The sequence below is a fragment of the Pseudomonas sp. R15(2017) genome, from assembly GCF_002112685.1.
In the GTDB taxonomy this organism is placed as follows: domain Bacteria; phylum Pseudomonadota; class Gammaproteobacteria; order Pseudomonadales; family Pseudomonadaceae; genus Aquipseudomonas; species Aquipseudomonas glycinae.
On the sequence record NZ_NEII01000008.1, the window covers coordinates 54489 to 112159 of the forward strand.

The following is a 57671-nucleotide window of genomic DNA, read 5'->3' on the forward strand; positions in this document are numbered from 1 at the left end:
ATACCGAGGTTGAACGCGGCAATGTTCAGGCCCGATGCCACGTCCACGGCGTGCGGTGTGTGATGTTCAGCCTGACGCACTACATACACCTGTAAACCCGGCACGTTGCCGAAGGCGACTGCGCCCCAGACCAGCACGGTGGCCAGCGCCAGCCATGGGTTGCCAGCGGTGACGGTGAGCACGAACAGCACGGCGGCGAGCAGGGCGAAGATGATTTTCAGCGCACTGATCGGCCCGCGCTTGTCCGCCAGTTTGCCGCCCCAGAGGTTGCCGACTGCCACTGACACGCCATACACCAGCAGCACCAGGCTGACGGTGCCGGCGCTGAAGCCGGAGATGTCCTGAAGGATCGGCGCCAGGAACGTGAAGGCGATGAACGAGCCGCCGTAACCGATGGCCGTCATGGCGTACACCAGCAACAGGCGCGGTTGCTTGAGCACCTGCAACTGTTGCAGCAGAGACGCCGGTTTGCTGTGGGCAATATTGTTCGGCACGTAAAGCAGGCTGCCGATGAACGCGATCACGCCCAGTGCTGAAACGGCAAGGAAGGTTTCACGCCAGCCGAAATGCTGACCGATGAACGTGCCCAATGGCACGCCGGTGACCAGCGCCACGGTCAGGCCGGTGAACATGATCGCAATCGCACTGGCGGCTTTTTCCTTGGGCACCAGGCTGGTGGCGATGGTCGAGCCGATGGAGAAGAACACGCCATGGGCCAGACCCGTGACGATCCGCGCCACTACCAGCGATTCATAACCCGGCGCCAGCCAGGCCAGCAGATTGCCGAGGGTGAACAGCACCATCAGCGACAGCAGCAACAGTTTGCGCGGGACTTTGCCGGTGAGGGCGGTCAGCACCGGCGCACCGATGGCTACGCCCAGCGCGTAGAGACTGACCAGCAGACCGGCGGACGGCAGGCTGACGCCGAGATCGGCGCCGATGGTGGGAAGCAGGCCAACGATGACGAACTCGGTCGTCCCGATGGCGAAAGCGCTGAGGGTCAGCGCGAGCAGGGCAATGGGCATGACGGCACTCCGGTGGGGGATTGAATGGAGCGCAGTGTCGGGGTTTGGTGGGGGTGGAAAAATACAGGGGTGGGCATTTGATATTTGCGTGCGACGCAAATATCAGCCCCTTGAGGTGATCGTTCCCACGCTCCGCGTGGGAATGCAGCCAGAGACGCTCCGCGTCTCAAAGAGCGGACGCAGAGCGTCCAGGGAGGCATTCCCACGCAGAGCGTGGGAACGATCAGTGAGGGGGAGTGGGCGTGGGCGTGGGCGTGGGAGCGATCAAAACCGAACTTGCCGGATCAAAACCGATCAGTTCCTTACAGGTTCAACCAAGGGAGCTCTGCGTTTTGACCAGGTTCAGGATCGCGATTCTATTGGGGGCATTGCTGTTGTTTGCTGGCAATGCAGTGCAAGCCGCCAGCCTGCCGGGTGTTCCGGCGGCCAGTGAAGAGCCGGCCAAACCGGAACCGATCGTGCAGGGCGGACTGCTCGGCGCCATCAGTTCCGGCATCGACGACGTGCAGGACAAACTCGATCTCAACGAGCATCTGGTCGACGCCTGGCGCCTGCGCGCCGACCGGGCGGCGGATGAAGTCGACAGGCTGGTCAATCAACCTTCGAACCGCTCGGGCTGGAGCGTGGCGGGGGATTTCCTGATGTTGTCCGGCGTGTGGCTGGGCACGTTTACCGTGTTGACGGTGCTCGGCAGCGTACTGGGCAAGCGACTGCGGGAAGGTCGGTGGTTGCGCACCCGTCAGCGCAGCCAGGATTTGCTCGGTTACCTGTTGCCCTACACGCTGCCCGCACTCATCTGCCTGCCGCTGACCCTGTACGTCAGCCATTTTCTGTCGGCCTCGGTGGGTCGGGCGCTGGCGCTGTGTTTTGCCTACGCCACCAGCAGCGGGATATTTTCCACGTCGATGCTGTTGTGTGTGGTGGTGATGTTCAACGTCGGCCACAAGCGCCGCGCCGTGCAGATCATCCGTGACTACTGCCCGAAACCGCTGTTCCTGATCGGCTTTCTTGCCGCGTTGAGTGACGCCCTGACCAGCCCGCAGATCGCCCGGCAACTGGGCGGCAACATTACCAGCAGCATCGCCGTATTCACTGGCTTGCTGGCGTCGATCATCTTCGGTCTGCTGGTGATTCGCCTGCGTCGGCCGGTGGCGCACCTGATCCGTAATCGCCCGCTGGCCCAGCGCCTTAAACAACCGTCGCTGCAGGAATCGCTGCGGATTTTTTCCGGGCTCTGGTACTGGCCGATCGTGCTGATGGTGCTGGTCTCTGCGGTCAACCTGATCGGCATCGGCGAGGACAACCAGAAAGCCCTGCGCTGCGCGTTGCTCACCACGGTGCTGCTGATCGGCACGGTGTTTCTCAGCACTGTGCTGCAACACCTGTTCAAGTCGCGCAGGGCCGAGGCGATCCAGCGCAGCAGTGCCTATAAGGAACGTTTCCTCAGCCTGTTGCACGCCTTGCTGAGGATCGTCGTTGCGATTGCGTTCATCGATATCCTCGGGCGTATCTGGGGTGTGTCGCTGCTCGATTTTGCCCAGAGCAGCACGGTCGGGCGGGCGATCAGCAATGCCCTGAGCAGCATCGGCCTGATCTTCCTCGTGACGTGGCTGCTGTGGGTGGTGCTCGACACGGCGATCCAGGAAGCACTCAAACCACCGGTCAGCAAACGCTCGGCGCGCCAGCCCAGCACCCGGGTGAAAACCATCCTGCCGCTGCTGCGCAACGCGATCAAAATCATCCTGGTGGTGATCTGCGCGATCACCACCATGGCCAATCTCGGGATCAACGTCGCGCCGCTGCTGGCCGGGGCCGGGGTGGTCGGCCTGGCCATCGGTTTTGGCTCGCAGCAACTGGTGCAGGACGTCATCACCGGGCTGTTCATCATCATCGAAGACACCCTGTCGATTGGCGATTGGGTGGTGCTCGATTCCGGGCACGCCGGCACGGTCGAAGGCCTGACCATTCGCACCCTGCGCCTGCGCGACGGCAAGGGCTTCGTGCACTCGGTGCCGTTCGGCCAGATCAAGGCTGTGACCAACCAATCACGGCAGTTTGCGTTCGCGTTTTTCTCGGTGCAGTTCACCTACGACACCGATGTCGACAAGGCTATCGAGCTGATCCGCGAGGCGGGGGATTCGATCCGCGAAGATCCGTTTCTCAAGTACAACCTGCAAGGGCCGCTGGATGTGTTTGGCGTCGATAAAATGGACCTGAACGGCGTGGTGCTGACGGCGCAATTCCGCACGGTGTCGGGCGGGCAGTATGCGGTGAGCCGCGCGTTCAACCAGCGTCTGAAAAAGCTTGTGGATAACAGCCCCTGGGTGCATTTCGCCCAGACTTATCCACAGCAGGTTTTGTTGCCCAAGCGACAGGACGAAGAGGTGGCGCCGGCGCATTCGTCGGTGGTGTTGCCGGAGCAATCGCCGACTCAATAGAAGTTTTTGTAGTGCATGTGCCGGCCTCTTCGCGGGCTTGGTCCGGGCGGCGATCCGACGAAGAGGCCAGACCGGTTTACATCAATGTCGGATCAGTTTGCTGCGTAGCTGCTCAATGGAAACCTGATCCAGCTCCACCCAGAATTGCGGCTTGCCCGCGACCTCGGCAGCGACCGGCAAACCGTCGCGATACACTAGCCGATTGCTCGCCAGCGCCGGCACTTTCGCCCCCGGCAACAAGGTGCCGGCGAGGTTCAGCGGGTCGACACCGCACACCGCGATCAGGCTGCCGTCATGGGGGCGACGGCGGACTTCGCGCAGCAGCGGAATCGCCTCGGGCAGGGCGAATTGCTCGCCGGCCAGACCGCTGACAAAGCGCCCGCCACGAATCTCGCCCCGCGCTTCCAGCCGATGGAAAGTACGCAGCAGTTCGCGCCAGCTCGGCAACCAATCTGCTTCGCGTTCCAGCAGGCGCCAGAACACCACGCCATAGCGGCGTAACAGGGTCATGGCGATGTGTTCGAGGGTTTCGGGCGACGCCGTTTGTCGGTTTTCCACAACCGGCCCGCGACGCAATAACGCCCAGCGTCCGGCATCGTCCATGCCTCCGACAAACGCCCCGCGCCCGCGTCGACTGCTGCGCTGCTGGCGCTTGCTCGCCGGGGTGATCAGTGCGCGCAATCCGGCAAAGCTGTCGGCATTCACCAGACCGGCACCGACCAGTTCTTGCAAGGCGATTTCCAACTCGGTGCGCAGCAGGTGCGCTTCATGAATCAGTTCATCGAAAAACAGCGCGCCGTGCTGACTCAGTGCGTCGAAAACTTTGCGGGTCTTGGGCGACAGTTCGCTGACCGGCGTCTGCTCGGCCAGTGCACTCCACAAGCCGACCTGACTGCGTGGCAGCAACACGATCGGTGTACTGCGCAACGCCGTGCCGCTGATGTTTTGCCGGGCGCTGAGGCGCGTCCACACCAGTTTGCCGCTGCGGCACAGATCGTCCAGCCAGCTCGGTGAATAGTCCTTGAGCCGCAGGGGAAGGAGGTCGCTGTCCCAGGCTGAAGCAGCGGCCGGGTAGCCCTCGAACTGAGCGACAATCGCCGGCAATACGGCGTTGCCCTGACCACGGGTGGACGGAGCCACATGCTGCCAGTCGAACAGAAACCGCATGAAATCCTGCAACGCTACCGGCTCGATTTCCCGGCGCAGACGCTTGACCGTGTAGCGGTGAATGCGCGCCAGCAGATGGCGTTCGCACCATTCCTCAACGGTCGATCCCGGCGTGAACTGGCCGCGCAGCACATAACCTTCGCGCTCCAGATGAGCGAGGGCTTGATGAACAGCCGCCGGCGTCAAGGCCAGCGGCTCGGCAATCGCCGCCAGCGGTAGCGGGCCGAATGCACCGAGCCGCGCGCGGATCACTTCGATCAGCGCGTCATCGGCCGTCCATGGTTCGTCGAAACCGGGCAGCGCGGGCAGTGCCGACTGCGCCTGTGGATAAAGCGCTTGCAGACAGGTCAGGCGTTCTCTCGCCAGCCAGACCGAATGCTCGGGATCTATTGGCAATCGACAGGCTCGCCCGGTTTCGGCCAGGGCACTCAGCCAGTCGCGCCACTGCGGATTGGCCGCGACTTCGCGGTCGCTGATGCACGCCAGGCTCATCAGCGCTTCGTGCATTTCGTCGGCGCTGTTCGGCGTCGGCCAGGCTTCTTCGCGCACGGCGTTGATCGCGTCGGCGTCCAGCGCGCCGCGGTCATCGGTGGATTGCGGATCGCTCCAGCGGCGGTTGAGCACAGCCTGGGTGCGACGTTCTTCCAGCGGCGCGTCGTCGAGAAAGGTGTAGGGTCGGGCACTGAGGATTTCCGCCGCCAACGGTGAGGGCGCCGGCAGGTCACGGGCGATCAGGCGCACTTCGCCGCGCTCCATGCGCCGCAGGAGTTCGAGCCAGCCTTCGCTGTCCATCGCTTCGTGCAGGCAATCGTCGAGGGTCTGTTCCACCAGCGGATGCTCGGGAATTTCCCGTTCACCGGCGAGGTTTTCCAGGCAGGCGATCTGATCGGGAAACACGCTGGCGATCAGGTCTTCGCTTTTCATCCGCTGCAATTGCGGCGCGACCTTGCGCCCGCCGGTAAAGCGCGGCAGGGCCAGCGCCACCCCGGCATTCCAGCGCCAGCGCACACCGAACAGCGGCGCATCCAGCACCGCTTGAATCAGGATGTGCTCGGCGCTGTTGCTGTGCAGGTAACGCCAGACTTCATCGAGTTCGAAACTGTGGCTGGTGGACAGCGACAGCACGATCGCGTCTTCGCTGGCGGCGGCCTGCAATTCGAAGTTGAAGGTGCGGCAGAAGCGCTTGCGCAGGGCCAGGCCCCAGGCGCGGTTGATCCGACTGCCGAACGGCGAATGAATGATCAGCTGGGTGCCGCCGGACTCGTCGAAAAAGCGCTCCATCAGCAGCGTGTCCCGCGACGGCAAGGCGCCGAGGGCGAGGCGGGCGCGGGCCAGGTAATCCACCAGTTGTTCGGCGCTGGCCAGGTTCAGGCCGAGGATGTCGGTCAGCCAGTCGAGGGCCGGTTGCAGGTTGCCGGGGCTGGCGCTGAGCAATTGATCGAGCTGCGCGTGCAGGCGCGCCACGGCGGCCGACAATTCATCGCTGCGTCCCGGCGCCTCGCCGAGCCAGAACGGAATGGTCGGTGGCTGGCCTTGAGCGTCCTCGACCCGCACCTTGCCGGCCTCCACCCGCAGGATCCGATAAGAAGCGTTGCCGAGCTGGAACACATCGCCGGCGATGCTTTCCACGGCGAAGTCTTCGTTGACGCTGCCGATGTTCAGACTCTGGGGTTCGAGCAAGACGCTGTAGTCGGCGTTGTCGGGGATGGTGCCGCCGCTGGTGACAGCGGCCAGCCGTGCGCCGCGTCGTCCACGCAGGGTTCGGCTGACGGCGTCGCGGTGCAGGTAGGCGCTGCGGATGCCCTGGCGGCCGTTGTAGCCCTCGGCGAGCATGCCCAGCAGCGCCTGATAATGTTGTTCGTCGAGGCGGGCGTAGGGCTCGGCCCGGCGGAACAGCGTGAGCAAATCGTCTTCAGCCCATTCCTGGCAACTGACCTCGGCGATGATCTGCTGCGCCAGCACATCCAGCGGCGCTTCGGGGATGTGCAGCGTATCGAGTTCACCCCGGCGCACGCAGTCGAGCAGGGCGGCGCACTCGATCAAATCGTCGCGGGTGGTGGCGAACAGGCGCCCCTTGGGGGTGCCGCCGACCTGGTGCCCGGAGCGGCCAACTCTTTGCAGAAAACCGGCAATCGAGCGCGGTGAAGCGATCTGGCAGACGAGGTCGACTTCGCCGATGTCGAGCCCCAGTTCCAGCGACGCGGTGGCGATCAGCACTTGCAACTCGCCGCGCTTGAGCCGCTGCTCGGCGTCGAGGCGAAACTCCTTGGCCAGACTGCCGTGGTGCGCGGCCACGGCGTCTTTTCCGAGGCGTTCGCTGAGGTGTCGACTCAGGCGCTCGGCCAGACGTCGGGTGTTGACGAAAATCAGCGTGGTGCGGTGTTCACGGGCCAGTGTGGCGAGGCGGTCGTAGACCAGTTCCCAGACGTCATTGGTCATCACCGCCGACAACGGCACCGGCGGTACTTCGATGCCCAGATCCCGTGGGCGCGCGTGGCCGATGTCGATGATTTCGCAGGGGCGCCCATGGCCGACCAGAAACCGCGCCACCGCATCGATCGGTTTTTGCGTGGCGGACAGGCCGATGCGGGTCAGAGGTTCAGGACACAGCGCCTGCAAGCGTTCGAGGCTCAGGGCCAGGTGACTGCCGCGTTTGCCGGCGGCGATGGCGTGGATCTCGTCGACGATCACCGTGCGTGTGGTGCCGAGCATTTTGCGGCCGGATTCCGAGCCGAGCAGCACGTAGAGCGACTCCGGGGTGGTCACCAGAATGTGCGGTGCGCTCTTGCGCATGGCCGCGCGGTCTTTCTGTGGAGTGTCGCCGGTGCGCACGGCGGTGGTGATTTCCAGCGCCGGCAGGTCCATTTGGCGTAACTGGTCCGTGATCCCGGCCAGCGGGTTCTGCAGATTGATGCGGATGTCGTTGGACAGCGCCTTGAGCGGCGAAACGTAGACCACCAGCGTCTCGTCCGGCAGACCGTCCGGGGTTTCCAGGCCACGGTGGACCAGATCGTCGAGCACGGCGAGGAACGCGGTGAGGGTCTTGCCGGAACCGGTGGGCGCGGCGATCAGCGTTGAACGGCGTTGGCGGATCAACGGCCATGCGCGAGCCTGGGCGGCAGTTACCGTCGGGAAGGTGCTGCTGAACCAGGCGCTGACGGCGGGGTGGAAGCCTGCCAGGGCCGCGTCCGTGGGAAGGGGCAGATTCATGGCTTCAGTTATGCGGGCGGGCGGACGAAGTTGCAAGTACCGCTCGGGATCTACACTTTACGGGTGACGGTTGCGCACTAAACCCGCAAAATGCAACGATTCCGGCAATTATCGACGACGGTGTCACAAGCATCGTCGCCAAAGCCATCGTTCCAATCAGACTGGGCCTGCTGACTCTATGCGAATGCGCCTTATGTTACTGGGCGGCGGAAATGCCCTTGGGCAGGCGCTGATTCGCCTCGGTGCAGAGGAAGACATCGGTTTCCTCGCCCCCCGCCCGCCCGAAGACGGCTGGGATGCCGCGAGCCTGACCCAATTGCTCGACGACACCCGTCCCGATGCATTGATCAACCTTGCCTACTATTTCGACTGGTTCCAGGCCGAGGCCGTCAGCGAAAGCCGTCTGGCCGGGCAGGAACGCGCCATCGAACGCCTGGCCGAACTGTGCCAGCACCACAACATCGTGCTGGTGCAGCCGTCCAGTTATCGGGTGTTCGACGGTTCCCGCGCCACTGCCTACAGCGAAAAGGACGAACCGGTGCCGCTGGGCCTGCGCGGTCAGGCGCTGTGGCGGATCGAGCAGAGCGTACGCGCCACCTGTCCGCAACATGTGCTGCTGCGCTTCGGCTGGCTGCTCGACGACAGCCCGGAAGGAATACTCGGACGCTTCCTGGCCCGTGCCGAACAACCGGAAGAACTGCTGCTGGCCGATGACCGCCGTGGCAACCCAACCCCGGTCGACGATGCGGCACGGGTGATCATTTCGGTGCTCAAGCAACTCGATTGCGCCGCGCCGCTGTGGGGCACTTACCACTACGCCGGCCACGAGGCGACCACGCCGCTGGCGCTGGGCCAGGCGATTCTCTCCGAGGCGCGCAGTCTGCACCCGCTGGCCATCGAAGCGCCGACCGCCCAGGCCCACGCCGCGCGGCCGGATGCCGCTGAAGAACCGCAACACGCGGTGCTCGCCTGCAAGAAAATTCTGCACACCTTCGGGATCAAGCCGCGCGCCTGGCGTGCCGCGCTCCCGGGCTTACTGGATAGGTTTTATCGTCATGGCTGAAGGCCCTGTTCTCATCACCGGCGGCGCCGGTTTCATCGGCTCGCACCTGACTGACGCGCTGCTTGCCAACGGCCATTCGGTGCGGATCCTCGATGATCTGTCGACCGGCAAGCGCAGCAATCTGCCGCTGGATAATCCCAGGGTCGAACTGATCGTCGGCGATGTGTCCGATGCCGCATTGGTTGCACAGGCGATGCAGGGTTGCAGCGCGGTCGCACACCTCGCCGCCGTCGCTTCGGTGCAGGCGTCGGTGGACGATCCGGTGAAAACCCACCAGAGCAATTTCATCGGCACGCTGAACGTCTGTGAAGCCATGCGCGAGGCCGGCGTCAAACGCGTGCTGTACGCCTCAAGCGCGGCCGTCTACGGCAACAATGGCGAAGGCGAGTCGATTGACGAAGACACGCCCAAGGCGCCGTTGACGCCTTATGCGTCGGACAAACTGGCCGGCGAGCAGTACTTCGATTTCTACCGCCGCCAGCACGGTCTGGAACCGGCGATCTTCCGCTTCTTCAACATCTTCGGCCCGCGTCAGGATCCGTCCTCGCCGTACTCCGGGGTGATCAGCATCTTCAGCGAGCGCGCGCAGAAAGGCCTGCCGATCACCGTGTTCGGCGATGGCGAGCAGACCCGGGATTTCATGTACGTCGAAGACCTGGTCGATGTGCTGGTGCAGGCGATCGAGAAGCCGCAAGTGGACGTCGGTGCGGTGAACGTCGGCTGGAATCAGGCGACCAATCTGAAGCAGATGCTGGCCGCGCTCGAAGCGGTGGTCGGCGAGTTGCCGCCCGTCAGCTACGGCCCGGCACGCTCCGGTGACATCCGTCATTCACGGGCGAACAACCGCCGGTTGCTTGAGCGATTCAAGTGCCCGACGCCAACGCCGATGAACGTCGGCCTGGCTCGTTTGCTCGGCCGCTGAGCTTCCCGCAGACATGAAAAAGGCGCCTTTTGACAGGCGCCTTTTTCACGGCCGGAAATCGGGTTTCAAACCGGTTTCCTGTAGCGAGGGAGCTTGCTCCCCGGTCGATGGCTTAACATCGCCGTCAGTTCTGAGCTGCCCGCCACCAAGCCTCATTCACCACCACGTGAACGTTCTTTAGAACTTGTAGCCTAGACCAACCATGTAGATGAAGGGATCAACGTCCACATTCACCCGTGCACGGGTGCCCGGGGCTACGGCGTTGTTCTCGACGGTGGCGCGGGTGTCGATGTCGATGTAGCGCACCTGGGCGTTGAGCATGATGTTGTCGGTCAGCATGTAGTCGGCGCCGACCTGCCAGGCCAGGCCCCAGGAGTTTTTCGCCTTGAAGTTGCTGAAGCCGTTGGACTGGGCTTCGCTGCCGACGTGCTCGTCGTAGATCCAGGTGTAGTTGATGCCGCCGCCGATGTACGGCTGGAACGGCGACTTCGCGTCCAGCGGGTAGTAGACGACGCTCAGGGTCGGCGGCAGGTGTTTGAGGGTGCCGAGTTTGCCGTTGGCGGCTGGCAGGGCGGTGCCCTTGATCTTCACGTCATGCTCGAACGGCGAGGCGGCCAACAGCTCGATACCGATGTTGTTGGTCAGCATGTAGGCGAAGTTCAGACCCAGTTGGGTGTCGCTGCTCATGGTCGCCTTGCCGCCCAGGTTGGCGCCGCTCAGCGGACCCTGATCGACCTTGACGCTGGAGCTGTCGGCCTTCGGGTTGACGGTGATCGCACCGGCGCGAACGATGATGTCGCCGGCTTCGTGGGCGTGGGCGAGCGGGGCTGCGAGCGCTAGGGCAAACAGCGAGGCGCTGAGCAAGGACTTGTTCATGGAAGCTCCCAAAGGACGTTAAAAATGTTTGATGTCCTATGGTACGAATCCGTCTGATACGGTCTTTTGACTCAGCTCAATGAAACAGTGATGCCCCGGTTTTTTGTGGAACTTTCATGGCCTCATCGCTGGCAAGCCAGCTCCCACAGTGATCGAGTCGTTCACAAATTTTGCGATCACCAACAACACCTGTGGGAGCTGGCTTGCCAGCGATAGGGCCCTACCAAACAATAAAGAACCAGCAGATTTACTCCGGCAGCTCGTACACATAAATCTTGTCCGCTTCCATCTGATACCCGGCATCGGCCAGTTCGCTGGTGGACTGCTTGACCTGCAACGGCCCCTCGACCCAGTAAGGCTGATACAGCTCGTCGAGCTTCACGCCGAGTTCGCTTTTCACGTGCACGATCTGGTTCGAGGGTGGCGGCGGCACGTGGATGCAGGCGCCGAAATACGGCACCAGCAGGAAGTCAGTGGTGCGACCTTCCTCGCTGACTTCCAGCGGCACGATGTAGCCCGGCAGGCGGATGTTCTGGCCGTCGAGACTTTGCACCACGGGGGCGTTGGGCATGTCCTGCTTGGCCGCTGGCGCGGACTCGGCAGACAGCGCATCGCTCATCTTCGACAGGTCATGCAGCGGCGTCATGTTCGGCACTTCGGGTGCTGCGTCCGGCGGGATCATCTCCGACCAGGTCAGGTCTTTAGGCGCCGCCGCCCACACGGGCAGGGCGACCAGCAACAGCAGCGCAAGGACAGCGCGGGGCATGGTGAACATCCTCATAAACGGATCGACAGGCCATCGGCCAGGGATTGGCGATACGCGCGCCAGGCCGGCACGCTGCCCATCAGCAGCGCGGCAGCCAGAATGCCACCGAGCAGCGTCCATTCATACTCGCTTGGCCAGGCCAGCGGCAGATACAGCCCGTAATTGGCCTGCACATAACCTTGTGCCGCAGCGATGCCGAGATACAGCAACGCCAGCCCGGCGATCACCCCGGTCAGTGCCAGAGCAAACGCCTCCAGCACCAGCAGGCTTGCGATGTGCCACGGTCGCGCGCCCACCGAACGCAGGATCGCCATTTCGCGGCGGCGTTCGTTGAGGCTGGTGAGAATCGCCGTGAGCATGCCGATCAACCCGGTCAGCACCACGAACAGCGAGACCACGAACAACGCTTTTTCGGCGGTACTCATCAGGCTCCACAACTCCTGCAAGGCCACGCCCGGCAGGATCGCCAGCATCGGCTCGCCCCGGAACTCGTTGATCTCCCGTTGCAGGGCGAAGGTCGAGATCTTGCTGTTGAGGCCGAGCATGAACGCGGTGATCGCTTGCGGCGTCAGGTCCATGTTGCGCGCCTGATCGGCACTGATCCGCCCGTTGCCACGGGCCGGTACGCCGTTGTGCCAGTCGATGTGGATCGCCTCCATGCCGCCGAGGCTGATGTGCAGCGTGCGGTCCACCGGGGTGCCGGTGCGCTTGAGAATGCCGACCACGGTGAACGGCTTGTCGTCGTGTTTGACCAGACTGATCGCCGCCACACCGTGGGCCAGCACCAGTTTGTCGCCAAGCTTGTAATGCAGCGCCTCGGCCACTTCGGCACCGAGCACCACTTCGAACGGATCGGTGGCGAAGGCGCGACCGTCAGCCAGTTGCAGATGCTGCTGGCGACCGTACTGGTAATGCTCGAAATAGGCTTCGGTGGTGCCCATCACCCGGTAACCGCGATGGGAATCGCCGAGGGACATCGGGATCGCCCACTTCACCTTCGGGTTGCTGGCGAAGTGTTCGAAGCTGTCCCAGCGGATGTTGTTGGTGGCGTTGCCGATGCGAAACACCGAATACAGCAACAGGTTCACCGAACCGGAACGGGCGCCGACGATCAGGTCGGTGCCGCTGATGGTGCTGGCGAAACTGGCCTTGGCTTCGGTGCGCACCCGCTCCACCGCCAGCAGCAGGCAGACGGAAAGCGCGATGGCGAAAGCGGTGAGCAGGGCGGTGAAACGCCGGTTGGCGAGGCTGGCCATGGCCAGACGGAACAGATACATCTCAGACCTCGGCAGACGTGGCGGCGCGATTGAGTTCGGCCAGGGACAGGTGACGGTCGAACAGCGGCGCCAGGCTCTGGTCGTGGCTGACGAACAACAGGCTCGAGCCGGCCTCACGGCACTCGGCGAACAGCAGGCGAATGAAGTTTTCCCGAGCGTCGTAATCCAGTGCCGAGGTCGGTTCGTCGGCGATCACCAGTTCTGGCTGACCGATCAACGCACGGGCAGCGGCGACCCGCTGTTGCTGACCGATCGACAGCGAGTCGGCGCGGCGACTCAGGATGCTTTCGTCCTTCAAGCCCAAGTGGGCGAGCAGGGTGGCGGCGGCCTGATCGACGCTGCCGTGGCGCTGTTTCGCACGCTCGGCCCGCAGCTTCGAAAAGTGGCACGGCAGCTCGACGTTCTCGCGTACCGAGAGAAACGGCAGCAGGTTGAACTGCTGGAAAATGTAGCCGGTGTGATCGACCCGAAAGCGATCACGGGCGCCGGCACCCAGGTCGGTCAGTTCCTGGCCGAGCAGGCGAATGCTGCCGCGACCGGGTTTCTGCACCCCGCCCAGCAGGCCGAGCAGGGTGGTCTTGCCGCTGCCGCTGGGGCCCTTGAGGAACAGGGTTTCGCCGGCTTCCAGACGAAACGCCGGGATGTCCAGCAGTGGCGGGTGACCGGGCCAGTTGAAGCCCAGGTCGGACAGTTCGATGAGTGCTTGGGTCATGGCGCCGTTTCGTGTCAGAACTTCAGGGCGGCGGCCTTGGCCGTCACTTCCGTGCCTTGCTGGCCGCTCGGGCCGATCAGTTGCACCTGAATTTTCTGGGTGGCCGGGAAGGTAGTGAACAGGTTCGCCAGATCCAGGGTTTTCAACGCACCCGGCGCCGCGCAGCTGAACTGGTAGTGGGCGTGGATTTCGCTGTGGTCGTGATGATGCTCATGACCATCCTTGCCGGCTTCTTCTTCGTCGTGGTCGTCGGCATCCGGCTTGTCGCCGAACAGCGGGCTTTCCAGTTCCTGGCTGGTGACTTTGCAACCGGCGGCGGCCGGCAGACTGAACAACGCCTGCGGTTTTTCCAGTTGCGCGCGGGCGGCTGCGACCTTGGCCTTGTCGGCATCACTGGTGGCGACGTGTTCGAAACCCACGAGGTTCATCGCCGGGCTTTCCAGTTCCAGCTCCAGGGTCTGGCCGTCCAGCGCGGCGTTCAGGCGACCGACGCCATGTTCGTGAGCACCGAGGCTGCCGTGCTCATGGTCGTGATCATGCTCATCGGCCGCATGGGCGATGGCCAGCGGCAACAGGGCAAACGGCAAAGCGAGGAGCAGACGACGCATAGCGGTCTCCGGGAAGTAAAGTGAAGAGTTTGTTATGTAATCTTATAACGAAAGTGCGCAGAGTTTGCCCGCCTGACACGCTTTGCGCAAGGTATGGCTGCGCACCGCCCGGAACTCGGTCCGGACGGTGCGTAGATCAGCGAGAGGTGACGTGCTTCAGAATCCGCTACCGGGATAGTCGAACCAATAACGCCCCGACAACACTTGAGTGATCAATCCGGTGTCCAGCAACTTCGGCGCATCACGGTGGAAGCGTTCACGCCATGCCGGCAGCCACCAGTAGTTGATAGCTGTGCCGCGGGGTTGAAGAATCAGGATCATTACGTCGCGATCAATCCTGCCTTGGGTATAGAGCAGATGGCCGTTGTCCATGAATCCCATGTACTGTTTGATCGGCAACTGGAACATCAATGCTGTGGTGAAGATTTTTTCACTCTGACTGAACGCGGGGCTTTGCAGAAGCTGTAACGCTTCACAGACATGTGCTTGGGGTTGGCTGGCGATTTTCTGTCCTTCAGGTGTCGATAGCACATCGAATCGATCATCCAGTTCGCGCCAGTCGACACGATCATTGCGCTCGAAGTAGTCCCGTATGAACGCTGTCAGTGGTCCGGCTGTGGATGTGCCGGTGGTACAGATCGACAGGTCGGCGGGCGACCAAAGTCGCCACGCCATGATCAGCAGGAGTGGAATGGCGAGGAGTATCCAGAGCAGTCGTTTCATTGTGGTGTGCTGTATTTGTATCGTCGAAAAATGGTGAAGTCATGATCGCTATCAATGGCGTTGCCGGACGCCCGTCGGAAGCCGACATCGTTGACCTCGATTTTTTCCCAGCTGGCGGATATGCAGACACCTTGGGCAAGCACGAAGCCGACATGGCCGCTGGCGTCCGAATAGTTGACAGCATACGCACCTATGTCACCGGGCAGCGCGGAGCGTTGCACGCTCCAGCTTTTAAGTAATCGATTCTCGTCGGCCCACTCTCCGGCAAGTGGCGGACTGACTTTTGAGTACCCCCAAATGTACTTCGACTTGCCGTGTTCGATCAGCGCTACGTTGATTCCGACAGCTGTCAGCACGTCATAAACGAACAAGTTGCATTTGTTGGTATTGGCGGGGAATTCCACGCTCTTGCTTGATTCATCGGCGGTTCTATGAGGCAAGGATTTTTTGCTTGTGTTGCCTGCCCATGCTGTGGAGTTTCGGTGAGAAAGTGCCTCCAGCAAGATTTTTCGCGGCAGATCCTGAATGAAAACCCTCACCGTATTGGTCTTGTTCTGACGCTTCACCCCGTATTCCACTTCGTAAAACGTATCACCGGTGACGGCTCCGCTGTTTGACAAAGGCACCTTCACCCAAGGTGAAACGGCCACGATGGTCAGCAACTTGCCCTGATTCAGAGTGGCCTTGTGAATCGCTTTCGTTACTCCGCTGCCTCCGATGATCTGCAACGTGATCTCATAGCTATCGCGGCTCTTTATCGTCGATACCTTTTTTTCTTCATCGCGGATGACGGTTGTTTGTCCTTTATCCGATAAAAGAGTGTAGGTAGTTGGTGTGTCTTTTCTCTGGACGATATTGCCATCAACGAGTTGTTCGTTGATCAGCAATTGAAACTGCACGCCCTTGGGGGGCTGCATCAGAAAATCCTTGAAGGCAAGTTTGATTTTCGATTTCATGACGCGTCCTGTTTCAACGGTTCTTCATAGGAATAGAACGTCCATTCGGCATCTTCACCAATCAGGAGAGTGTCGTAGTCCTCAGGGTTCTCGACCTGGTGTTCGCAACCTTCACCTGTGGCAGTGCAGGTACTGTCCTGCAGAATGGCCGCCTTTTTCTTGTCCTTGAGTTTGTAGGCAAGTCCCGGTTTCCGGGTGTCGTCCAGGCGTTCGATGATGACTTGCAGATAACGATGCGAAGCCAGGGCGGCAACGGGTGGGCCCATATCGATGGGGGCCGGGCGGCCTATGCCGGCGAAACCGCTGTGTTGCTGGGTGAGCAGTTTGTTGGCCATGGGCGGGCAGCCGCAGGCGACGTAGTCACCCTCCAGTGCAGCCGGGCCGGCAGGCAGGATCAGCGTTCTTTCGCCAACGGCGACGATCGCTCCCTGGCCAGCACTGCACGCAGGGCAACTGGCAAGTTGTCCGATCGAGGCGATGATTTCGCCTTCTATACGCAGGTTTTCGTTTCCTTCGAGAATCACACCACCTGTAGAGGTAGGGCCTCCCTTCGACGCCAGTTTTCTTCCTGAAGACATGGGGTTCCTTCCCATGAAAAAAGAAGAAATGTAGCCGATAAGGTAAACGTCGCCAGCTCCTGACACTTGGCGTTACACAAGTCCCATGGGAGCATGCAGGTCAGAAATGTGCGGGAGAAAAGCTTATGTTGCGGATACGCGGAACCGTCGGCGAGTTGCCGGTGGATTTGACCCTGGAACTGGATGAAAGCGACTGGGCGCGGCTCGGTTCGCAGTTTGGCGTGCAGGTGCAAGCCGCCCAGCCGCAGACTGCAGCAACGGCGCCTGTGGCGAAACCGGTGAATCAGGATGACGCGTTGTGGCAGGTCGCCAGGGATTTGCTGCGCAAGGCCGGGCAGCTCAGCGGGCCGGATCTGCTGGATCAGCTCGAAGGACTGACCGGCAGCGCGGCGGCGGGCAAGCGATTGCTGGTTCGCCTGCGCCATTCATCCGATGTGAAGGTGGCGAGCGGCGGGGATACGCCGCTCTACAGCTGGATCGAGTAAGCGCTTAGTACAGCGCGGCAAACACCTTGCGCCGGTAAGCGGTCACCAGCGGGTGATCGTTCCCCAGCAGTTCGAACACTTGCAGCAAGGTCTTGTGCGGCAGACCTTCGTTGTAGCTGCGGTTGCGGATGAACAGCTTGAGCAGTGCGTCCAGCGCCGCTTCGTATTGCTGACGGGCCAGTTGCTGGATCGCCAGTTGATACACCGCTTCGTCGTCCTGCGGGTTTTGCGCCAGACGGCTTTTCAAGTCGGCGGCGTCCGGCAGGTCACGGGCCAGGCCGAGGAACTTGATCTGCGCCTTGGCACCAGCCAGCGCGGCTTTGTGTTCGTCGCTCTTGACCGCGTCGAGCACGGTTTGCGCTTCGCCCAGCTCACCGCGTTCGGTCAGGCAGCGAGCGTAGAGAATCAACGCCTTGGCGTTGGTATTGTCTTCGCCCAGCAGCGTGACCAATGTCGCTTCCGCGTCGGCGTAGCGGCCCTCGTCGAACAGTGCCTGAGCCTGTTCGAACGGATCGGCAGCCGACGGCGCCGGCATCTGCACATGCGGTTCGAGCAGGGCGCGCACGGCGGATTCCGGTTGCGCACCGGCAAAGCCGTCCACCGGTTGACCGTCCTTGAACAGCACCACGGTCGGCAGGCTACGGATGCCGAAGCGGGCGACGATGTCCTGCTCGATATCGCAATTGACCTTGGCCAGCAGCAACTCGCCCTGATAGCTTTCGGCGATGCCTTGCAGCATCGGCATCAGCGCCTTGCACGGCGCACACCATTCGGCCCAGAAATCCACTAGCACCGGTTTTTGAAAGGAAGCCTCGATCACCGACTGGTCGAAGTCGGCCGTCGTGGCGTCGAAGATGTACGGCGTTTGCTGACTCATGGGGTATCTCGTAAAAGCGTGAATGGGGCAACTATACGGTCAGGCGCGGGCCGCATGGTAGAGGCTGACATGGCGAAACTCTTCGGGCTCGGCCAGATCCGGCAGGGTCATGGCCTCGAGCATTTCGATGCGCCGGTACAGCGGATGACGGAAATCCCGGACCCGCGAATCCGCCACCAGCGCCTCGCGGCCACGGCTCAGGAAGGCGTCGAGCAGCGGCAGGTTTTCCCGGTCGTAGAGAACGTCGGCCACCAGGATCAGATCGAAGCGATCGGCCTCGGCGAAGAAGTCCGTGGAATAGCTCATTTGCACATCATTGAGTTCGGCATTCGCCCGACAGGCGGCAATCGCCAGCGGGTCAAGGTCGCAGGCCACCACTTCCAGCGCGCCAGCCTTCACCGCCGCGATGCCGGCGATCCCGGAACCGGCGCCGAAATCCAGCACCCGTTTGCCCCGGACCCACTCGGGAAACTCCGCCAGATAGCGCGCCACCGCCAGACCGCTGGCCCAGCAGAAACTCCAGTACGGCGGTTCATGCAGGATGCGTTGGGTTTCTTCCTGGCTGAATTCGCGGGCCATGTTGTCGCCATCGATCAGCCACAGCTGCAAATCGGTGTCCGGCAATGTGCAGGCTTTCAGTCGCGCGTCGCCGAGCAACTCGCCCAGCGACTGTTGCAGGTCTGACGGTGCATTCATGGGGCTTTGACAAATTGCAGCTGGCCCAGCGCCTGGGTGGTCGGCTGAGTGATGGTCTGCGACGGCAGGTGCAGGATCAACTGGCCGGACTGGCTGGCGCGGCCGCGCAATTCAACCCGCGCGCCAACCGGGAAGGATTCGGGGTTGAAGCGCAGGTGAAACGGCAGAATCTGGTTGTTGCCGATCAGGCTGGAACTGGCGAGCAATTGCTGCGGGCGATCCTTCTCATCGATCACCAGCAGCGCCAGCTCGACTTCGGCACCGGCCGGCACGCCTTGCAGGGTGCCGCTCAGTTCGCGCTGATACGCCGGCAGCGGGCCGAGGTCGGCGGCTTCCCGGGCTTTTTTCTGCGCCTGTTGCGGCGCCGGGCCCGGCGTGGGCGGCTGAGGCTTGGGCGCATCGCTACCACAGGCTACCAGCAGGCTGAAAACACTGAGCAAAACGAGCGGTCGTAGGGACATTGGCGGCTCCAGCAAAATGAAATCCATGGATCAATCGATCATGGCAGTCTGTATACCGCAAAGCCTATGGCTTGTCTTGCCACCGGGATGCGCTACCATGGCCCTCCCTTTTTTTGTTGCCAGCCACCATGCACTGTCCCTTCTGCGGTGCCAACGACACCAAGGTCATCGACTCGCGTCTGGTCGCCGAGGGCGAACAGGTGCGCCGCCGGCGTGAATGCCTGGCCTGCGGCGAACGTTTCACGACGTTCGAGACGGCCGAACTGGTGTTGCCGCGCCTGATCAAAACCGACGGCAGCCGCCAACCGTTCGACGAAGAAAAACTCCGCGCCGGCATGCAACGCGCCCTGGAGAAACGTCCGGTGAGCGTCGAGCGCCTCGAATCCTCGCTGGTCCATATCAAGCACAAGCTGCGCGCCACTGGCGAGCGTGAGGTCAAGTCCCTCGTGGTCGGCGAACTGGTGATGGCCGAGCTGCAAAAGCTCGATGAAGTCGCCTACATCCGTTTCGCTTCCGTGTACCGCCGCTTTCAGGACCTCAACGAGTTCCGCGAAGAGATCGACCGCCTCGCCCGTGAACCGGTGAAAGAATGACCACCGCCGCCGATCAGGCCATTCTCGACGCCCACTTCATGGCCCGGGCCCTGGAGCTGGCGCGCAAGGGGCACTACACGACTCATCCCAATCCCCGGGTCGGCTGCGTGATCGTGCGCGACGGGCAGATTGTCGGCGAAGGCTGGCATGAACGCGCCGGCGAATCCCACGCCGAAGTCCACGCCCTGCGCGCCGCCGGTGAACGGGCCCGAGGCGCCACGGCTTACGTGACCCTCGAACCTTGCAGCCACCACGGCCGCACACCGCCGTGCGCCGATGCGCTGGTGAATGCCGGTGTCGGCCGGGTGGTCGCGGCGATGCGTGATCCCAATCCACAAGTCGCCGGACGCGGTCTGCAACGCCTGGCCGATGCCGGCATCGCCAGCGAAAGCGGCGTGCTGGAAACTGAGGCGCGCAAGCTCAATCAAGGTTTTCTGAAGCGCATGGAACACGGCTTGCCGTTCGTGCGGGTCAAGTTGGCCATGAGCCTCGACGGCCGCACGGCGATGGAAAGCGGCGAGAGCCAATGGATCACCGGCCCTGCCGCGCGTTCGGCGGTGCAGCGGTTGCGCGCCCAGGCCAGCGTGGTGCTGACCGGCGCCGACACGGTGCTGGCCGATGGCGCACGCCTGACCGTTCGCGCCGAAGAGCTGGGACTGGATGCCGAACAAACCGCGCTGGCCCTGAGCCGTCCGCCGCTGCGGGTGCTGATCGACGGCCGTCTGCGGGTGCCGCTCGATGCGCCGTTCTTCAAGGCCGGCCCGGCGCTGGTCGCCACTTGCGTGGCCATCGAAGAACAGTACGCCCATGGCCCGGAATGCCTGATCGTGCCGGGCGATGACGGTCAGGTCGATCTGCATCAATTGTTGATCGAACTGGCCAACCGTGGCGTCAACGAAGTGCTGGTCGAGGCCGGTCCGCGACTGGCCGGCGCATTTGCCCAACTCGGTCTGGTCGACGAGTTCGTGATCTTCATTGCCGGCAAGTTCCTCGGCTCCACGGCGCGTCCGCTTCTGGACTGGCCGCTGGCCTGTATGAAGGATGCGCCCGAGCTGAAAATCACTGAAATTCGCGCGGTTGGCGATGACTGGCGAGTCACTGCCATCCCTGTCCCGTCGGCGAGCGTATAATTCCCGGCCATCGCGTTAGCGCTGGCTTCGTTCTCAAGGAGAACCCCATGTTTACCGGCATCATCGAATCCATCGGCAGTATCCGCGCACTGACCCCAAAGGGCGGTGATGTGCGGGTGCATGTCGAAACCGGCAAGCTCGACCTGAGCGACGTCAAACTCGGCGACAGCATCGCGGTCAACGGCGTGTGCCTGACTGCGGTTGAACTGCCGGGCAACGGCTTCGCCGCCGACGTCAGTCGCGAAACCCTCGACTGCACCGCCATGAATGACCTGAAAAGCGGCAGCCCGGTCAACCTGGAAAAAGCCCTGACCCCGACCACCCGTCTCGGCGGGCATCTGGTCAGCGGTCACGTCGACGGTGTCGGCGAAGTGGTTTCGCGCAGCGACAATGCCCGCGCCGTGGAATTTCGCATCCGCGCACCGAAAGAGCTGGCCAAGTACATCGCCCACAAGGGCTCGATCACCGTTGACGGCACCAGCCTGACCGTGAACGCGGTCGATGGCGCCGAATTCCTGCTGACGATCATCCCGCACACCTTGAGCGAAACCATCATGGCGTCCTACAAGCCAGGTCGCCGGGTGAACCTGGAAGTCGACCTGCTGGCGCGTTATCTGGAGCGTCTGCTTTTGGGCGACAAGGCTGCCGAGCCATCGTCCGGTGGCATCACTGAAAGCTTTCTGGCCGCCAACGGCTACCTCAAATCCTGACTGAAGGGGGTGCCTTGTGGCGCTCAATAGCATCGAAGAACTGGTTGAAGACATCCGCCAAGGCAAGATGGTCATCCTTATGGATGACGAAGACCGCGAGAACGAAGGCGACCTGATCATGGCCGCCGAATGCTGCAAGGCCGAGCACATCAACTTCATGGCCAAGTACGCCCGTGGCCTGATCTGCATGCCGATGAGCCGCGAGCGTTGCGAAACCCTGAAGCTGCCGCTGATGGCGCCACGCAACGGTTCCGGTTTCGGCACCAAGTTCACCGTCTCGATCGAAGCCGCCGAAGGCGTGACCACCGGCATCTCCGCCGCTGACCGCGCACGTACCGTGCAAGCGGCTGCTGCAAAAGACGCGAAAGCCGAAGACATCGTCAGCCCGGGCCACATTTTCCCGCTGATGGCCCAGGCTGGTGGCACCCTGGCCCGCGCCGGTCACACCGAAGCCGCCTGCGACCTGGCGCGCATGGCCGGTTTCGAGCCAAGCGGCGTGATCTGCGAAGTGATGAACGACGACGGCACCATGTCCCGTCGCGCCGAACTGGAAGCGTTCGCCGCCGAACACAACATCAAGATCGGCACCATCGCCGACCTGATTCACTACCGGATGATCCACGAACGTACCGTTCAGCGGATTGCCGAGCAGCCGCTGGACAGCGAACTGGGCCAATTCAACCTGGTGACCTATCGTGATTCCGTGGAAGGCGACGTGCACATGGCACTGACCCTGGGCACCGTTTGCGCCGAAGAGCCGACACTGGTTCGCGTGCACAACATGGACCCGCTGCGCGACCTGCTGATGGTCAAGCAACCGGGTCGCTGGAGCCTGCGCGCCGCCATGGCTGCGGTTGCCGAGGCCGGCAGCGGTGTGGTGCTGTTGCTCGGTCACCCGCTCGATGGCGACGTGTTGCTGGCGCACATCCGCGAAACCGGTGATCAGGCCGCACCGAAAAAGCCGACCACCTACAGCATTGTCGGTGCCGGCTCGCAGATCCTGCGTGACCTCGGCGTGCGCAAAATGCGTTTGATGAGCGCGCCGATGAAGTTCAATGCGATATCCGGTTTCGATCTGGAAGTTGTAGAATACGTGCCCTCCGAATAATGACCGGTTGTTTCCGGCCCTGTATTCGCGGCAAATAAATCACTGAGGGACGCGAAACAGACGCGTCCCGGCTCTTTAAGAGATCTGACGAATGACCCTGAAGACCATCGAAGGTACCTTCATCGCCCCTAAAGGCCGCTACGCTTTGGTAGTGGGCCGCTTCAACAGCTTCGTGGTTGAAAGCCTGGTCAGCGGTGCAGTTGATGCCCTGGTTCGCCACGGCGTGACCGAAAGCGACATCACCATCATCCGCGCACCTGGCGCCTTCGAAATCCCGCTGGTTGCGCAGAAAGTCGCCCAGAAAGGCGAGTTCGCAGCAATCATCGCCCTGGGCGCGGTCATCCGTGGCGGCACTCCGCACTTCGAATACGTGGCTGGCGAGTGCACCAAGGGCCTGGCCCAGGTGTCCATGGAGTTCGGCGTACCGGTCGCTTTCGGCGTCCTGACCGTTGATTCCATCGAGCAAGCCATCGAACGTTCCGGCACCAAGGCCGGCAACAAAGGTGCTGAAGCTGCCCTGTCCGCTCTGGAAATGGTCAGCCTGCTGGCGCAGTTGGAGGCCAAGTGATTAGCGACGAAAGCGATCGTTTCAACCCGCGCGATCCGAAACCTGCGGATGCCGGCAAGCCATCTAAAAGCGCCAAGCGCCGCGAAGCCCGTCAGCTCGCGACTCAGGCCCTGTATCAATGGCACATGGCCAAGGCTTCGCTGAACGAGATCGAAGCGCAGTTCCGGGTCGATAACGATTTCACCGATGTCGATGGCGCGTACTTCCGCGAAATCCTCCACGGGGTTCCGCAGTTCAAGACCGAAATCGACACCGCGCTCACGCCTTGCCTGGATCTGGCGATCGAAGAGCTGGATCCGGTTGAACTGGCGGTTCTGCGCCTGTCCACCTGGGAACTGCTCAAGCGCGTCGACGTGCCGTACCGCGTTGTGATCAACGAAGGTATCGAACTGGCCAAGGTGTTCGGTTCGACCGACGGCCACAAGTTCGTCAACGGCGTGCTCGACAAGCTGGCTCCGCGCCTGCGTGAAGCTGAAGTGAAGGCGTTCAAGCGCTGATCCGCGCTTGAATACTTTTTCTCGGCCATGGGCGAGTTTGAGCTGATCCGCAATTTCTTCGCCGCCGCGCCTTGTGCGCAGGGCGGTGAAGGCGTTGCACTGGGGATCGGCGATGACTGCGCCTTGCTGGCGGTTCCTTCCGGGGAACAGCTGGCGGTTTCCACCGATACGCTGGTGGCCGGCGTACATTTCGCCGATCCCTGCGATCCGTTTCTGCTCGGTCAGCGCTCGCTGGCCGTGGCGGTCAGCGACCTCGCTGCCATGGGTGCCACGCCCGTCGCCTTTACCCTTGCCCTGACTCTGCCGACGGTGACTGCCGATTGGCTGCAAGCCTATGCCCGCGGTTTGAACCGCATGGCGCAGGGCTGCGGCGTGGCACTGGTCGGCGGCGATACGACCCGCGGGCCGTTGAGCCTGACCGTCACCGTGTTCGGGCGCGTCCCGGCCGATAAAGCGTTGACCCGCAGCGGCGCGCAGCCGGGCGATCTGCTGTGTGTCGGCGGTGAGCTGGGCAATGCCGCCGGGGCCTTGCCGCTGGTGCTGGGGCAGCGAGACGCCGAACCACACATCGCCCGGCCGCTGCTCGATCATTACTGGGCGCCGCAACCGCAACTCGCTCTCGGCCAGGCGCTGCGTGGCAAGGCCACTTCGGCGCTGGACATCTCCGATGGCCTGCTCGCCGACTGTGGCCACATCGCCCTGGCGTCGAAGGTTCGCCTTGAAATCGAGCGTGAGCGTGTCCCACTGTCGGATGCGCTGGTGGCGTTTCTCGGCCAGCGCGGCGCCGAGCGTGCGGCGTTGAGCGGCGGCGATGATTACGTGCTGGCCTTCACCTTGTCGTCCGTCGAGTTGCCGGCATTGCTCGCCGATGGCTGGTCGATCCATGTGATCGGCCGCGTGACGCAAGGGCAGGGCGTAGTGCTGCTGGATCGCGACGGGCACGACATCACCCCGCAAATCCGGGGTTATCAACATTTTCAGGAGTCACCGTGACAGATCACCCGAAACAGGTTCCGGCCGAATTCGTTCCGCCGTCGGTCTGGCGCAACCCCTGGCATTTTCTGGCGTTCGGTTTCGGTTCGGGCACCTTGCCCAAGGCGCCGGGCACTTGGGGCTCGTTAGTTGCACTACCCTTTATTCCGTTGTGGCAGATGCTGCCGGACTGGGGGTACTGGCTGATGCTCGGGATCACCATGCTGTTCGGCTTCTGGCTGTGCGGCAAAGTGGCCGACGATCTGCGGGTGCACGACCACGAAGGCATCGTCTGGGACGAAATGGTCGGGATGTGGATCACCCTGTGGCTGGTGCCGGAAGGCTGGTACTGGTTGCTGGCCGGGTTCCTCGTGTTCCGCTTCTTCGACATTCTCAAGCCGTGGCCGATCCGCTGGATCGACCGGCATGTTCACGGCGGCGTCGGCATCATGCTCGACGACGTGCTGGCCGGCGTGTTCGCGTGGCTGGCGATGCAGGGACTGGTGTGGGTTTTCGCCTGATTTCCAGGCGTGGATGAGGGGCGCAGGGATGACTCGACGCTGGTTGGCGATAGTGGTTTTGACCTTGCTTGGCGCCGTGGCCCAGGCACAGGACGCACCGCCGTCGGTCATTCACCTGGCCAGTGAAGATTGGGAAGACTACACCGCCGCCGATGGTCATGGCCTGGGCTGGGACGTGTTGCGCAAAGTCTTCGAACCGGCCGGCGTGACCCTGGATATTCGCACCGTGCCCTACACCCGCTCGGTGGGTCTGGTGCAACTGAAGGAAGCTGACGCACTGGTCGGCTCCTATCGCGGTGAAGCCGAGCAGGTGCTGTATCCGAAATGGAATTTCGATTCCGACCACATCTACGCGCTGGGTCTTGCCAGCAACCCATCGCCGACCCAGGCGACGCTGGGCAAGTATCGATTGGCCTGGGTGCGCGGCTATCGCTACGAAACCTACCTGCCGAACGTCAAACGCTTCAACCAGATCGAACGCCGCACCGGGATCCTGTCAATGCTCAAGCAGGGGCGTGCGGATTACTACATCGATGCGCTGACGGAAATCGAAGCGGTGCTGCGAAACGCCGCCGATCCTTCGCAGTACCGTTATTCACATCTGGCGGAATTGCCGCTGTACCTCGGCTTCGCCGACACCCCGCAAGGCCGGGCGCTGATGTCTATCTACGACCAACGCATGGAACAACTGGTGAAGAGCGGTGAGTTGAAGCCGATCTTCGAGCGCTGGAAGCAGCCGTATCCGTTCGAGTAGGGGCGACGGGCCTGTCATCAAACTTTTTGATAGTTATCCCCGATAATTCAGCCTAAGCGCCTGCGGGTACCTGCTGTTACAATGCCGCCCAGCGAATCTCGGACTTTTCAGATCAGGAGCACACCGGTGCCTGTCGTTTTTGTCGCCGCTTCCAAGCTGCCAACGCCTTTTGCGCAATTCACCATGCACGGTTTTCTCGATGAAGCCACCGGCCGCGAGCACGTTGTGCTGAGCCTGGGTGAGATTGCCGACGGTGCCCCGGTACTCGGCCGTCTGCACTCCGAATGCCTGACCGGCGATGCCTTGTTCAGCCAGCGTTGCGACTGCGGTTCGCAACTCGAAGGCGCCCTCAAGGCCATCGCTCGTGAAGGCCGTGGCGTGTTGCTGTACCTGCGTCAGGAAGGGCGCGGCATCGGTCTTTTGAACAAGATCCGTGCCTACGAATTGCAGGACGGCGGCGCCGACACCGTTGAAGCCAACGAGCGTCTGGGCTTTGCCGCCGACCAGCGTGACTACGCCATGTGCCTGCCGATGCTCGAGCATCTGGGCGTCAAATCCCTGCGTCTTATGACCAACAACCCGCGCAAGGTCAAAGCCTTGACCGACATGGGCATCGTCGTCGCCGAGCGCGTGCCGCTGCACACCGGCCACAACCCGCACAACAAACTCTATCTGGCGACCAAGGCCAGCAAGCTCGACCACATGATGGGCAACGAGCATCAGGGCGAGGTAGACCGGGCGTGACCCGCGGGCAAGTGCGGCGCCGTCTGTCGATCGCCTGGTGGAAATACCTGGCGCTGGCGCTGGTGCCGCTGTTCGTGATCAACGCTGTGTTCGGCCAGGGTGAGGCGATTCTGCCGGTCTTGGCGATGCCCTTTTTTATCGCTGGCGTGGCTTCGATGTTTGTCAGCCTGAAATTTTTCGGGCGCTACAAGCACGCGCTGATCGCCACGCAAAAAGCCCTCGATACCCCTGAAGAACCCGCTGCCTGGATCGCCCTGGCGGCCTGCCTTCGCAGTGCATTCGTGGTCGCGGCGCTGCCGGCATGGATTGGCGCGCTGGCAGTGTTCGTCGGTCTTGAAGCGGTGCCGCTCATGTTGCTGGCGCTGTCCACGGCGGTGCTGTTCTACCTCTACCGTATCCCGCGTCAACTCGCCTGATGCGGCGTCTCTGGCTGGCGGTTCTGCTGCTGGCCGTCAGCGGTGAAACGCTGGCCGCTCTACGGGTGGTCAGCCTTGCGCCATCTCTGTCTGAAATCGTTGTCGAACTGGATTCGGCCGATCTGCTGGTCGGTGTGCTGGATGGCGGTGAGCGGCCATCCGCGATCAAGGATGTGCCTTCGGTGGGCCGTTACGGCCAGCTCGACATGGAACGGCTGCTCAGCCTCAAACCTGACTTGTTGCTGCTATGGCCCGGCAGTGTCGGCCCGGCTCAGCGCGATCAGCTCAAGCGCTTGAACATCCCGACTTTCGTTGCCGAGCCCCACAGTCTCGAACAACTGACCGCGCAGATTGAAGCCATCGCGATACAGCTCGGTCGTCCTGAGCGTGGGGTCGAATGGGCTGCGGCGCTGCGGCGCAACCTTGATGAACTGCGCCAACGCTACCGCCGGGAAGCGCCGCTGCGGGTGTTCTATCAGGTCTGGGACGCGCCGCTGTACACCGTCGGCGGCGGGCAGATCATCAGCGATGCGCTTGAAGTGTGCGGCGCGCGCAATGTGTTTGCCGATTTGAGCCTGCCAGCGCCGCAGGTGAGCATCGAAGCGGTTTTACAGCGTGACCCCGAAGTGATTCTGGCCGGCGATCAGCCGCAACTCGATGCGTGGAACGCCTGGCCGCAGGTCACAGCGGTGAAGCATCGGCAATTACTGCTGGTCACCGACAAAGGTCTGGAGCGCCCGAGCGGGCAGATGATCGAGGCGACCGCCAAACTCTGCCACCTGATCGCGCCAGATCGTTAGAGCTGCGGCGTCCAAGTTACCCCGAACATGAACGCCCGACCTTCCTCGCGATAGTCATACTGACTGCCGTCATGGCTGTACAGCGCCCGGTTGTATCCCTTGTCCAGCAGGTTATCGACCTTGAAATCCAGCTTGATCTCGCGGTTCAGCGCCCAGCTGCTGCGCAGTCCGAGCAGTGCATAACCGCCAAGCGGCTGCTGATTGTTCAGGTCGTCATAGCTGCTGCTCACGGCCTGCCAACTGGCGCCGAGGCCAAGGCGATCGAACTGTCGATCCAGATCCCAGCTCAATGTCCGCCGTGCACGCCGCGCCAATGTGTGGCCGGTGTCGCGGTCGCGGGGATCGATGATCGCCACGCCGAGGTTGCTCTGCCAGCCCAGCAGTTCCTGTTTCAGGGTCGCTTCGAAGCCGTTGATCCGTGCCGAAGCGACGTTTTCCGGGCGTGAGTTGCTGCCGAAGATGATCGCGTCTTCCAGATTGGTCCGGTACAGCGAGGCTTCGAGGCGAGTGCTGTCGCTCAACTGGCTGCGCCATTGCAGCTCGTAGCTTTTCGAGGTTTCCGGTTTCAGGTCGGGGTTGCTGAAGTCCGGGTAATACAGATCGTTGAAGGTCGGCGCACGGAAGCCTTCGCTGTAGCTGAGCAGCAGATCGTTGTCCGGATTGACCGGCAACGTCAGCGTGCCGCTCCAGCTGTTCTGGCCGCCGAACTGCTGGTTGTCGTCGCGACGCAGGCCCAGTTCGGTGGAGAAGCTGTCGGCCTGGAAGCGATGCTGGATGAAGGCTGCGCGGTTCCAGCGGCTGTCCTCATCAAATGCGGTGCTGCTGTTGATGCGGTCTTCGTACCAGTCGCCGCCAAGGATCAGGCTGTTGCGTGCATCCAGCGTCAGATCGTTCTGCCAGGTCACCGAGTCGCGGTAGGTGTTGAACACCGAGCGGTCGTCGCTGAGCTTGTCGAAGGACTTCTCGCGGTTTTCGCTGTGGCCAAGCTCCAGGCGCGACTTCCAGCGCTCGTTGATCCGCGCATCGATGTAGCTGCTGAAACTGCTGACGGTGAAATCGCTGTAGGGCTGTTGCTGGACCGAATCGAAGGTGATCGGGTCAAAGCGGCCAAACGGGTTGTCGAACTCGCTTTTGCCACGGTTATCCAGCAGGTTGGCGCCAACTTCGATGTCGTCGGTCAGCGCATGGCTGAGGCTCAGGCTGATGGACTTATTGCGATAGGCGTCGTGATCGCCGTCGCTGGGATACGACTCGTGGGTGCGGTCGAGGCCGGCGGTTTCATCAAGGCTGGCGCCGAGGTTGAAACGGGTTTTCTCATCACCTCCGGACAGACCGACACTGCGTTCCCAAGTCTGATTGCTGCCGAAACCCACATGCATACGCGGCTGCAAGCCTTGTTCGCCGCCGCGCCGGGTGAAGATCTGGATCACCCCGCCAATCGCATCGCTGCCATAAATCACCGAACGCGAACCGCGCAGCACTTCGACGCGCTCGATCTGTTCAATGTTGAGGTGTTGCAAGTTGCTGTCGCCGGAGGTGGAATTGCCGATGCGCTGGCCGTCGACCAGCACCAGGCTTTGCGCCGATTGCGTGCCGCGAATGTAAATTCCCGGCAGGCTGCCGCGTCCGCCGGTTTGCGCCACTTGCACGCCCGGCACCCGTTGCAGCAGATCGGTGACGCTACGCGGTTGCAGGCGTTCGATGTCTTCGCGGGTGAACACGGTGTTGGCGGCACTGCTGTCGTTGCGCGCTTCGACCTGGCGGTTGGCGCTGATCAGCATGTCCGGCAGCTTCAGGGCCTGATCGCGTTCGAAGGTGTCAGCGAGGGCGTTGGCGGTTGGCAGCAGCAGGAAGGGCAGGGCGAGGCGCGAGAGGTTCATCGGTATTCCGTTGGTATTTCTGGTGTGCACTAGATTTCCAGCGACACAAAACACTGTGGGAGCGGGCTTGCCCGCGATGGCGTCGGTACATCCAACATCAATGTTGACTGTGCCGACCTCATCGCGGGCAAGCCCGCTCCCACAGGGATGGTGATTACTTGTTGAGCAGCTCCAGGCGCTCCCGCACCGCCGCTTCGATCCCCACTTCATCCAGTCCGCACTCGGCCAGCATTTGCGCCGGCTTGGCGTGCTCGACGTAAACGTCCGGCAAGCCCAGATGCAGCACCGACTTGAGGATGTTCTCGCGGGCGAGGAACTCGCTGACCGCGCCACCGGCACCGCCCATGATCGCGTTCTCTTCGATGGTCACCAGCAGGTCGTGGCTGTTGGCGATCTCGCGCACCAGCGCTTCGTCCATCGGCTTGACGAAACGCATGTCGACTACGGTCGCATCCAGCGTTTCGGCGACTTTCAGGGCTTCAGCCATTTGCACGCCGAACACCAGCAGGGCGACCTTGCTACCCTGACGACGCACCACACCCTTGCCGATCTCGATCGGTTCGAGGTCTTTCTCGATGGTTGCGTTCGGGCCGGTACCGCGCGGGTAACGCACCGCCGCCGGGCCGTTATACAGGTGGCCGGTGGTGAGCATCTTGCGCAGTTCGTTTTCATCGCTCGGGGTCATGATGACCATGCCCGGGATGCAGCGCAGGAACGACAGGTCGAAGCTGCCGGCGTGGGTCGGGCCGTCTTCGCCCACCAGACCGGCGCGGTCGATGGCGAACAGCACGTCGAGGTTCTGCACCGCGACGTCATGCACCAACTGGTCGTAACCGCGTTGCAGGAATGTCGAGTAGATCGCCACCACCGGTTTCGCGCCTTCGCAGGCCATGCCGGCGGCGAGGGTCACGGCGTGTTGCTCGGCAATTGCCACGTCGAAGTAGCGCAGCGGGAAACGCTCGCTGAACGCCACCAGGTCCGAGCCTTCCTTCATCGCCGGGGTAATGCCCACCAGGCGCGGGTCGGCAGCGGCCATGTCGCACAGCCACTCACCGAACACGCCGGAATACTTCGGCCCGCCGGCCTTTTTCGGCGCAGCGGCCGGGGCGTCCAGCGGTTCGAGTTTGGTAATGGCGTGGTAACCGATCGGGTCGACTTCCGCCGGGGCGAAGCCTTTGCCTTTCTTGGTGACGATGTGCAGGAACTGCGGGCCTTTCAGATCGCGCATGTTGCGCAGGGTGGCGATCAGGGTCGGCAGGTCGTGGCCATCGATCGGGCCGATGTAGTTCCAGCCCAGTTCTTCGAACAGGGTGCCGGGGACCAGCATGCCTTTGGCGTATTCTTCGGTACGACGGGCGATTTCCCAGGCGCCGGGCAGGCGCGATAGCACTTTCTTGCTGCCTTCACGCATGCTTGCGTAGGTGCGGCTGGAAAGGATCTTCGCCAGATAGTTCGACAGCCCGCCGACATTGCGCGAGATCGACATGTCGTTGTCGTTGAGGATCACCAGCATGTTGGCGTCGACTTCAGGCGCGTGGTTCAGCGCCTCGAACGCCATGCCGGCGGTCAGCGCGCCGTCGCCGATCACCGCAATCGCCTTGCGATCGCTGTTCTGCAGGCGGGCGGCGATGGCCATGCCCAGCGCGGCACTGATCGAGGTGCTGGAGTGGCCGACGCCGAAGGTGTCGTACTCGCTCTCGGAGCGGCGCGGGAAGGCAGCGATGCCGTCCTTCTGGCGCAGGGTTTCCATGCGCTCGCGACGACCGGTGAGGATCTTGTGCGGATAGGCCTGATGACCGACGTCCCACACCAACCGGTCGTCCGGGGTGTCGAAGACGTAATGCAACGCGATGGTCAGCTCGATGACGCCCAGGCCGGCACCGAAGTGCCCACCGGTCTGGCCGACCGTGTAGAGCAATTCCAGGCGCAACTCATCAGCCAGGGTTTCCAGCTCGGCTTCGCCTAACCGGCGCAGGCCGTCCGGCGTGTTAGCGCGGTCGAGCAGGGGCGTGGTCGGGCGCTTGCGGGGAATCTCATGAAACGTCGTGGGCATCAGGCGAATCGTTATAGGTATAAAAGATGCGGCAGTTTACCTGATGCATCGCCCCCTGCCCACGCGTTGGTCTTTTTTGGCTGATTAGCCGTCAGTTACGCCGATCGACGATATACCGGGCCAGATCGCGCAACGGCTCGGCAGCCGCGTCAAACGGTCGCAGCGCATGCAGGGCCTGATCGCGCAGTTCCAGCGCATAGGCCTTGGCGGCGTCGAGGCCGAGCAGGGCCGGGTAGGTCGGCTTGTCACGGGCAATGTCGGCGCCCTGGCGTTTGCCGAGGGTTTCGGTATCGCTTTCGACGTCGAGAATGTCGTCCTGGACCTGGAATGCCAGGCCGATGGCCTGTGCATAAGTCTGCAGGGACTTGAGTTCATCCTTCTCGGCACGGCCGCTGGCCAAGGCGCCGATCTTGACGCTGACTTCGATCAGCGCGCCGGTCTTGTGCCGATGCATCTGTTCCAGCGCTTTCTGGTCGAGCTTGAGGCCGACCGAACCGAGGTCGATGGCCTGACCGCCGACCATGCCCGCCGGGCCCGCCGCGTGCGCCAGCGCCGTGACCTGTTGCAGGCGGATGTCCGCGCTCAGATCGCTCAGACGCGGATCGAGCAGGGCGCTGAACGCCAGACTCTGCAAGCCGTCACCGGCGAGGATTGCGCAGGCTTCGTCGAATTTCTTGTGCGTGGTTGGCTGGCCGCGACGCAGATCGTCGTCGTCCATCGCCGGCAAATCGTCGTGCACCAGCGAATACGCGTGGATCAGCTCAACCGCACACGCCGCGCCGTTGGCCTGTTCGGCCTTGCCGCCAAGGGCTTCGCATGCGGCGTAGGCCAGCAGCGGACGCACGCGTTTGCCGCCGTTCATCACGCTGTAGCGCATGGCTTCATAAAGGCGCGCCAGTTCTGGCAGCGGGGCGTTGAACAGGGTTTCCAGTGCCGCATTGACGCGGGCCTGGCTGGTGGCCGAATACGCTGCAATCATTCTGGCTGATCCGCGTCGAAGGGTTCCTCGGCGAGTTCGCCATCGCGCTCCAGCAACACCTGGACCTTCTGCTCGGCCTGGGCCAGCGCCGCCTGGCAGTCACGGGTCAGGCCGATGCCCTGCTCAAAAGCGGTCAACGAGTCTTCCAGCGACAATTCACCGTTCTCCAGACGCTCCACCAGCGTTTGCAGGTCGGCGAGGGACTGTTCGAAATCCAGTGCAGCTTTTTTGCGGGCCATGGCGGCTAATTCCGGTTGACGTTAAACCGGCGCGACACTAGCAGATAGGGGGGGTATGGGCAAATGAGCGGGGCGGGTCAAAGCCTTGAAATGGCGAAGGCGCTAGCTGATTAACCTGAGCAAAATATGACGGAAAGGGGCTTGTTTCAGAAAGTCTCTCGCCAATTGCGGGTGTTCTTTGAGCAAGCTGACGAACGCTTTTATCCACTTTTCCCGTTCTCGAATGAGTGCTGCACTATGGAGCCCAAGCATATCTCGCGTTTGACGAACCAAATGCCTATTTCTCCTGTTGAGATCGGGCATGGGTTCCAGTGAACCATCTGACGATAAAGAGAACTGCTCATTGCAACCGGGAGCAGGCTCAATCGGGAGAAGCCGATCTCCTTTTCGCTGGCCACATCCGTCTGACCGGATACACCCGTGTGCATAGTTGGTGTAAGAGAAGGTCAAGTGAGGGTGGCCATCACTACCGCGCTTGGGCTTGATGTGGTCAATTTGACCTGTGTCGGGTTGCAGCGGCATTTCACAGTAAACGCAAAGTCCACCTTGATCATTATGGAGGCTCGCCTTCACGATTTTTTTCACCGGGCGGAAAGCCTCTCCATCAAAATCATCTGGTCCCGCGCCGGGATAAGTTTCGTTGAAATCCAGCAGTGCTTTTGGGGGAGCGGGGTTGTGAGTCAACTCAATCATTACGCGTCTTCCTGACCTGCGCCGCGAGGAACGTCCAGAGCGTCATGTCAGCCTCGGAGATTTCGTAACCAGCGTTATCCAGTTCCTGTTTCAACTGGGTAGCTTTTGGGCTGTTACCGGCACCATCCCGGAACAATTGTTCGTACGCGTGGGCAGTTTCAACGATCGCCATCGGAGGGCGGGTGTTGACATTCATGACGCCCGCCAACGCATCTCCGGATTCCTGTGCCAAGGGACTCATAGCCGGTTGTTCTGAAACCCAGCCTTGCTCGTCCTTGTGAATGACACGGATCTGCTCACGATTCGCCGTCGTCAAGACCTGAGGACTATGTGTGCTAACGATGAACTGAATTTTCGGGAACGCTTTGCGAAGTGCTGCCAGGACCTGTTGTTGCCAGGCAGGATGTAGATGCAAATCGACCTCGTCGATCAGAACAATACCTTCTGTGAGCAATGGGGCTTGATCCTCAAACTGACCATTCAGGCGCGCGCAGCGAAATGCCATGTCGGCAGTCAATGAAATCATCGCTCGAACGCCATCACTCAGCAGGCTGATTGGCAGAAGCCCATGATCAGGATGAGACATTGCGAGATCTTCATAGCCAAGGCTGTAGTGAAAGTTACTCCAGCCTTCATTCTCCAGAACCAGATTTACTGCATTTTGAATGCCGGTGATTCTTGGCTTCAGATCCGATTGCTCGTAACCCGGCAACTCTTGTTGTTGAAGCAAGGCCATTGTCGCCTTCCGCATCCATTGCTGCATTTGCACAAAATTTGATGCAGAAGACAGGCAGTCTTCATACCCCATGGTTCTACTGGCACTAACCACCGCTTTTCGTGAGCTGTTGTTGTGTGTGATCCAAAGGCGTCCAGCTGGGTAATAGCTGATTAGCGGCAAAGCAGTTGCAGCCTTGGTTCGTGCTAACTCTTGAAGGTTTTTGCCCCAGTTGGCCAGTGAGGTGGCTTCTTTTGTAGTCGTACGGCTTTTGGGGCCATGCAGTGCTCGTTGCCATTGGATGGCGGGATCATCGAGGACAGCATCAATGATGACTGGAAATCTCTGTTCGTTTTCGAAGCTGTTGCCGAGACGAACGTAACGAGCATCGGTTCGCTCAATGTGCTTGGATTTGCCCATATCGAATGCGCCGACAAATGGCCCCAGCGCGGTGGCAATGGCTTCAAGTATTGTGGTTTTACCCTGCCCGTTACGTGCGGCAATGACCGTCAGCTCAGGATGGAAGTCGATTTCAATGTCTTCAAATCGACGGAAATCCTTTAGTTTCAGTTTGCGCAGCTTCACAGGAGTACCTCTATTTTTCCCGTCCTTGCCGACGGATTTTCTGGCCGTAGTTGACCATGAGATGACATTGAGCTCCAGTCGAAATCTTGAATTGAAACTGGATAATGCTTGGCAGCGCACTCAGTCTGGAGAGTTGATTTGGTAGCGACTGCTCCGCCCTCCTGCGGCTGTCCGTTTCAAACATTTTTTCTTGACCAATTCAGCCAAATGCCTGGTTGCTGTGGCCTTGGACAGTTTTGTTTCCGACTGATACTGCGCTGCGCTGATACCGTGCTCGAAACCGCGCTCACCACCGTCGAGCAGACGATTGAGCACTTTGATCTGCTCCGCCGACAGTCCGGATTCCCGGTGCGCCTGCCAGAAGCGTGATTTTCCCAACACACTTTCAATCCGCGCGATGGCCTGCTGCAGACTGCGCAGCAGGGTTTGCAGGAACCATGCGAGCCAGTCGGTAATGTCCAGCGTGGCTTTCTGGCTGGATTCGAGAATCCGGTAATAGCCCGCTCGATCATCGAGGATGCTGGCGGACATCGCATAAAAACGAATGGCCTGCGCTTCGCCCTGAGCCAGTGCCAGGTCGGTAAGGGTGCGAGTCAGGCGCCCGTTGCCGTCGTCGAATGGGTGCAAGGTGACGAACCAGAAGTGTGCGATACCGGCTCGCAGTAAAGGATCGAGGCCTGCCTGATGCTGACTGGCGTCGAACCATTTGAGAAAACAGTCGAGTTGTCGCTCAAGCCCTTGTCGCGGTGGCGCCTCGAAGTGCACGGTCGGGCGGTCGATTCGCCCGGAAACCACCTGCATCGGCTCATCGCCGCGTAATGCGCCTACATTGATTGCTCGCGAAAGGAAACCACTCTCCTGTTCTGGAAACAGCCATGAATGCCATTCCAGCAATCGTTCCAGCGTCAGCGGTTCGGCAAAACGTTGCGTGGCATCGAGCATCAGTTGCGCCAGCCCCTCGCTGCGCTTGCTGACGTTGTCGCCATCCGGTGATTCCAGCCCCAGACGTCGTGCCAATGAAGAACGCACGGATCCGACATTCAACTGCTCACCCTCGATGGCCGAGGAAGTCACGATGTTTTGCAGCAAAGCGTCCAGCTCTGTCTGCGCGCTCAGTGAATGGCTCACCGATCCCGCCATGCCCATCAATTGACCTTGTGCCTGAACACACTCGCGCAACAACGGTGCCAGGCATTCCGCCTGCCAGTTGAAGTCGGGCCAATCAGGCTGCTGCCAGATCCAGTGAGTCGCCATTAATTGCTGATCCTGAGTGCGTGAGCCGATTGGAAACGCTATTCGGCTCATTTCGTGAGCCGAATATGACGCCTATTCGGCTCATCGTCCACTGGTTGCCGTGATTCTCACCGCAAAACCAGATGTATCCGATTGTTAAAAAACTGCCGAATCGCTAACCTTCGCGCCTTCTACGACCCGACAGTCACGGGTCTTTCAGACGAAACGCAGTTTTCACCGCTGTGAAGTACCGAGGATCGGGTGCAAGGTTTCGTTCAGGCATGGCAGGAGGCATCACATGCGTTCACTTCTTTTGCTGCTGATCGGGTTGGTCTGCGCGCCCGCGCTGCTGGCGGCGCCGAGTGCGGAGCTGTCGGAGCCGGTGGGCGGCTGGCGCTATCACGGGCTGCTCGATCGCACGGAAAACCCGCAAGTCGCCTATCCCACGCCGCCCATCGATCGCGGCATCCAGCGCAATCGCACGATGATCGAAGGCCAGCTCAAGGCCATCGGGCATCTGCGTCCGCCCCACAGCCTGGCGGTGAATGGCAATCCCCTCAATCTGTACACCGACGACCAGGGCCGTTTCGCCCGGCCGTATGCGTTCGGTGCCGGCTCCAACAGCGTCGAAGTGATCAGCGCCGATGGCCAGTCGCTCAAGCGCGTTCAATTCTACGAAGCCAACAACCTGCGCACGCCGGCGCGGATCCGCGTGGTGCTCGGTTGGGACGACCCTAAAGCCGAACTCGACCTGCACGTCATTACGCCTGACGGCCAGCACGCCTTCTGGGCGCGGCCGGCGATGAGCAACGGCGGCGGCCTCGATCCGGACGGTGTCGACGGCCCCGGCCCGGAAATGTTCACCATGACCGCGCCGCTGCACGGCACCTATCTGGTTTACGTCAACTATTGGGGCAACTTCGGTAACGGCGGCTATAACTTCGAGGAGACCAGCAACCAGAACGAGGTCATCACCTCGCAGATCACGCTGGTGCTCAACGAAAACACCGTCGACGAAAAACGCGAAACGTTCATCGTGCCCCTGCGGGCCATCGGTGATCTGCTGCTGGTCAAGACTTTCAACTATTAAGCATCCCGCCACGGATGAACTCGGGTTCTGGAAAGATGAGCGATAACTCTGCTGCACCGGCCGCCGTAACACCTGCCGGCAAACCTTCCCGGCGCTGGCCGTTACTGGCGGTCGGGCTGTGCCTTGTCGCCGGCGTGGCGGGCGGGCTCGGTTGGCTGATGCACAAACCCAAGGCACCACCAGCGGAGTTGGCCAGTGACAAACTTGGCCTGAGCCGCCCGGACGCGCTGCTGGAAACCCGCTCCCTGAGCCAGTTGCCCAAGGACCTGCTGACAGTGCCGTTCCTCAAGGCCACGCTGACCGAGGATTTCGTCTTCTATTACGAAACCCACGCCGACCGCCTCGGGTTGATCGGCAGTCTGCGGCGGATCATCTACGAGCATGACTTGAAGCTGCAGGACAGCCTGATCGAGCAGCTCTTCGATCAACCGGCAGACGTGGCGTTGTGGCGCGGCGCCGATGGTCGGCTGAAGGATTTCCTGCTGGTGATGGATCGCGGCGGTCTGGCCAAGGTGCTGGAGCCGCTGGCGAAAGTCGCCCTGAATGATTCGCAACTGAGCGTGCTCAGCACCCTGAAAGTCGGCGGCGACGAAGTGCCGCTGTATCAACTGACCTACAACGCCGGCAAATCCCTGCTGTTCGCCTCCCGTGGCGACAAACTGGTGGTGCTGTCCAATCCGGCCAAATTCTACGACCCGGAAAGTGGTGCTTCCGAGGAGTCCGGCCATGTTTCGCCGCAGGCGCTGGCGGCCTTGCTCAATGGCGAAAAACTGTTCCCCGAAGCGTTCGGGTTGCCGGCCAAGACGCCGGAAACCAAGCAGCGGCTGTCGGTCAATTCCAGCGTCCTGGCCATGGGTTATCAGCGCTTCATCCCGAATTTCGCCGGCCTGCGTTTCGACATGGACGACAAGGGCTGGCACAGCTATCTCGCCATGGATGAGCTGGAAAACCAGCCGGACTTCGATTTCAAACCGGTCTGGCAAGCCATGCCGCTTGGCGCCAGTGCCTGCGTGACGCTGCCGGTCGCTGCCGAGCCGCAAAAACCGCTGCTGGTGAAACTCGGCGCCGAAGAAGCTGTGGCGCAGAAACTCACCGAACACGTGGCCGGTGCGGCGGGCTTGTGCTGGTACGCCGATTCGCGGCTGTACACGCCATTGCTGGTGGCCAGCCTGAACGACGAAGACAACGGCAAGCTCGACGCGGATATCGGCACGCTGTTCGATTCGATGGTCGGCGCTTACGAAGGCAAGGTCGACGAGCACGCGTTCCCCGTGGTGGAAAAACAGGAAGGCCAGAGCCACCTCTGGCAACGTCAGGTCAGCTCCAACTTCGGCCCGTACGCGGCCAAGGATGCCGAGAACCCGGACGCGATCACCGGCCGTGCGTTCATGAAAGTCAGCCTGGCGCGCCACGGTTCGACGCTGCTGTTTTCCCTCGACGACAAACTGGTCGACAAGGCCCTCGGCACCCTCGACAAACGCTTCCCGCCGATGGCCGACGTGCTGCCCAAAGACGTGCTGATGCCGATCTACTTCGGCCCGGACTCAATGGCGCAACTGATCCAGCAGGAAACCCTCGACAGCCTGCCGCAGGACATGGAGCCGGTGTTCTACAACGCCGCGCAAACCTACCTGATCCCGAAACTGCGCACCCTCGGCGGCATGGGCAAATACGCCCTGACCTTGCCGGAAGGCAGCGAGCCTGACGGGCACTGGCAATGGCTGCCGCTGGAGTGGAAAGCGCTGTGACTGGTTTGATTCGCAGCCTTGGCCTTCTGGCGCTGTTGCTCAGCGCCGGTGCCCGAGCCGCTGAGGCGCCGGCCCTCGATCCTGCGCAATCCCAGGTCTTTCGCGCCTGGTTCGTGCGCATCGCTCAGGAACAATTGAGCAAAGGCCCGAGCCCGCGCTGGTATCAGCAGGATTGCGCGGGGCTGGTGCGTTTCGCCGCCAACGAAGCGCTGAAAGTCCACGACGACAAATGGCTGCGCAGCAATGGCGTGTCCAACCGCTACCTGCCGCCGGAGCTGGACCTGAGCGCCGATCAGCGCAAGCTCGCCCAACAATGGCAGCAGGGCGGCGGCAAGGTCGGGCCCTACGTCAATGCGATCAAACTGATTCAGTTCAACAGCCATCTGATCGGCCGCGACGTGTCCCAGGCACGCCCCGGCGATCTGATGTTTTTCGATCAGGGCGACGACCAGCACCTGATGATCTGGATGGGCCGCTACATCGCCTATCACACCGGCACGACCACCCCAACCGACAACGGCATGCGTTCGGCAAGCCTGCAGCAACTCATGACATGGAAGGACACCCGATGGATACCCGACGCAGCCAACCCCAACTTCATCGGCGTCTATCGACTGAACTTTCTCTCCCAATGACCGGTGCCCGCATGCTGCGTTTACTGCCTTTTCTGTTGCTGTCAGTCCTGCCGTTTTCGGCTGTGAATGCTGAAGATACCGTGGAGCCGAGCGGCTATACGCCGGTCTCCGGTGAGAGCTTTTTCCTGCTGGCCGACAGCAGTTTCGCCGCCGACGAACAGGCAGTGGTGCGCCTCGAAGCGCCGGGTCGCGACTACCGTCGATTCCGCATGGAACCCTACGGCGGCGCCGACATCCGCGTGTACAAGATCGACAAGCCGCTGGACTTCCTCAAGCGCCAGAAGAACCTGCACCGCGTGGTCAGCGACGGCCAGTTCAAGGGCGAAGGCCTGTCCAACACCCTGGCGTACCTGTGGGACAACTGGTACCGCAAGTCCCGTCGGGTGATGCAGCGTGCGTTCTCCTACGAGTCGCGTCAGCAAGTCACCGAGGAAGTGCCGGAGCTGAAGATGGGCAATGCCATCGCCGCGCCTACGCCTTATGACGCGCAACCGCAATTCGCCCTGATTCCGGGCCTGCCGGTGGTCAGCCAGTTCCGCTATCCGCTGTGGCAGGCCAAACCGATCCAGCCGCCGACCGGCGTCAATCTGGCCGGGTCTTCCAGCGAGTTCGTCAGCGTCGCGCCGGGCAACGTCTACATCCCGCTGGGCAATCTGAAACCGGGCCTCTATCTGGTCGAAGCGCTGATCGGCAAGTACCGCGCGACCACCATGGTTTTCGTTTCCAACACCGTGGCGGTGAGCAAGATTGCCGGTGATGAATTGCTGGTGTGGGCCGCGCGCAAACACGAAGGCAGTTCGGTGCCGAAGGTCAATGTGCTGTGGACCGACGGCCTCGGCGTGATGAGCAGCGGCGCCACCGACACCGATGGTCTGCTGCGCCTGAAACACGTCAGCCCCGAGCGTTCGTTCGTGATCGGCGAGGACGAAGAGGGCGGCGTATTCGTCTCGGAAAACTTCTATTACGACAGCGAAATCTACGACACCAAACTCTACGCGTTCACCGACCGGCCGTTGTATCGCCCGGGTGATTGGGTGTCGCTGAAAATCGTCGGCCGCGAATTCAAGAATGCGCGGGACTCGGTGTTGCCGGGGGCGGCGGACGTCAATGTCAGCGTGCTCGATGCCACTGGCACCGAATTGCAGCGGCTCGATCTGAAACTCGACTCCAAGGCCGGTACTCAGGGCCGTTTCCAGTTGCCGGACAACGCCGTGGCCGGTGGTTACGAGCTGCGTTTCAACTACAAGGATCAGGCCTACAGCAGCGCGTTCCGTGTAGCCGAGTACATCAAGCCGCATTTCGAAATCTCGCTGAATCTGGCCAAGCAGGATTACCGCACCGGCGAACCGGTGAAAGGCAGCCTGGTGCTGCTGTACCCGGACGGCAAACCGGTGGCCAACGCCAAACTGACCCTGAGCCTGCGCGCTCAGCAACTGTCGATGGTCGACAACGAGCTGCAATACCTCGGTCAATTCCCGGTGGAATTGACCAGCACCGAACTGACCACCGACAGCAAGGGCAACGCGAGCCTCGACCTGCCGGCCGCCGACAAACCGAGCCGCTACATGCTCACCGTGTTCGCCAGCGATGGCGCGGCGTACCGGGTCAAGACCACCAAAGAAATCCTCATCGACCGCGGTGCTGCCAGCTTCCGTCTGACTGCGCCGCAGCGCTTCAGCGCGGTGGGTGACAAGGTCGCGTTCAGCTACGCCAACGAGGGCGGCAGCCAACAGGCGCAGGCCGTGGTGCCGAGCAGCTACAGCTGGGTGCGTCTGGAAGACCAGACCACCGGCGAAGGCAAACTGGCAGCGAAAGACAAAGGCTTCAGCGTGGCCTTCGAGCGTCCGGGCACCTACAACCTGTCGCTGAAAGATCAGCACGGCCGAGTGCTGGGCGCGACCGGTCATTCGGTCACCGGCGATGGCGTCAAGGCTGTGCCGGGCACCGTGGAAATCGTCCTCGACAAACCCGAGTACAAGGCCGGCGACGAAGCGCTGGCGCTGATCACCTTCCCCGAACCAGTCAGTGATGCACTGTTGTCGCTGGAGCGCGACAAGGTCGAAGCCACCGCGCTGCTGGCCAAGGGCGGCGACTGGCTGAAACTGGAAAAGCTCAGCGACACCCAATACCGCGCACGTATTCCGGTGAAGGACAACTTCGCGCCGAACCTGACGTTCTCGGTGCTCTACACCAAGGGCGGTCAGTACAGCTTCCAGAATGCCGGGATCAAGGTTGTTGCGCCACAGATCGATGTGGCGATCAAGACCGACAAAGACACCTATCAGCCGGGCGATACCGTGACGGTCGATCTGACCACGCAGTTCGCCGGCAAGGCAGTGCCGGCGCACCTGACGGTCAGCGTGGTCGATGAAATGGTCTACGCGCTGCAACCGGAAGTCGCGCCGACCATCGACCAGTTCTTCTACCACCCGCGCCGCAACAACGTGCGCACCAGCGCCAGCCTGTCGTTCATCAGCTACGACGTGGCGTTGCCGGGCAGCCCCGGCGCACCGGGCAAAGCCAACCGCAGCGAGCGTGGGGTGAAAGTGCTGGAGCGGCCGCGTCGCGAAGATGTCGACACCGCTGCATGGCAACCGGAGCTGTTGACCGACGCCGACGGCAAGACTCGCTTCACCTTCAAGATGCCGGACTCGCTGACCCGCTGGCGCATCACTGCGCGGGCGATTGCCGATGACGGTCAGGTCGGGCAAAAGAAGCAGTTCGTCCGTTCGGAAAAACCGCTGTACCTGAAGTGGAGCGGGCCGAGCAAATTCCGCAAGGGCGATCAGCCGCAACTCGGTGTGTTCGCCTTTAGCCAGGCCGAGAAACCGGTCAAGGCTGAATTGGTGACGCACTACGCCGGCGCCGAACAGCGTCTGCCGGTGACCCTCAGCAACGGCATCAACTACCTGCCGCTGCCGGCCTTCGCATTGGCCACCGGCGAATGGACCGCCGAACTGGTGCAGGACGGCAAGACCGCCGATGCCCTCGCGGTGCGCCTGACCGCCACCGGCGAAGGTTGGCAAGTGACGCAGACCCAGAGTCTCGACGTGGCCAGCGGCGACACGCCATTGAGCCTGCCGGCAGACGCCACCGACATTCGCCTGCGTCTGGATGACAGCCCGCAAGCGCTGTTCCGTTCGGCCCTCGACGATCTGCTCAGCTATCCGTACGGCGGCGTCGAACAGACCGCCAGCCGCTTGCTGCCGCTGAGCATCGCTTATCCGTCGCTGGCGTCGAGCCCGCAGATCCGCGACCGCTTGCGCCTGATCATGCAGAACAGCCGCTTGCGTCTGGTGCAAATGGCCGGCCCGTCGGCGAGCTTCACCTGGTGGGGCTTTGATGGTGAGCCGGATGCGTTCCTCACCGCTTACGCCTACTACGCCGACTGGAACGCCAGTCAGGTGCTGGATCTGACCTTGCCGCCGGAGCATTGGCAGCGGGTGCTGGAGGTCTACGCCAAGCAGGCGCCGAACACGCCATTGCTGCAACGGGCGCTGATCCTGTCGTTCGCCAAGCAGATGCATTTGCCGGTCAACACGCTGCTCAGCGGTTTGATGGAGGATCTGGCCAAGGCCGGGGAAGGCAATGCCGAAACCCTGATGGACGACGGCGAAGACAGCCTGGTGATGGGCGATCCGGATTCGGCGCTGGGTCTGGCGGCGGCGCGGGTCTTGACCGCATCGTTGGCGACCCAGTCGAAAGTTGCTCTGCCGGACGCGTTCAATCGTCAGTTGGGCGCAGCACAACAGCGCTTGTCGGTCAGCTCGCAGCCGTTTGCCGAAGCGCTGAACCTGTCGCTGCAACCGTTCGATCAGGCTCGTGCGAACGCGCTGCTGCAACGCCTGTTGCCGCAGCAATCGACCCTCGAACGTGCGCTCGCGCTGACCTGGCTGCAACGCAGCATCGCCCAAGCCTCGCCGACCATCGCGCTGGCACCGGGCGAAGGCTGGAAGAAAAATTACGGCGCGACCGGCGAGATGTACTGGACGTGGCAGGGTGCTGCGCCGGTGCCGAGCGTGTTGTCGGTGTCGGGCACTCAGGAGCGTCCGTTGCGTGCCGCGCTGAGCTTCCAGACTCAACAACCGGCGGTCGATCCGATGGCGGTGACCATCACTCGTCGCCTGTCGCGTCTGGTACCGGGTGACGAAGCCTTCACTTTCAAACTGGAGCCGGTCGGCAGCAAGCCGTTGTCCAGCGACAGTCTGTATCTGGACGAGGTGATCCTCACCAGCAAGGCACCAAAACCGTTGCGCTACGGCATGCTCGAATTGCCGTTGCCGCCGGGCGCCGATGTCGAGCGCACCACGTGGGGCATCAAGTTGCAGGGCAAGGACGGCACCGAGCCGACCGCGCTGGAGAAGGCGCGGTTCGAACCGGGCCAACTGGCCTACGCGGTGCCGGTGGATGCGTTGAGCGGTGAATTGCGTCTGCGCCATCTGGTGCGCTTCTCGCAGAAGGGTCAGTTCAACCTGCCGCCGGTGCGTTTCACTCAGGTCTACGCGCCGCAGCATCAGGCCCGCGAAGCGAAAGCGGCCCTCGGTCAGGTCACGGTCAATTGACATGACCCGGCCGCTGGTCTGGCTGCTGATGTGTGTGATTCCTGCGCTGGCGACGGCGCAGGATGAGCCGTTGCGCGTGGCCTACAAGGGCGAACTGCTGTCGCTGAATACCTCGCAATTGACGGCGCGCGAGCCAATGCCTTCGTCGCTGGAGACACCGCTGGGCAGTCTGTGGAAGGTGTTCGTTTATGCGTGGCTGGTGGATACCGGTGCGCGGGAGCCTGCATATGAATGTCGCGGGCAGTCGAAGGAAGAAGTCTATTGCTGCACCGCTGGCGGCAAGATCGAGCGTGATCAGGCGCTGGTGAAATCCTGCGGGCTGTATTTCGAGCCGGCGCGGCTGGGCATAACCGCTGGCGACTGGAGAACCTATTGGCAGGCACGACAGGCGCCGTCGTGGTTGCTGGACCTGCCATCGGTGCAGCCGGCTACTCGGGTGTCCGTGGCTGACTTGCTGAAGGTTTTGTCTTGGTTGCCGGCTCAGGATCAGATGCGTCGTGTGCTGCTCGACGTGGTGCTGAACGCCTCGGACGACAATGTCGTCGGTGAGCTCGGCGGGCGCTTGCGGGTGAAAACCTGGAGCTGGCTTGGCGATCAGGACCCGCAATCACGCCAGGGCGGATTCGCCGGCTGGACGGCGGACGGCTCGCCGATCTGGGCGGGTGGCCGGGGCACCAGTCAGATGGTTTTGCGGCGTTACGGTTCGGCGTTGGCGACGGTGTTGCCCACGTCATGGCCGGCGGAAGCAGGGCGTTGTGTCGAAGTCGGACTGTTCTCGCGATATCCGGTTTCGCGGGTTTTGGCCGGTAATCGAGCGGTGACCTCCGGCCCGTTGCAGGGTGATTACCGCGTCGAATTCGCCAACGGCAATGCGCTGGACATCCACAGCGACGGCGAGCTGTTTCTGCTCAACGACAAGCTTGTGGCGCGGCTGGATCGCGAAGAGTACGTCGCCCGTGTGCTGGAGCGTGAAGCCAAGCCCGAACCCGCCGAAGCCGCCAAAGCCTTGGCCGTGGCAATCCGCACGTATCTGCTGCAGAACGCCACACGTAACGGCGAATGTTTGAGCATCGACGACAGCAGCACCCGCCAACGTGTTGCACCGCGTCCTGCTTCCGTCGAATCCCGCAACATCGCCGCATGGACGGCGGATCTGGTGTTGGCGGGCAGCACCGTCACTTATCACTCCGATCAACCCGGCCCGGACAAACTGGCCTGGCAACAAGCGGTCGAGCAAGCCAATGCCGGCCAGCGTTACGACGCGATTCTGCTGCACGCCTATCCGCGCGCCAGCCTCAGCCGCTGGGACAACCCGGTGGCGTCCTGCGAAGCGCTGCCTGCCGCGCAGGACTGGCTGCAAAAACAGCGGCGCGGCTGGCGTCCCAGGCTGGAAAGCGAAACCGGCTACAACGAAGTCAGCACGTTCGCCGTCTGCAAACTCGCCTTCGGTCGCCCCTTCGTCGACCGCGAACGCCAGCGCATCTATGTGCGCGGCGTGTTGTCCTTGCAGGACCGCCTCGACCTGACTCACGAATACCTGCACCTGGCCTTTGAAGCACACCCCAACGGCCAGGATGAAACCTATATCGAAGGGCTCGCCCGTCACCTTTTGCTGGAATAGACCATGACACTCCGTTATCCACAGGTCTTGCTGTTGCTCTGCGTAGTTGCCGCTGTTTCGTCGGTGAACGCCGCTGACGGCGTCAAACTCGACACCCCGGTCGGCGGCTGGCGCAGCGGCGCGCCCGAAGGCGAGGGCGAAAGCTTTCGCCAGACCGTCAACTACCCGGCCTCCTCGGTGAGCACCCCGATCGGCCAGGCCAACACCGCCCGAATCAGCGGCGAAATCAAAGCCACACCGAAAAACAAAGAGCCCGGACGCCTGATCGTCAATGGCGTCAGCATGCCGCTGAAAATCGACGACAGCGGCCGCTTCGACCGCCCGTTCTCCTTTCCCAACGGCAGCAACAGCGTCGAAGTCCGCAGCCCGGACGGCCAGCAACGGCACCGCACGCAGTTCCTCAACACCAGTGGCGGCGCTACTCCAGCCAAGTTGCGGGTGTTGCTGGCGTGGGACAGCGATGGCACTGACCTCGACCTGCACTTGGTCACGCCTGATGGCGCGCACATCTGGTATGGCGATCGCGTTGCCCCCAATGGCGCTGCTCTGGACGTCGACGTGACCACCGGCTACGGCCCGGAAATCTTCGCCATGCCGGCGCCGATCAAGGGGCAGTATCTGGTGTATGTGAATTATTTTGGCGGTGGCTATCGCGGGGATGATGAGGGAGGGGAAGAGGCGGTGCAGCCGTTGACCACCGCGCAGGTGACGGTGATTACCGAGGAAGGGACGCCTAGCGAGAAGATGGAGACTTTCATCGTGCCGATGCGGGCGGTGGGGGAATTGACGTTGGTGAAGTCGTTTAGTTATCCGTGAATCATCTGTTCATTTAGGAAAAACACCGCACAGGGCATTGCCTTCGTAACCGTGAACGATTGGCCCCAGCACCATGAGTGGGCCGCAGGCGTAGAGCGGGGAGGGCACGGTTTGTTGCGTGTTGAGCAGAACGACTTCCTTGCCGAATTCGTCGCTGCCAAAAGATTGCTCGTCGTACGAATTGCACACCGGCATTTTCAACGGCACCGGGATCACCAGCGCCCAGATAGTGATCCCGCACCATTCGCGGGTGGGAGTTGATCTTGCTGTTCGGGTGATCTGCGGGGTGAATGAGCGGTAACTTTGCGCTCTGTAGGCGTCGGTTTTCAGTGTGACTTTTTCCGGGAGGGAGATGCCTACTCCCACGCAAGCTGTCAGGCTGAGGCATATGGTCGAAACCAGTCCGACGGATTTCAGGCGTGAATTCAGGGTAGATGGGAACAATCTTGAACGTCCTTGTAGTGTATTAAGCATCGAAGTTGCCAAGCGCTTTTTCACTGAACATTTGTGCAAGTACCTGCCGCACAATTTGGTGTTGATCAGCAATTGGCTGAACGCTTCTCGAAAATCACTTTTCCAACAGGCATTAAAAAGCCGGCTTGTGGGCGGCGTTTTATGATTGCTAATTCATTGATTTATAGCGATTTATCTTTAATTTTTTATTTTATCCCCCCATTTATCCCCCCACTTCCCCGAGGCGTTGTCTCAGTGGATGCTGTAGGGGCCTCTTTTCAATCAGCATACCTCAGCTGCAGGCATGGAGGTTGCGTTTGCAAGAGTTACGGGCCTGCTCGTAAACCGGTCTGCAGAGGTCGCAGCCATGTGGCCAAAACACCAGTGTCCGACGATCATGCTTCTGTAAACTATCCATGATGGCAAAAAGCAGTGACTTTGGCTTTACCCATGCTTTAGCAGTGGATAAGGTGATTGGTATCGTAGGTTGATTGGTTGCAATGCTCCAGGGATGGCTCTCCATAGGCGCGGGATTTTGCCTGGCCCTTAGCGTCAGTATCCCTCTGATTCCTTCCAGTTTTTTTGTAGCCATATTTTATTTTGGTAGGCCCGTGTTACCCCGGGCTGCAGGGGAGTGTTGTGAATGAATGAGTTGGTTGAGGCCTTGCTGGCCGCCGTTCCCGCCGATGGCTCTAGTATTGGCAACCAGTCGCTGCTAGAGAGGCTCAGAATTCTCTTCCCCCAGTTAACTGATGAGTTTTATTGGGAAACTCGTGACGCACTGATTGATCAGAGGGTACTGCAGGCAGGTAAAGGTCGTGGCGGCTCCGTGCGGCGTACTGACGTTGAGGCTCCGCCAGCAACTGCGTGGGTTCATTTTTTGCGTAGCTACGGGCCGTCATCGACCAACTTAGCGATGTTCGACGAGTATGTTTCGAGGGCGTTGGCACAGGCAAGGGTCAAACCAATTAGCCTTTCAGCACCTTTTTTAGAGGACATGGTTCGACACATTGAATCGAAGGCACTGGGATCTATCTTGATCGCAGGTACCGCTGGAGATGGTAAGACGTACCACTGCCGTGCCTTGTGGGAGCGTATTGGTGGGGATCCCAATGCTTGGGCCGCCAAGGGAAATGTGAAGGAGTTGCATCTGTCGGATGGGCGCTTGGCAGTCTTCATCAAGGATCTTTCCGAGCTCAATGGCGAGGAGAGCGATTTGCCATTGCAACGACTTGAAAGGTCGGTGCTAGAGGGCGATGACTCTGAGGTCGTGATCCTTGCCGCAAACCATGGTCAAATTCTTGATCGTCTCCGTGATTTAGGTAGGCGCCAAGAGCGTGATCACCCACTTCGTAAACCACTGCAAGAGCGCTTCTTACAGGCCGGCCCGGCTCCTGAGCGTCTGGCGGTGTTCGATCTTAGCCGCTCTACTAGCCGCAAAACGTTAGAAGAGGTGGCTATGGCTGTGGCGGGGCATCCCGAGTGGGACAACTGCAAACGCTGCACACTTCAGGCTGAAGATAGAGTTTGTCCTATCGACGAGAATCGCCGAAGACTTTTGGGTGCGTCAGATGGTGGTCAGCTCTCCCGCCGCTTGGGCGATTTGGTTGAAATTGCCAGGCACAATGGGTTGCACCTCCCTATACGTGACTTACTTGCGCTCTGTTCGAATATGATCCTAGGTTGTTCAGATGCTAAGCAGGCGAAGGACAACTTACTGACCTGTGCCGATGTAGCGAAGATCCAGGAGGGAGGCGATCTAGGCAATGCAAGTGTCTATGCCAATGCCTTCGGAGCCAATCTTCTTAAGCGAAGAACCTCTGACCGTCCCATCTTCAAGGCGATGTCCAGCTTTGGAGTGGGCGATGAGTCCACCAATGCTGCTGATGGGTTGCTGGTTTATGGCAAAGATGACTCGCGACTGCAAGCCGACTTCGGGCGCTTGGTTGCGAGCGATCCGATTTATGGTGCCACTGCTGCCTTTCGCGCTGCCCAAGACGCCTATTTGGAAGGGTATGAGGGGTCCCGTTTGGAAGGTGGCGCCCTCGAGTTCTTGGCAATGCTCGAGGGCCAGCGTCGCAGGCTTTTCTTCACCCTTCCTGATGGGGAGGGAGGCTATCCGCATTGGTCGATGACAGCTTTCTGCTTTGCTGGGGACTACTTGGAGATTATCGAGGCGCTCAAAGTGCAGAAGCCAGTGAGCGAAGTGGTTCGCGGACGCATTGCTAAGGGCCTCAACCGAGTATTAACAGGACTTCTCCTCGAAAACGAAGATCGCATCTTCATTGCAAGTTCGGGTGGTTTTACCCAAAGCCGGGTAAGCGTGCTTTGTGACTATGAGACTTTTTCCCGTAGACAAGGCGGAGTTGGTATGGCGATTAGGCTTGTCGAGGAGACTGGTCGCCCTCGACTCGACGTTTCTCTCGCTGTGGGTTCGGGCAATTCTGTTGTTTTTGACTTGACGCCGATCCGTCATGAATTCCTCTCGCGAGTGGCTGAGGGGGCTTTGCCTGCGAGCTTCTCCAACGAATGTCTCGAAGATCTGATGGCTTTCAAGGCAAAGCTCTTGCGTAAGGCTGAGATGGTCAAGAAGGCCAGTGTGGCTGGCGATGACGACGAAGCAGGAGGTGAAGCCTCCGTACTGACACTTAACTTCATCGATATTGAACCTGGTGGTCGCGGGTTTTCGCGCCCAGTTACTGTGAGGGTCTCGGAATGAGTGCAATCATCAAGAGGCCTGAGATTAAAAGCGTCGACTTTTGTGTCGACGAGAACATTTGGGGGCATCGACTTTATGATGAGCAGCTTCCTCACCTGACTGTTCTGGAGTTCTTGGGCGTACTTGGCTCGAACATGGATCATCCTCTCAGACCTCACCAAGAGCAGGGCGGCTCGGTCATGTTCAAGCCACAGCGGCAAGTCCGTTTACGTGGGCTGCTGTTCAACAATCCTTACGTCGAATCAATTGCGGATAGCGCCGCATCTGATGAGGAGAAATGGAAGCAGTGGTTTGATCGTTTTAGGCAGGGTGCAACAGGTAATGGTGATGAGGACATGACCTATCTGCGCCGCTCATTCACTAACTTCGATGATTTTGCAAAGGCAATTGAACTACTGCGGTCCTCATCATTTGAGTCTCGCAGCAACAAACGTTGGAGTTCCAAGTTCGTCTTTCCTTTCGGTCCTGATGCTCTTTATGAGGATCTAGCGATCAATGCGAAAGGGAACATGAGCAATGATCGTCGCTTCTTTGCTCGTACAGGTGAGTTGCTCTATCTCATGCTCTCACGAGCCAAGCGCGGAGCGGAGCTCGGTGACAGCCTTGCTAGGCGTCTATTTGATCACGAGGCACCGATGAATCGTTTAGTCAGGGCTCTTCAGGGTACGCCTCAGAGTGCCGAAGAACCTCGACTTTCGGGTTATTTACCAGAGGCTGCCAATAGCCGATTCGACCAAATTTGCGACGACTGGTTGTCTATCTTGAACAAGGATATGCCGATCTATGATGCCCTGGAGCATTTGATTGCGATCACCGGCTTGAACATGCTGCTCTATTTCCTAGAGCGGGCTAAGCGGGTGGCGGGCGATGACGACCCGGTCGAACTTGTTTGCGAAATCGTCTCGAAGGAGCGCACGAAGGTGCGAGCGCTTTCTGGCGATAGCTATCAATTCAATCAAGGGTTACCAGCAAAGGCAGTGCGGGCTCACGTAGAGTCAATCCGGTTAGACGTTGGATGGGTTGCGGCTGAATCCAAGGAATATCCGGATGCTGAGCGTGTGAAACTCATGCGTGATCGCTTCCAGTGGCCGCCGACTGACGGCGGCGACGATGAGGACTCCGCAGATAAGAGTCCAGAAGAGTTGGTTGCCAAACTAGTAGAGAATGCCTTAGCGCGTCATGCGCAGCATGTCGGCAAGATTCACGCGTCTTGGTCGCGTGCTATCGGGCTCAGCTCTCGACGGCTTTCAAGGCGCACTCGTTACGCCCCGAACGATAGGTTGCTTAAGTCGATAGTGGTCTCCATCGTTGAAGATCGGATGCAGTTCGATGAGTTTCTCGCCGAAGCCAAGTTCCGCTATGGTCTGGTTATTGGTGATGCAGAGGGCGCGCGCCTGGTCGGCGCCAAGCTAGTTGACCAAGAAGAGCTCAGCGAGAACCGAACCAATCTTGAAGCCCGTCTCGTCAGTTTGGGCTTGGTACGAAGGCTCTCCGACTCTTGCTCGTTTGTAGAAAATCCGTTCGTGTTTCAGGGAGAAGCTGCATGCTGACCGATCGCATTATTGGCCGCGTTGGCGCGAACATTCTTGCCCAGCGCATATCTACTCCTGGCCAGTCTGGTGATTTGGCCGCGCTCTTCAGGCTAGATAAGCTTTCAGCTAGTCAAATTGCAGCAGTCGTGCGAGCAATCCTTGCCAATCCGGATCTGCTTGCCCAAGTAGATCTCATGATCCCAGAGGCCTTGGTAGGGGGCCAAGGCCTACCGCCTAACATTCTGATTCCACATAACGCAGGCTACGTGCGCAACAATGCTCTGACTATCAAGGCTGCGATCCTTACGGCCAATGGCAACGAACACAATCTCGCGGACACTTTGGGTCACGTCATGGCCATCGGCGCCAAGGAGATGCGAGCTGATCCTGAGCCATGGGTCGAGGCTACGCTACACTCTGGCGGCATTTCGCCAGTCCCCGACGACCGAGCGGTGTTCCATGCAGCTCTTGCCGGGTTGTTAGCGTCCTCGGAACTTTCGCTTGTGCAGCTTGGCGAATTTTGCTCTGCAATTGTCGAGGCTATCGCGACGCATGGGCTACCCATCCGTGATGCGGTTGGCTTTGCATTGCCATGCTCCGGACTCCCCAGAGACAGCACTTTTTTCTCGAATGCCAAAACTTTCGCGGATTCGCGCAAGCCCTGGCACAAAGCTTTTATCAAGCTATTTGGTCAGCGTGCGCCGTTGCTCAAAAAACTCCGCCAGAATGGCCAATCTCTTGACTCGGAGGAGATCCTCGAGCGAGTCGAGGCAAATGCTGCAGAAATTTCGGAGGGGGCTCGCCAAGCTCTCTATGCCTTCGCCGCCGCTCCTGCTGGAGATCAGGAGGCATCCGAAGCCCTTGCCCAATTCGAGTGGGAAAGCGATGGAGTCTACCTTGCCTTCGACAAGCCCAAAGAACAGCAACACGGCTTAGCAGAGTCGACAATTCGCTTCTTCGATCATGAGTGCGATCAGGAGGACTCGCTTGATACCGAGGGCCGCAAGCTATTGGAGGACTTGAAAGGCCGTGAGCGGCGCTCAGATTTCACTGAAGAGGACGAAGAATTTTTCGTTAAGCAGCGAAGACTCCTGGAGCAAGACGCCAAACTTTGCTCGCGCTGGGAAAAGGCTCTCTATGGCAAGCCCATTGACTGCAATGACTTCTTCGAAGGCTTCGCCCGTGTGGTAAACAGTTTGCATGCTGGCCTGCGCGATCCAGAAGGAGAGAGGATCCTTCGCTTCACCGTGACTAAGGGTCGCAAGGAGTGGCGCGAGCGATTTAACTACGACGCCGGCAGCTACTTCTCGGCTATGTACCGTGGTTTAAAGGAGCTCATGGGCTCCAAAGTAGAGTGGAAAGTTGAGCGGATGGGAAATGCAAATTTGCCCGATCCCCTCTTCGACTATGAAGCCTTTTTCGCCGAGGAAAAGGAACTTCGGAACGATAAGAAGAGCAAGATTCGTCCGAATCTATCGTTATCGCGCTTAGCCCTGCAGATCAAATTTGACGTGGCTTTGATTCAGGTTGCTAAGGATAAAGAGACTGTGTTGGCTAAGACACAGCTCCTTTGGAGCTACAAGCCAGCGGTGATTGGCCTATCGTTGGCCGCCGACATGCGTCGCCTCTTGGAGAAGGGGGCAGTAGGTTGTACTGAAGTCCCCCGGAAGTTAGTGAGCAAGAAGGGGGGTGTGCAAAACGTCTCATTGCTCGATACCGGGACGTTGGAGGCGACTTACTCGACTGATGCAGGGTCACTGGTCCCTGCGGTCAGTAAGCTCCAAAGCTTGCGCCATCTAATTAAGACTCGGATCAAGGAGCTTGCTCAGGAGGGTAGGCTGACGACGCATCAGCAAAATGAGGTAAAGGCTTCTTGGGATAAATTCGAGGAGGACTACTTCAAGGCGATGGAGGACTTCGTCACGACCGGGTTGCACGGCGATGCCGTTATGCGTCAAGCGGAGTCTTATGCCGAATTGTTGAACTCCTTGATGGCGCATGCCCGTGGCGATGTATGTCGTTCGCGACTGGTCTCTGAAGTACTATCCGTTGGCACTGTTCGGATTGCAGGCGATAACCTCGCAATGATCATTCCCCCGTGGCATCCGGAACGAATGAAGGGCCTTGCGGTAAAAACACGACGCGTAGCTGGTTTCGCCACCCATCTGCTTTCCAGCGGTAGCATTCTCTATGGCGACCGCGAGATTTTCATGCGGGAGCTTTCAGACGAGATTGCTCATCCGTTTTATCCAGAGATCGCGGTTCTCAATCGGGGCGGAGCTTTCGCGTTGGTGTCGGAAAGCAGTACAGTCAACGGCTATAGCCTTTTGGAGGCTCCCACGCGTGGCACTGCGGAAGCTATGACCGACGTCGATCCGACGGCTGCAGCCAAACAGGCGCGTGAGCTTTTGGAGCGCTATGTCGGCTTGCAGCCGCATGAGGCAAGCAACCTTAGCGTCGTGCTATATAACGCCGATGCAGCCGAGTTGCCGCTGGCCACCGTGCGGGAGCTCTCCGCGATCCAAGAGGATGGCAAGCTCCAATGTAGCGTTTCTGTTCGTCACTCGGATCCAGGAAAGCTGCGACGAGTGTATGGCGAGCTGGTCAACAAGGCCGGGGACGACCCTGATCTGCCAGTGGTTAGCGAGACCAGCGACAACTTCATCTCGAAGTTGCGTATTTCCGTTACTCCTCTCTCTGCGACTCCCAGCGAGAGTGCGCAAGGCTTTAAGGCTTTCGATGTTGCTTTCCTACATGACGTAGTCGCACGGGAGGCTCAAACAGAGTGGCTCCCCGTACAGTGGACCAATGACCGGCCAAACTTGGATCATGCACCCTCGCGCTGGTCCTACCGGAGCGTGTCGGGCGAAAACGAGCTGAAGTCGACCACATTCCTAGTCTGTCCATGGCAAACGGCTTCAGGATGGGCGTATGTATCGGCTGTCGCGGCAGTTTGCCGCCAGACGGATGCTATGCCTGAGGAACGATTCTTACCTGCGCGCCGTATTTCGCTACAAAGTCCAGCGTTGGCTGCAATGATTAAGGACGCGCACGAGTTGGCCGAATGGGTGGCCACCTACGATGAACTACTCGACAAGCGGCAGCTCCAGCACAACAACATCACAGTGGTGCGCTACCGTCGTAACTCGACTAATGGGCGCAATATGATAGTGAGCTCGACCTCGGAGCTCCGATTGTTGGGCGTGTTGGTTCGCAGGCGATTGGAAGAGTTGAATCTTCAGCTTGGGTCCGATGAGATTCAGGCTGCTTCCGACAAGGCAAAGCGCGACGCGCTTTCAGTCTCCGGAGATATCGTACTAAGGGCGGCGAAGCGAGGTGTCTCTGCGGGAGAGATGCTTGGCCTTGTGCTAAGTCGTTACTTGCTCGCGGAGGAGTTCCTGGCTTCCGCGAAAGGTGGGCATGTCTTGACCGCCTATTTCCTGCTCGACGATTACGCGAGTTGGTTATCCCAACCTGAAAGCCGTATCGCGGACATATTGGCACTAAACGTGGAGGAACACGAGGATACCGTCCGCGTCGTCATTTCCATTGTTGAGTCGAAATATGTCGGTGCCGATGGGCTAGCTCAGGCTCGACGAGGCTCCAAGGATCAATTGCTGGCAACTTTGGGCATGTTCCGTGAAGCTCTTTTTGGTGATCCTGGTCGTCTTGACCGGGATGTTTGGTTAGCCCGTTTGGCCGACATGCTGTTAGATGCCGACATTCCGCCCGGTATGACGGGCTTGATGGAGCGCGCTCGTGCCAAGCTACGAGAGGGTGATGTAGAAATTTCTCTGCGTGGCTATTCGCACATTTACATCCACACCTCGGACGCGGGGGCTGCATCATCTACTGAGCAAGAGCTTTTGGATGAGACAGACGACGTGATGGCTTGGCAAGAGATATTCGATAGGCCGGATCTGCGAAAGCTCGCCGAAGCGTATGCCAAAGGTTCAGGTGGTCACGAAGTTCGATCAGCGCTTGGAGCTCAGCAGCCTTGGGGTGGGCACCGCTTTAAATTACCTGCTCCGCGAGTGCCTTGGTTGGCCGCAATGGCGCAGCTATCGAGTGGAAAGATGGATACCTTTGTTGAGGACGTCTCTTCGCTAGGCAAAGATGGCGAGAAGGCTCCGCCCAGTTACCCAGGGACCACGCCTTTGGTTCTGATGGAGGAGCCGCCTCCTGCCTCTATAGCTAATGCTAATACTGATTCAGTTTCTGACCAGCTTTTCGCTGCGACCAGTTACTTCGGGGGCGGGCTTTCTGATCTGGTCGCGTCTAAGTTCTCTGGTGGTGCCCAAGCCGATGCGGAGCGGGAGGAGTGGGCTCAAGAGGTCTCTAAAAAGCTCAAATCTGCGCTTAATAGCTACGGTCTTCAGGCAGCTATCCTCGGCACTCGCTTGACTCCAAACGGTTGTCTCGTTCGTCTGGCGGGCTCTGATCGCTTACGTGTCGAAGATATAGAGAATAAAAGAACACAGCTCCTCACTACTCATGCTATCAATTTAGTAACTGTTCAACCTAAGCCAGGCGAGATCGTGGTGACGGTCGCTGGCGGAAAACGGCAGGCTGTGTCGCTTTGGGAGCTTTGGTCACGTCGAGAACTCAATAGAAACGTTGCGGGTATTAACACCTCGTTCCTGTTGGGTCTGCAGGAAATTAACGGCGCGTTGCTGTATTTGAATCTGGGGGCTGAGTTCGGCGGGCTTTCATCGCATGAGCCGCACTCATTAGTAGCTGGGGCAACAGGTAGTGGAAAATCTGTACTCATCCAGGCTCTTATTTTGGATATCGCTGCAACCAATCCCAAGGCGCTGGCGCAAATTATCTTGATCGATCCCAAGATGGGGGTGGATTACGCTCCATTGGCTGACTTGCCTCATATGCGCGATGAGATTGTCACCACCAAAGACAAAGCTGCCGAAGTTCTAGATGCTCTGGTTCAAGAGATGGAGGATCGCTACCGTGCATTTGCCAAAGCCAGAGCCCGCGACCTACCAACCTATAACTCTAAAGTCTCTATCGAAGAGCGTCTGCCAATGGTTTTTCTGGTTCACGATGAGTTTGCTGATTGGATGCTCGACGATGCGTACAAATCAGCAGTAGGCGCTGCAGTTCAAAGGTTGGGGGTAAAAGCACGGGCGGCCGGTATTCATTTGATTTTCGCCGCACAGCGTCCGGACAAAGATGTGATGCCGATGCAGCTTCGTGAAAACTTGGGTAATCGCCTTATCTTGAAAGTATCCAGTGAGGCGACCTCAAAAATAGCACTAGATCGGCCAGGCGCGGAGTTGTTGTTGGGGAGAGGCCATCTTGCAGCCAAGCTCAATGGAGAGCAGGGATTGGTTTATGCTCAAGCACCTTTCCTTTCAGATCAAGATATCGAAGTAGCGGTCGCGGCTATCTGCTTTGATAATATTGAGTATGGAGAGAACGGTGAAGGTTGATGACGCAGTTGAGACCATTACAAAGTTCTTCAATGACCTAATCGGTGCTTGGGTGCCAGGCCTTGTGCTAGCAACTGGGTTGGTCATAATGCATTGGGGGCCTGAGCATATCAAATCGCTAGTCAAGTTTAGTGAAGGTGCTGGCGCAGCCTTGACGATGGCGGGCTTGCTTTTTGCTTTAGGCCACCTCTTGCTAGCTGTAAATGAAATTGCTGTAAAGCCATTGCTTAGTTCTTTTAAATTGATAGGTGCCTTTGATGAGTCCAAAGCGAGGGGGCGGCAGTCTTATAAACTATTTAGCGAGTTGGTGAGCTCTAGGCAGGGCGGCGATCAGAGTGCTTGGCAGTTTCATGATCTTCGAAGTGTTGCGTTGTCAGTTTCAGATGATGCGGCATTGCTTGGGCGAAGATTTATGTTCATCTCATTACTATGCAGTGGTGTCGGGACAGCGTTGCTTCTCATTGTTATCGACTATCTCGTGTGTTTGGTTGCCCTCCCAGAACTGTTGTATGGCTATGATCGTGCTGCTCCTTGGTGGGTACAAGCTGTTTTGCTGTTTGGTGCGACTGCTTTTCTATTTAAGCAAGCGGATGCTTTTTATTCCAGAGCAATGAATACGCCATTTTCGATAGCTGTTGCAGAGTTAAAATTTAAGAGGGATTCCAATGTCGGTAACCCATAAAAAAATATACCTGGCCGGCGGGTTTCGTTCCGGTTGGCAGTCTGTTGTGAAGTCTAAGCTCAAAGGTTTTAACTTATTAGATCCTAGTGCTCATAACATCGAAGATTCGGTAGAGTATACTCGCTGGGACCTGGAGGCTGTTAAAGAGGCAGATATTGTACTGGCGAATATGGAGGGTTCTAATCCAGGCGGGTATTCGTTAGCTTTAGAGGTAGGCTTTGCGCGGGCTCATGGAAAACTAATTTATTTTGTCGACCAAATTGATGATCCTTCCATTAGTCGTTATTTTGAAATGGTTCGGCAATGCTCAACTATGGTGTTCAAAAATTTGGACGA

At 60.2% G+C, this 57671-nt stretch carries 48 protein-coding genes (2 of these 48 cut by a window edge); 27 read left to right on the forward strand and 21 right to left on the reverse strand.

What is annotated here, in order from left to right:
• Positions 1-1025 carry the 5' portion of an MFS transporter gene (locus tag CAF77_RS17180; protein ID WP_064382229.1) on the reverse strand. It extends 187 nt beyond the left edge of the window, so 1025 of the gene's 1212 nt are visible here — the first part of the coding sequence; the start codon lies at positions 1023-1025; its stop codon lies off the left edge, out of view.
• A 332-nt stretch (positions 1026-1357) separates the two neighbouring features.
• On the opposite strand from CAF77_RS17180, the gene CAF77_RS17185 reads away from it, so the two are divergent.
• Complete coding sequence (locus tag CAF77_RS17185) at positions 1358-3463, forward strand: mechanosensitive ion channel family protein (protein ID WP_064382228.1); 2106 nt, start codon at positions 1358-1360, stop codon at positions 3461-3463.
• Positions 3464-3544: 81 nt separating this feature from the next.
• Here the strand turns inward: CAF77_RS17185 and CAF77_RS17190 are convergent, their stop codons facing one another.
• A complete protein-coding gene (locus CAF77_RS17190) occupies positions 3545-7840 on the reverse strand; it encodes a DEAD/DEAH box helicase (protein WP_064382227.1) in 4296 nt (1431 codons plus the stop codon).
• Between the two features lie 178 nt (positions 7841-8018).
• On the opposite strand from CAF77_RS17190, the gene CAF77_RS17195 reads away from it, so the two are divergent.
• The gene (locus CAF77_RS17195; RefSeq protein WP_011336149.1) at positions 8019-8903 is read left to right on the forward strand and encodes a sugar nucleotide-binding protein; all 885 of its coding nucleotides are present in this window, start codon (positions 8019-8021) and stop codon (positions 8901-8903) included.
• Positions 8896-9825: an NAD-dependent epimerase/dehydratase family protein gene (locus CAF77_RS17200; protein WP_064382226.1), complete on the forward strand. Its 930-nt coding sequence runs from the start codon at positions 8896-8898 to the stop codon at positions 9823-9825. The genes CAF77_RS17195 and CAF77_RS17200 overlap by 8 nt, the downstream gene beginning before the upstream one ends.
• Positions 9826-10002: 177 nt before the next feature.
• On the opposite strand, the gene CAF77_RS17205 is transcribed toward CAF77_RS17200, so the two are convergent.
• From CAF77_RS17205 to CAF77_RS29535, 8 genes are all read right to left on the reverse strand, one after another.
• Positions 10003-10701, reverse strand: coding sequence for an OmpW family protein (locus CAF77_RS17205; RefSeq protein WP_064382225.1), 699 nt, complete (start codon positions 10699-10701; stop codon positions 10003-10005).
• A gap of 247 nt (positions 10702-10948) precedes the next feature.
• On the reverse strand, positions 10949-11467 hold the full coding sequence (locus tag CAF77_RS17210) for a DUF3299 domain-containing protein (RefSeq protein ID WP_064384123.1): 519 nt from the start codon (positions 11465-11467) through the stop codon (positions 10949-10951).
• 11 nt (positions 11468-11478) lie between these two features.
• Positions 11479-12744, reverse strand: a complete 1266-nt coding sequence (locus CAF77_RS17215) for an ABC transporter permease (protein ID WP_064382224.1) — start codon at positions 12742-12744, stop codon at positions 11479-11481.
• Position 12745: 1 nt separating this feature from the next.
• Positions 12746-13456, reverse strand: a complete 711-nt coding sequence (locus tag CAF77_RS17220) for an ABC transporter ATP-binding protein (protein ID WP_011336144.1) — start codon at positions 13454-13456, stop codon at positions 12746-12748.
• 14 nt (positions 13457-13470) lie between these two features.
• A complete protein-coding gene (locus CAF77_RS17225; protein ID WP_064382223.1) occupies positions 13471-14064 on the reverse strand; it encodes a DUF2796 domain-containing protein in 594 nt (197 codons plus the stop codon).
• A 156-nt stretch (positions 14065-14220) separates the two neighbouring features.
• A complete protein-coding gene (locus tag CAF77_RS17230; RefSeq protein WP_064382222.1) occupies positions 14221-14787 on the reverse strand; it encodes a hypothetical protein in 567 nt (188 codons plus the stop codon).
• Positions 14784-15743: a hypothetical protein gene (locus tag CAF77_RS17235; protein WP_064382221.1), complete on the reverse strand. Its 960-nt coding sequence runs from the start codon at positions 15741-15743 to the stop codon at positions 14784-14786. The genes CAF77_RS17230 and CAF77_RS17235 overlap by 4 nt, the downstream gene beginning before the upstream one ends.
• Positions 15740-16321 carry a PAAR domain-containing protein gene (locus CAF77_RS29535; RefSeq protein ID WP_223290664.1) on the reverse strand — a complete coding sequence of 194 codons (582 nt, stop codon included), beginning with the start codon at positions 16319-16321 and terminating at the stop codon, positions 15740-15742. Before CAF77_RS29535 ends, CAF77_RS17235 begins: the two co-directional genes overlap by 4 nt.
• A 125-nt stretch (positions 16322-16446) precedes the next feature.
• Here CAF77_RS29535 and CAF77_RS17250 point away from each other — a divergent pair, with 125 nt between their 5' ends.
• A complete protein-coding gene (locus CAF77_RS17250; protein WP_064382220.1) occupies positions 16447-16806 on the forward strand; it encodes a hypothetical protein in 360 nt (119 codons plus the stop codon).
• A gap of 4 nt (positions 16807-16810) precedes the next feature.
• Here the strand turns inward: CAF77_RS17250 and trxA are convergent, their stop codons facing one another.
• Genes trxA through CAF77_RS17265 form a run of 3 tightly spaced genes read right to left on the reverse strand, consistent with a single transcriptional unit; the run spans position 16811 to position 18840 of the window.
• Positions 16811-17683: a thioredoxin gene (gene trxA, locus CAF77_RS17255; RefSeq protein WP_064382219.1), complete on the reverse strand. Its 873-nt coding sequence runs from the start codon at positions 17681-17683 to the stop codon at positions 16811-16813.
• 39 nt (positions 17684-17722) lie between these two features.
• The gene (locus CAF77_RS17260; RefSeq protein WP_064382218.1) at positions 17723-18379 is read right to left on the reverse strand and encodes a methyltransferase; all 657 of its coding nucleotides are present in this window, start codon (positions 18377-18379) and stop codon (positions 17723-17725) included.
• Entirely contained in the window at positions 18376-18840 is a 465-nt protein-coding gene (locus tag CAF77_RS17265; RefSeq protein WP_011336139.1) for a YbaY family lipoprotein, read from the reverse strand. The genes CAF77_RS17260 and CAF77_RS17265 overlap by 4 nt, the downstream gene beginning before the upstream one ends.
• Before the next feature lie 128 nt (positions 18841-18968).
• Between CAF77_RS17265 and nrdR the strand changes: the two genes are divergently transcribed.
• The 12 genes from nrdR to CAF77_RS17325 all read left to right on the forward strand — a co-directional run bounded on the left by nrdR (position 18969) and on the right by CAF77_RS17325 (position 27653).
• Complete coding sequence (nrdR, locus tag CAF77_RS17270) at positions 18969-19433, forward strand: transcriptional regulator NrdR (RefSeq protein ID WP_003228656.1); 465 nt, start codon at positions 18969-18971, stop codon at positions 19431-19433.
• Complete coding sequence (gene ribD, locus CAF77_RS17275; RefSeq protein WP_064382217.1) at positions 19430-20563, forward strand: bifunctional diaminohydroxyphosphoribosylaminopyrimidine deaminase/5-amino-6-(5-phosphoribosylamino)uracil reductase RibD; 1134 nt, start codon at positions 19430-19432, stop codon at positions 20561-20563. Before nrdR ends, ribD begins: the two co-directional genes overlap by 4 nt.
• Before the next feature lie 47 nt (positions 20564-20610).
• On the forward strand, positions 20611-21273 hold the full coding sequence (locus tag CAF77_RS17280; RefSeq protein WP_011336137.1) for a riboflavin synthase: 663 nt from the start codon (positions 20611-20613) through the stop codon (positions 21271-21273).
• A gap of 16 nt (positions 21274-21289) precedes the next feature.
• Positions 21290-22381, forward strand: a complete 1092-nt coding sequence (ribBA, locus tag CAF77_RS17285; RefSeq protein WP_039771922.1) for a bifunctional 3,4-dihydroxy-2-butanone-4-phosphate synthase/GTP cyclohydrolase II — start codon at positions 21290-21292, stop codon at positions 22379-22381.
• Positions 22382-22472: 91 nt separating this feature from the next.
• Positions 22473-22949 (forward strand): 6,7-dimethyl-8-ribityllumazine synthase, encoded by a 477-nt coding sequence (gene ribE / locus CAF77_RS17290; protein ID WP_085654914.1) that lies wholly within the window; start codon positions 22473-22475, stop codon positions 22947-22949.
• Complete coding sequence (gene nusB / locus CAF77_RS17295; protein ID WP_064382216.1) at positions 22946-23446, forward strand: transcription antitermination factor NusB; 501 nt, start codon at positions 22946-22948, stop codon at positions 23444-23446. The genes ribE and nusB overlap by 4 nt, the downstream gene beginning before the upstream one ends.
• A gap of 27 nt (positions 23447-23473) precedes the next feature.
• On the forward strand, positions 23474-24439 hold the full coding sequence (gene thiL, locus CAF77_RS17300; RefSeq protein ID WP_064382215.1) for a thiamine-phosphate kinase: 966 nt from the start codon (positions 23474-23476) through the stop codon (positions 24437-24439).
• A complete protein-coding gene (locus CAF77_RS17305; RefSeq protein ID WP_011336134.1) occupies positions 24436-24939 on the forward strand; it encodes a phosphatidylglycerophosphatase A in 504 nt (167 codons plus the stop codon). The genes thiL and CAF77_RS17305 overlap by 4 nt, the downstream gene beginning before the upstream one ends.
• 28 nt (positions 24940-24967) lie before the next feature.
• Positions 24968-25693: an ABC transporter substrate-binding protein gene (locus CAF77_RS17310; RefSeq protein WP_064382214.1), complete on the forward strand. Its 726-nt coding sequence runs from the start codon at positions 24968-24970 to the stop codon at positions 25691-25693.
• 126 nt (positions 25694-25819) lie between these two features.
• A complete protein-coding gene (gene ribA / locus CAF77_RS17315; protein ID WP_007955551.1) occupies positions 25820-26437 on the forward strand; it encodes a GTP cyclohydrolase II in 618 nt (205 codons plus the stop codon).
• On the forward strand, positions 26434-26853 hold the full coding sequence (locus CAF77_RS17320) for a hypothetical protein (protein WP_064382213.1): 420 nt from the start codon (positions 26434-26436) through the stop codon (positions 26851-26853). Before ribA ends, CAF77_RS17320 begins: the two co-directional genes overlap by 4 nt.
• Positions 26853-27653, forward strand: coding sequence for a cobalamin-binding protein (locus CAF77_RS17325; RefSeq protein WP_064382212.1), 801 nt, complete (start codon positions 26853-26855; stop codon positions 27651-27653). Before CAF77_RS17320 ends, CAF77_RS17325 begins: the two co-directional genes overlap by 1 nt.
• Here the strand turns inward: CAF77_RS17325 and CAF77_RS17330 are convergent.
• From CAF77_RS17330 to CAF77_RS17360, 7 genes are all read right to left on the reverse strand, one after another.
• The gene (locus tag CAF77_RS17330; protein ID WP_064382211.1) at positions 27650-29533 is read right to left on the reverse strand and encodes a TonB-dependent receptor domain-containing protein; all 1884 of its coding nucleotides are present in this window, start codon (positions 29531-29533) and stop codon (positions 27650-27652) included. The two genes, CAF77_RS17325 and CAF77_RS17330, sit on opposite strands and share 4 nt — an antisense overlap.
• Positions 29534-29687: 154 nt before the next feature.
• Positions 29688-31586, reverse strand: coding sequence for a 1-deoxy-D-xylulose-5-phosphate synthase (gene dxs, locus CAF77_RS17335; protein WP_064382210.1), 1899 nt, complete (start codon positions 31584-31586; stop codon positions 29688-29690).
• A 91-nt stretch (positions 31587-31677) separates the two neighbouring features.
• Positions 31678-32565, reverse strand: a complete 888-nt coding sequence (gene ispA / locus CAF77_RS17340) for a (2E,6E)-farnesyl diphosphate synthase (protein ID WP_064382209.1) — start codon at positions 32563-32565, stop codon at positions 31678-31680.
• A complete protein-coding gene (locus tag CAF77_RS17345; RefSeq protein WP_007894317.1) occupies positions 32562-32804 on the reverse strand; it encodes an exodeoxyribonuclease VII small subunit in 243 nt (80 codons plus the stop codon). Before CAF77_RS17345 ends, ispA begins: the two co-directional genes overlap by 4 nt.
• A 102-nt stretch (positions 32805-32906) precedes the next feature.
• Positions 32907-33497 carry a retron system putative HNH endonuclease gene (locus CAF77_RS17350; protein WP_084777013.1) on the reverse strand — a complete coding sequence of 197 codons (591 nt, stop codon included), beginning with the start codon at positions 33495-33497 and terminating at the stop codon, positions 32907-32909.
• Entirely contained in the window at positions 33490-34797 is a 1308-nt protein-coding gene (locus CAF77_RS17355; RefSeq protein WP_064382206.1) for an AAA family ATPase, read from the reverse strand. The genes CAF77_RS17350 and CAF77_RS17355 overlap by 8 nt, the downstream gene beginning before the upstream one ends.
• A 120-nt stretch (positions 34798-34917) precedes the next feature.
• Positions 34918-36051 carry a Fic family protein gene (locus CAF77_RS17360; protein ID WP_085654916.1) on the reverse strand — a complete coding sequence of 378 codons (1134 nt, stop codon included), beginning with the start codon at positions 36049-36051 and terminating at the stop codon, positions 34918-34920.
• A 277-nt stretch (positions 36052-36328) separates the two neighbouring features.
• Between CAF77_RS17360 and CAF77_RS17365 the strand changes: the two genes are divergently transcribed.
• The 6 genes from CAF77_RS17365 to CAF77_RS17390 are packed head-to-tail and all read left to right on the forward strand — an operon-like array spanning position 36329 to position 46502.
• Positions 36329-37120, forward strand: a complete 792-nt coding sequence (locus CAF77_RS17365) for a YfaP family protein (RefSeq protein WP_085654918.1) — start codon at positions 36329-36331, stop codon at positions 37118-37120.
• Positions 37121-37155: 35 nt separating this feature from the next.
• Positions 37156-38868: a DUF2138 domain-containing protein gene (locus CAF77_RS17370; protein WP_085654920.1), complete on the forward strand. Its 1713-nt coding sequence runs from the start codon at positions 37156-37158 to the stop codon at positions 38866-38868.
• Complete coding sequence (locus CAF77_RS17375; protein WP_085654922.1) at positions 38838-39503, forward strand: DUF1175 domain-containing protein; 666 nt, start codon at positions 38838-38840, stop codon at positions 39501-39503. Before CAF77_RS17370 ends, CAF77_RS17375 begins: the two co-directional genes overlap by 31 nt.
• Positions 39500-44065 carry an alpha-2-macroglobulin gene (locus CAF77_RS17380; RefSeq protein ID WP_085654924.1) on the forward strand — a complete coding sequence of 1522 codons (4566 nt, stop codon included), beginning with the start codon at positions 39500-39502 and terminating at the stop codon, positions 44063-44065. Before CAF77_RS17375 ends, CAF77_RS17380 begins: the two co-directional genes overlap by 4 nt.
• 1 nt (position 44066) lies before the next feature.
• Entirely contained in the window at positions 44067-45686 is a 1620-nt protein-coding gene (locus tag CAF77_RS17385; RefSeq protein ID WP_085654926.1) for a DUF2300 domain-containing protein, read from the forward strand.
• Positions 45687-45689: 3 nt separating this feature from the next.
• The gene (locus CAF77_RS17390; RefSeq protein ID WP_064382200.1) at positions 45690-46502 is read left to right on the forward strand and encodes a YfaP family protein; all 813 of its coding nucleotides are present in this window, start codon (positions 45690-45692) and stop codon (positions 46500-46502) included.
• A gap of 9 nt (positions 46503-46511) precedes the next feature.
• Here CAF77_RS17390 and CAF77_RS17395 read toward each other — a convergent pair whose 3' ends face one another.
• Entirely contained in the window at positions 46512-47048 is a 537-nt protein-coding gene (locus CAF77_RS17395) for a hypothetical protein (RefSeq protein WP_256576161.1), read from the reverse strand.
• A gap of 550 nt (positions 47049-47598) precedes the next feature.
• Between CAF77_RS17395 and CAF77_RS17400 the strand changes: the two genes are divergently transcribed.
• The 5 genes in view from CAF77_RS17400 to CAF77_RS17420 are tightly spaced (each overlapping or abutting the next) and all read left to right on the forward strand, a layout consistent with a single transcriptional unit that may run on beyond the window.
• Positions 47599-49674: a hypothetical protein gene (locus tag CAF77_RS17400; protein ID WP_085654930.1), complete on the forward strand. Its 2076-nt coding sequence runs from the start codon at positions 47599-47601 to the stop codon at positions 49672-49674.
• Positions 49671-51224 carry a hypothetical protein gene (locus tag CAF77_RS17405; RefSeq protein WP_085654933.1) on the forward strand — a complete coding sequence of 518 codons (1554 nt, stop codon included), beginning with the start codon at positions 49671-49673 and terminating at the stop codon, positions 51222-51224. The genes CAF77_RS17400 and CAF77_RS17405 overlap by 4 nt, the downstream gene beginning before the upstream one ends.
• A complete protein-coding gene (locus CAF77_RS17410) occupies positions 51218-56653 on the forward strand; it encodes an FtsK/SpoIIIE domain-containing protein (RefSeq protein ID WP_085654935.1) in 5436 nt (1811 codons plus the stop codon). Before CAF77_RS17405 ends, CAF77_RS17410 begins: the two co-directional genes overlap by 7 nt.
• Positions 56643-57335, forward strand: coding sequence for a hypothetical protein (locus tag CAF77_RS17415; RefSeq protein ID WP_085654937.1), 693 nt, complete (start codon positions 56643-56645; stop codon positions 57333-57335). The genes CAF77_RS17410 and CAF77_RS17415 overlap by 11 nt, the downstream gene beginning before the upstream one ends.
• Positions 57319-57671 carry the 5' portion of a nucleoside 2-deoxyribosyltransferase domain-containing protein gene (locus CAF77_RS17420; protein ID WP_085654939.1) on the forward strand. It continues 37 nt past the right edge of the window, so the window shows 353 of its 390 coding nt (coding positions 1-353); it begins with the start codon at positions 57319-57321; its stop codon lies off the right edge, out of view. The genes CAF77_RS17415 and CAF77_RS17420 overlap by 17 nt, the downstream gene beginning before the upstream one ends.

Bases quoted from the DNA above. Each gene is read 5' to 3' on its own strand.
- trxA (WP_064382219.1), bottom strand. From the start codon at position 17,683: ATGAGTCAGCAAACGCCGTACATCTTCGACGCCACGACGGCCGACTTC.
- CAF77_RS17360 (WP_085654916.1), bottom strand. From the start codon at position 36,051: ATGGCGACTCACTGGATCTGGCAGCAGCCTGATTGGCCCGACTTCAAC.
- CAF77_RS17405 (WP_085654933.1), top strand. From the start codon at position 49,671: ATGAGTGCAATCATCAAGAGGCCTGAGATTAAAAGCGTCGACTTTTGT.
- thiL (WP_064382215.1), top strand. From the start codon at position 23,474: ATGGGCGAGTTTGAGCTGATCCGCAATTTCTTCGCCGCCGCGCCTTGT.
- CAF77_RS17400 (WP_085654930.1), top strand. From the start codon at position 47,599: ATGAATGAGTTGGTTGAGGCCTTGCTGGCCGCCGTTCCCGCCGATGGC.
- CAF77_RS17390 (WP_064382200.1), top strand. From the start codon at position 45,690: ATGACACTCCGTTATCCACAGGTCTTGCTGTTGCTCTGCGTAGTTGCC.
- nrdR (WP_003228656.1), top strand. From the start codon at position 18,969: ATGCACTGTCCCTTCTGCGGTGCCAACGACACCAAGGTCATCGACTCG.
- CAF77_RS17375 (WP_085654922.1), top strand. From the start codon at position 38,838: ATGGCTGCCGCTGGAGTGGAAAGCGCTGTGACTGGTTTGATTCGCAGC.
- CAF77_RS17225 (WP_064382223.1), bottom strand. From the start codon at position 14,064: ATGCGTCGTCTGCTCCTCGCTTTGCCGTTTGCCCTGTTGCCGCTGGCC.
- CAF77_RS17325 (WP_064382212.1), top strand. From the start codon at position 26,853: ATGCGGCGTCTCTGGCTGGCGGTTCTGCTGCTGGCCGTCAGCGGTGAA.
- CAF77_RS17190 (WP_064382227.1), bottom strand. From the start codon at position 7,840: ATGAATCTGCCCCTTCCCACGGACGCGGCCCTGGCAGGCTTCCACCCC.
- CAF77_RS17330 (WP_064382211.1), bottom strand. From the start codon at position 29,533: ATGAACCTCTCGCGCCTCGCCCTGCCCTTCCTGCTGCTGCCAACCGCC.
- dxs (WP_064382210.1), bottom strand. From the start codon at position 31,586: ATGCCCACGACGTTTCATGAGATTCCCCGCAAGCGCCCGACCACGCCC.
- CAF77_RS17235 (WP_064382221.1), bottom strand. From the start codon at position 15,743: ATGAAATCGAAAATCAAACTTGCCTTCAAGGATTTTCTGATGCAGCCC.
- CAF77_RS29535 (WP_223290664.1), bottom strand. From the start codon at position 16,321: ATGTCTTCAGGAAGAAAACTGGCGTCGAAGGGAGGCCCTACCTCTACA.
- CAF77_RS17410 (WP_085654935.1), top strand. From the start codon at position 51,218: ATGCTGACCGATCGCATTATTGGCCGCGTTGGCGCGAACATTCTTGCC.
- CAF77_RS17265 (WP_011336139.1), bottom strand. From the start codon at position 18,840: ATGTCCCTACGACCGCTCGTTTTGCTCAGTGTTTTCAGCCTGCTGGTA.
- CAF77_RS17365 (WP_085654918.1), top strand. From the start codon at position 36,329: ATGCGTTCACTTCTTTTGCTGCTGATCGGGTTGGTCTGCGCGCCCGCG.
- CAF77_RS17310 (WP_064382214.1), top strand. From the start codon at position 24,968: ATGACTCGACGCTGGTTGGCGATAGTGGTTTTGACCTTGCTTGGCGCC.
- CAF77_RS17350 (WP_084777013.1), bottom strand. From the start codon at position 33,497: ATGATTGAGTTGACTCACAACCCCGCTCCCCCAAAAGCACTGCTGGAT.
- ribD (WP_064382217.1), top strand. From the start codon at position 19,430: ATGACCACCGCCGCCGATCAGGCCATTCTCGACGCCCACTTCATGGCC.
- CAF77_RS17345 (WP_007894317.1), bottom strand. From the start codon at position 32,804: ATGGCCCGCAAAAAAGCTGCACTGGATTTCGAACAGTCCCTCGCCGAC.
- CAF77_RS17280 (WP_011336137.1), top strand. From the start codon at position 20,611: ATGTTTACCGGCATCATCGAATCCATCGGCAGTATCCGCGCACTGACC.
- CAF77_RS17220 (WP_011336144.1), bottom strand. From the start codon at position 13,456: ATGACCCAAGCACTCATCGAACTGTCCGACCTGGGCTTCAACTGGCCC.
- CAF77_RS17205 (WP_064382225.1), bottom strand. From the start codon at position 10,701: ATGAACAAGTCCTTGCTCAGCGCCTCGCTGTTTGCCCTAGCGCTCGCA.
- CAF77_RS17195 (WP_011336149.1), top strand. From the start codon at position 8,019: ATGCGAATGCGCCTTATGTTACTGGGCGGCGGAAATGCCCTTGGGCAG.
- CAF77_RS17260 (WP_064382218.1), bottom strand. From the start codon at position 18,379: ATGAATGCACCGTCAGACCTGCAACAGTCGCTGGGCGAGTTGCTCGGC.
- CAF77_RS17385 (WP_085654926.1), top strand. From the start codon at position 44,067: ATGACCCGGCCGCTGGTCTGGCTGCTGATGTGTGTGATTCCTGCGCTG.
- CAF77_RS17250 (WP_064382220.1), top strand. From the start codon at position 16,447: ATGTTGCGGATACGCGGAACCGTCGGCGAGTTGCCGGTGGATTTGACC.
- CAF77_RS17230 (WP_064382222.1), bottom strand. From the start codon at position 14,787: ATGAAACGACTGCTCTGGATACTCCTCGCCATTCCACTCCTGCTGATC.
- CAF77_RS17210 (WP_064384123.1), bottom strand. From the start codon at position 11,467: ATGCCCCGCGCTGTCCTTGCGCTGCTGTTGCTGGTCGCCCTGCCCGTG.
- CAF77_RS17215 (WP_064382224.1), bottom strand. From the start codon at position 12,744: ATGTATCTGTTCCGTCTGGCCATGGCCAGCCTCGCCAACCGGCGTTTC.
- ribE (WP_085654914.1), top strand. From the start codon at position 22,473: ATGACCCTGAAGACCATCGAAGGTACCTTCATCGCCCCTAAAGGCCGC.
- CAF77_RS17380 (WP_085654924.1), top strand. From the start codon at position 39,500: ATGACCGGTGCCCGCATGCTGCGTTTACTGCCTTTTCTGTTGCTGTCA.
- CAF77_RS17200 (WP_064382226.1), top strand. From the start codon at position 8,896: ATGGCTGAAGGCCCTGTTCTCATCACCGGCGGCGCCGGTTTCATCGGC.
- CAF77_RS17370 (WP_085654920.1), top strand. From the start codon at position 37,156: ATGAGCGATAACTCTGCTGCACCGGCCGCCGTAACACCTGCCGGCAAA.
- ispA (WP_064382209.1), bottom strand. From the start codon at position 32,565: ATGATTGCAGCGTATTCGGCCACCAGCCAGGCCCGCGTCAATGCGGCA.